This window comes from Arenibacter hampyeongensis, assembly GCF_002909255.1.
Taxonomy (GTDB): domain Bacteria; phylum Bacteroidota; class Bacteroidia; order Flavobacteriales; family Flavobacteriaceae; genus Arenibacter; species Arenibacter hampyeongensis.
On record NZ_PIOB01000001.1, the window covers coordinates 865,072 to 921,226 of the forward strand.

Here is a 56,155-nt window from a genome sequence, read left to right on the forward strand (position 1 = left end):
TCAAACGGATACTTTTATACTTTTGATGATGACTATTCCGTGCCAGATACGGTTACTACCATTGAAGGTGCCGGTTACTATCCACAATCCGGAATTAATTTCCTCCTTGGGGCAACTATTAGTTTTTAGCGTTTGATTGTAATTTTATAAAGTGTATAAAGACTAAAACCCCGATGTTGGCCAATTCAGCTAACATCGGGGTTTGTTAATTTTACAATGTATTTCCGTTATTGGAATTTTACAATTCCAAGTCACTTATTATACTGGCAGTAGATTATACGTTTTCAGGAACTATATATGGATATCTATATTTTCTGGTAAGCATAAGATCTGCTTCTTCATTACCAATAAACTTTTCGAACTCCCCATTAAATTTTAGGGTGTCTCCAAGTTTGTAGGCAATATTTGCTATTAGTGGCAGAACTGTGGACATGTGTCCTTTCTCAACATCGCAATTTAAATCATGACGATTGCCAGAGCGTACCCCGTCAATAAAATTGCCATAATGTCCTTTGCTATCCGGTGCGGTCAGAAATGAGGTGTCTCCCCCAACTGCAGCACTTCCGGCCATTTCAGAACCTGCAAAGGGTTCTGTGTCTTTGCCTTTGTAAGCCTTCCAGGTAGAGCCATTTACTTCCATCCATCCTTCTGTTCCGTAAAACATATTTCCAATCTTGATGCCTAAATTGGCCTCATGGTTGGTATACCTGCCTCGGGTTTCAAATTCCAATATTTTTCCATCCTCATATTCAAATACGGAAGTTTGTGTATTGGGTGTTTCCTGAGAACATTCTTGTGGCGAAAATCCAAAAATCCCGCCCATGGATTGTACTTTTACTGGATGCACTTTTTTGTTAAGTCCCCAGCGTGCAACATCAAATTGATGCGGACCTTGATTGCCGGTGTCGCCGTTGCCGGTATCCCAATGCCAATGCCAATTGTAGTGTCCCCTTTTTTCATTATAAGGCCTATACGAGGCTGGACCTAGCCAAAGATCGTAGTTCAAATTTGGCGGTGAAACGCTATCTGGGGAAATTCCGAAGGAATCTCTAGGCTTGAAACAAGTGCCTCTAGAAAGGAACACCTCGCCAATACCGCCACGGTGTAAGAAATCCATAGCCTGCATTACATTGCTTATAGATCGGTTTTGAAATCCGACCTGGACCACTCTATTATATTTTCTTGCCGCCTCTACCATTTTTCTGCCTTCCCATACATTATGTGAACTAGGTTTTTCTACATATACATGTTTTCCAGCTTGGCAGGCCCATATAGTGGATAGTGCATGCCAATGATTGGGAACTGCTATAACTACAGCATCTATTTCCTTGTCCTCGAATACACGGCGCATATCTTCTTCTGTGCCTGGCTTGTTGCCTTTTTGGTTTTTGGTGGCAGTTTGTACATTTTCGCTCAAAACGGAAGAGTCCACGTCACAAACGGTTTTAATTCTCACTCCATCATTGTACATACTGGAAAAATTGTCCAATAGATTACTTCCGCGACCTCTTACGCCAATTGATCCCAATATTACACGATCATTAGCTCCAAGAATATTCCCGTAAGATTTAGCGGAAAATGCGGATGCCCCAACAACAACCCCTGTACTGGCAAGGGTGGTTTTTTTGATAAAATTTCTTCGGTTGCCCATATTTATATTTAATAATTTCTGTAATTAATTCTATAGGAAAAAGTTAATTGGTAAAATGTTTACTGTTTCGAAAAATCGGAAAACTCCGAATCCAGCTCTACTTTTCCTAAATTCTTGCTGGCTACTACAATTCTATGTTTAAAAGTCACGTCCTCTCCTTGGTTAAGGGTAAGGTTCAAAGTTTCCTTACCGTCACTAAAGACTTCCTGGCCTAAAGGATTGGCAGCAAAAAGACCGTAGCCACGAGTATGCCAGTAGGTAGGGTAACCAGCATTTGAAGTGTGGTCCAAAATAGCCAATGAAATTTTTTCCTCTCCAATGTTAGATCTTAAATTTACCCAGTTTGATCTTTTTCCCCAGCAGTCATCTCCTTCAATATTTTCACTGTTTATATAGTTTCCATTTACACCTTCATTGTTAAGCACGGGAACACCGGTAGGGATTCCATTCGAATCGGTAAAAATATCAGGTTTATTGGAGGGGTGTTCCAATTCCCTTGTAACCCTGATTCCCAATACCCCTTCTTTATTGTCCTTAAAAACTACTTTTTCGTTAGGGGCCGAAAGATTGGTGATACGATCAATGGAATATTCATCCTGATCGCCTCTAAATACAAAAGTGGTATTTTCTTTTAATAAAACCTTTCCTTCTGCAGAAATCCAATCCATAGCTACCTTAAGACGGGCTTCTTCATTACCATCTTCCATGTCCACAATTTCTTTGTGCACAATGGTCCCATAACTTCCCCTCTTTTCTACTTTTATGGAATCTGAATTGTTCCAAAAATCCAATCCGTTAACATCCCCATAATTAAACCAAACGCCCACATGATGTGGATGATCAACTCTTTCTCCCACAGATGGTTCCAACGGATATTTTCTGGTAATCTTTGTTCCTTTTGGGGTGATTAATGGATATAGTACAGGCTTTTTAATATTGGTGGGATAGATATAGGAAGTAAATAGATTGCCATCTATAAAGACGTCCACTTTTTTTTCCAGGTAGTTACTTACCAGTTTTATTCTTTTCTCTGCCTTGGTTTCATTGTTGCTATCAGCTGTTTTATCGGTCTTTGCCTGTTTGCAGGATGCCATAAAGACTAGGGCCAATGCACCGCATAATCCAGATTTAAGTCGAATTGATTGTGTGTTCATATTTGTTAATCGATATTGAATTAGATTTACTTTTTCCTGAAATTGGATTTGAAATTCTATAATAGACTACATTTTCCCAATCTTGATATTACGGAAACTAGTGGTCATCTCAGTGTTAGGATGTAGTTGTAGCCCTATAGGTCCTGTTTTAATATAATTGTCAGAGGTGTAGCTCATAACGTGCTTGCTGTTGAGCCAAACTTCGTAATATCCGGCAATAGCTATAACTTTAATGGTATTCCAGTCATTGGGCTTTAGAATTTCCTTTACATTAAGTGCTTCTACGGGATACCCTTTCCCTGCAATATAGGGAGAGCCGGTCATATCGCGCTTTAAAGAACCCGAAATACCCATTTGAATCTGTTGAGAGTCGTTTCTAATGAAGATACCGGTATCTACGGTTCCTTCATCATATCTAAAATCCGTTTCAAATACAAAATCGGTATATTCCTTGTCCGTCCATAATATGGAACCTTTTTTCTCCGGACCACTTTTCGCCCTTAGTATCCCGTTGTCTACGGTCCACCAACTATTGTTTTCAGGAACAATCCAGCCCTTTAGATTTTTACCGTTAAAAGCGCTTTTAAGTACTGGTTCCTGAGCAAACATGGTTAGTGAAAATAAACTCATTATAAAAAACGTAAATACAATTTTTGCTTTCATATTAGCTGGGTTATAAAGTGATGTTATTAAAAAGAGTACGTGCGATCACTACTGAGAAAAAAGATTTTGAAGTGATTATGCTGCACATAAAATAATGGTTAAAATACAACCGTTTTTTATAAAACTATCCAAAATTTATATCATTTTCCAAATTTATTGGCAAAAATTGGAGGTAAATGCACCGATTGGTAAAATACTATTAAGTTGAGTTAAGAAACATGCATTTAGGAGCTGTTGATTCTTCGTATTGCCTGTGCTCTTTATGGATTGTGCCGTTAAACCTTCTTTCATCCCAAGGGGTTTGGACTCCCTTGGAATTCCGCCTTCAGATTTTTTATAAAGGCTTGTTAAAATGAATATGTGCCATATGGGCAGGTTCACTTCAATCGATCCCAGATTTAGGGTGAACGCCTTAGTTTGCGGAATTTCCTAAATGCCAAAAAAGCGGAGTGTTTATTCACCTTTTCAATCAATTGCAACTATAATACGCTCTTTTTAACTTTATTTGTTAAAAGGTTGATATATTCTTGAAATATTTTGGGAATTGCTGCGGAACTGGAATATATATTTCTGTATTCAACCAGATTATTAAATTATAATATTTTCAAAGAATGAATAATATGAATTACCCTAAACCCATTCGTTGGGGAATAATTGGTTGCGGGGCTGTTACCGAAGTAAAAAGCGGACCACCTTATCAACAGACGCCAGATTTTCAGCTAATAGCCGTTATGCGGAGGGATTTAAAAAAAGCGGAAGACTATGCCAAAAGACATGGGGTACCTAAATTTTACGGCAATGCAGCGGATTTAATTATGGATCCAGAGGTAGATGCGGTTTATGTTGCTACCCCTCCGGACACACATAAACATTACGCCCTGATGGTGGCGGAGGCCGGCAAGCCTTGTTGTGTGGAAAAGCCCATGGCGCCAACCTATGGGGATAGCTTGGAAATATATAATGCTTTTAAGAAAAAAAAATTACCACTATTTGTTGCTTATTATAGACGCTCCTTACCTAGATTTCTAAAAATTAAGGCATGGCTGGACAATAATGAAATTGGGGAAATAAGACATATTAAATGGCATCTTTCAAAACCGCCAAGTGTCGAAGATCTACAAAAAACATATAATTGGAGGACAGATGGAGAAGTTGCACCGGGCGGTTATTTCGATGATTTGGCCAGCCACGGGCTGGACTTATTTTCGTTTTATCTAGGCGATATTGAAAATGTTTATGGGGTGTGCACCAATCAACAAAAATTATATACAGCAAAAGATGCCATTGCTGCTTGCTGGATCTACAAAAATGGGGTGACTGGTGAGGGTAGTTGGAATTTTGGTACCGCTGAAAGGGAAGATAGGGTGGAAATTGTAGGGAGTAAAGGCAAAATAATATTTTCTGTGTTTAATGAGGAGGATATCACCCTATCCAACGAAAATGGCATCGAAAATCTTTTTATTGCCCACCCCAAGCACGTTCAACAGTTCCACGTAGAAAATTTAAGGGACCATTTACTTGAAAATAAGGAGCATCCTTCTATCGGGAAAACCGGATTACATACCAGTTGGATAATGGATAAAATCTTAGGACAGATCTAATATTTCTTAATTGGAGATGATCACAGTATTGCCGCTAAAGGTAGAGCGATAAAATAGTAGATCGTGATAGCGTTTGCCATCTTTGGGCTTGTTCATTAGTTGTCCCGTAAACAAATTGTATTCATAATCCTCGCAGGAGCAGGTTACCAATTGGCCCTTTAATATCATCGTGGAACAATCATTGGGTGCGTGATTGGGGCAACTTGCTTCCCAGGCCATAAAGGAATTAAATCCAGTATTGATGACAAATGCACCTCGGGTTCCTACGGCTGCGTTGCCCACATATATGGCACTTCCCGTATTGGTCAAGGGGCTGTAACTAGGGAGGTTCAAATTTAGGTCGAACCTAAAGCTAACTTCCTGTAAGTAAGGGTTTCTGTTGGATGTGTTTTTGTCACAAGCCAATAAAAGAAAGAAAAGTAATATCCCCAATATGCGTTTCATGCGGCTTTGTCTATTTAAAATACTTGAACAAAATTGAACAAAATTTATGTATATTTGTCTTAAATCCTCTTTAAAAAAAGAGGATTTTCCTATTTATTAAATGTAGAACTCATGAGCAAGGTATCTTATTATACAGCAGAAGGGCTAAAAAAATTGAGAGAGGAACTAAATTATCTTAAGGACGTTGAGCGTCCAAAAGCTTCACAGGCTATAGGTGAAGCAAGGGATAAAGGGGATTTGTCAGAAAATGCCGAGTATGATGCAGCCAAGGAGGCACAAGGTCTTTTGGAGATGAAAATTTCCAGGATGGAAGAGATTGTGGCCAATGCCAGATTGATAGATGAATCGCAATTGGACACTTCCAAAGTGTTGGTATTGTCTACGGTTAAATTGAAAAATATGAACAACGGAATGGAAATGAAATATACCCTAGTGGCAGAAAGTGAAGCCGACCTAAAAACGGCAAAAATTTCTGTGAGCTCACCCATTGGTAAGGGGCTTTTAGGTAAGAAAGTAGGGGAAACTGCGGAAATCACCGTACCAAACGGAACTTTAAAATTTGAAATATTGGAAATTTCCAGATAATCCAATTTACAAGATGGGATAAGACCTCAATTGATATATTCGATTGGGGTTTTTACTTTTAATGGGATTCCGAATTGTAGAAAAATACGGCTGCTCTTTGGCTCACAAAGATATTATTTCAGAAGGGGTTTAATATATTTACAGTATCTTTTATTTTGATTTAAAGTTCAAAATTATGTCATCAATATTTACAAAAATCATTAACGGTGAAATCCCCTCCTATAAAATTGCCGAGGACGATGATTATTATGCCTTCCTGGATATTAATCCCAACGCTGTGGGTCACACTTTGTGCGTCCCTAAAAAAGAGGTGGACAAACTCCTGGACCTGGACGAGGAAACCTATTTGGGGCTTATGGCCTTTTCAAGGAAAATAGGCTTGGCCATTGAAGCTAGTGTACCTTGCAATAGGGTGGGGCTAACTGTTATAGGTCTCGAAGTTCCCCATGTTCACGTACATTTAATTCCATTGAACGGAATGCGGGATGCCACCTTTCAGCATAAAGCATCACTTAGTCCCAAGGATTTTACGGATATTGCTGAAAAAATTAGGGCGAATATTAAATAATACCTTCTAAATAAATATAGACTCCAGCGGCGACCACGATTATCATTAATAGCATTAAAATATAAAAAAGGCTAGTAAAACTGATGGACGCACGATCTGGGGCAATCATTTTTTGGTAGTATTCATAAACGCGCTCTATATCTTCGGTCCAGGTTACCGGATAAATTGTAGAATTACATTTCTTGCATTTAATTTCATGGGAAACATCCTTAGTAGTCCTGTCAAATAGTCGCCCATAGGTATGTCTTTGAAAAAAAGTCAATTTTAAACCCTGATTAAAACATTCGGGACAATTGTTCGTTAAATCGGCCTCTTTTATTACAACTAATTTCTCCTTTGCCATCGCCTTAATTTTTGACTTTAAACATAATTTGCATTATAGTACCCTCTTTTGTGGATGTCAGTACTTTTATTTTGCCTTTGTGGTATTCTTCCACAATTCTTTTTACCAAGGACAGCCCTAGGCCCCATCCTCTTTTTTTTGTGGTAACCCCGGGGTTGAATATTGTCTGAAAATTCTTTTTGGGTATTCCGGAACCAGTATCGGAAATTAAAACTTTAACCCAATTCCCGTTGGGAACTATTTCAATGGCAATACTCCCTTTGCCCCTCATAGCATCTATACCGTTCTTCACCAAGTTTTCAATGGTCCAATTGTAAAGGGCCTTGTTTAAAAGTACCGGAACATGGGTTACTTGGGATTTAAATGAAAAATGAATGAGTTTGGAACTCCTTAGTTTTAAATAATCAAATGCACTTCTCGTCTCCTCAACAATATCGTGCTCATTAAGGATAGGTAGGGATCCGATTTTTGAAAAGCGTTCGGTTATGGTTTCCAACCTAGTTATATCCTTTTCAATTTCCTTGGTAATTTCGGGATTAATTTTTTCTGACCTTAATAACTCGTTCCATCCCAAAAGTGAAGAAAGTGGGGTACCAATTTGGTGGGCGGTCTCCTTGGCCATACCCGCCCATAGTTTATTTTGTTCAGATGTTTTATTGGTTTTAAACAAGAAATAGAGAACCGTTCCGAATAGGAAAATTATTAATAAAAGGGCTATAGGGTAATATTTTAGCTTATTTAGAACCTCAGAATTCCCATAATACAAGGTGGCCAGGTTTTCTCCCTTATATTCAATGGATATTGGCTTGTTCTCCCCTTTAAACTTATTTATTTTTCCATGGATAAAAGAGGTGTCCGTTTTTTGGATGCCGGGCATATTGTTCATTTTTATGGTACTGTCCTTGTTTACCAGTATCATGGGTGTGGAGGTGTTGTTCTGAAAGATTTTGATGTGCAGATTACCGGGGTCGGCATCAACTGGTAACGATAAAAATTCGGATTGTGCCGTGGCCCAAATTTCCATTTTATGGCGTTCTTCCTCCTTGAACTTCTTAAAAAAACTGTTAGTGTTCCACAGTATTAAACTCACAATAGCAAAAGAAGCTATTAATAACAGAAGGTTCGAAGTTTTCTTTTTAGGACTAAAATCCATCAAACTATAAAATTATACTTAAAGATAACGCAATTTGGACAAAGATATTCTATTTTCATATCTACCTCATTATTTCATTTTGCCTACAAATTGTGTACCTTTGCCCACTATGAAAAAAATGGTTTCCATCACCGCATCAGAAGTACCTACCGCCAAATTACATGGGTATTTGTTAGGCGCGGTTGGACCCAGACCCATTGCTTTTGCGAGTACTATTGATGGCAAGGGGAGACCTAATTTATCGCCCTTTAGTTTTTTCAATGTCTTCAGTTCCAACCCTCCCATTTTAATATTTTCACCCTCCCGAAGGGTCCGTGACAATAGCACAAAGCATACCTTGGCGAATGTGCTAATAAATATGGAAGTGGTGATCAACGTGGTCAACTATAGTATGGTTCAGCAAATGTCCTTGGCAAGCTCGGAGTACAAAGAAGGTGAAAACGAATTTATAAAGTCTGGATTAACTATGTTGCCTTCAGAATTGGTAAAACCTTTTAGGGTAGCCGAATCACCTGTGCAATTTGAGTGCAAGGTGATTAAAGTGGAACCTCTCGGAGAAGACGGGGGTGCCGGCAACCTTATCTTTTCCGAGGTGCTTAAAATACATGTGGATACAGATATTTTGGATGAAAATGGAAGTATTGATCAATATAAAATTGATCAAGTGGCCAGGATGGGGGGTAATTGGTACAGCAGGGCCAATTTGGGTTTGTTTGAAGTGCCAAAGCCAGTTTCCAGTTTAGGTATTGGAGTGGACCAAATACCAGAACATATTAAGTTAAGCAATGTCCTTACAGGAAACGATCTGGGAATGTTGGGGAATATAGAAAAACTGCCTTCCATAGAAGAGGTTAAGCTGTATGTTGAAAATAATCTGGAGTTAAGGGCTATTTTAAGTTCAGGTGATTCGGCTTTACAGCATGCAAAGGCCCAAGAGCTGCTAAAGATAAAGGATGTGCTGTCTGCTTGGAAAATTTTATTGGCTGATATTCCAACCAAATAAAATGATTATAGGATGAAACGTATTCAGCTTTTCGAATTCGAAGACTTGCCTTGGTTCCCAAGCTGGTTAAGGGCGTGTATGACCAAATTAATAGTGGTGCTCCAAAAAATGATGGGAGTTACCAGTGTATTGTCCAATTTGATAGCAGATATATTAAGATCAAACAAGATTGGTCATATAGTAGATTTGGGTTCAGGAGCAGGGGGGGTTATGCCAGATGTATTAAGAACCTTACATCAGGATTACGGCTTGGAAGAAGTGGATTTAACAATGACCGATCAATATCCAGATAGAAAAGTTATAGCATCTTTTAATACGCTGGGTGAAAATGGTATTCGTTATGCTGAAAAGCCATTGGATGCCAAGAATTTGCAAAATGCACCAGAGGGACTCAAAACTATGGTTAATTGCTTTCATCATATGTCTCCTAAGCAGGCAAGGTCTATTTTGAAATCGGCCGAAAGAAATAATCAATCACTATTGATCTATGAAATAGCGGAAAACAATATTCCTTTACTCATATGGTGGTTATTGCTGCCACTTTCATTGGTGATATTAATGGTTATGGTCTTTTTTATGACCCCATTTGTAAAACCGCTTACCTGGAAGCAATTGGTTTTTACCTATGTTATCCCTATAATTCCAATATGCTATGCATGGGATGGGCAAGCTTCATTGCCCAGAATGTATACGTTGAAAGACATGGATATTTTACTGGAAGGACTAGGTTCTGAAAGGTATGGATGGGAAAAGGGATTTGTAAAAAAGGCGAATAATAAAAAGTTGGGAACTTTTGTTTTAGGTGTTCCTATTCAAATTGCTTAATATTGACAAAAAAAGAATACAAAGTAGAATTATATAAATAGTAAAATGGAAATACAAGGGAAAATTAAAATGGTAGGTGAGACCCAAACATTTGGGAGTAACGGATTTAGAAAGAGGGAAGTAGTGATAACTACTGAGGAACAATATCCACAGCATATTATGGTCGAGTTTGTACAGGATAAATGTGACCTGTTAAATAATTTTGGGGATGGCCAAGCGGTAAAAATAAGTATAAACCTTAGAGGTAGGGAATGGGTTAACCCACAAGGTGAGACCAAGTATTTTAACTCTATCCAGGGTTGGAGGATTGAAAGTTTACAGGAGGAAGCAAGTGCTGCTGGGATGCCCCCGGTACCACCGATGGACGCTTTTGAACCTGCAGATGATGTAAATGACGAGGACCACGACGATTTACCATTCTAACAAGAGCAGCCAAAAAATCTTGGGAACAGAATAATTAGTGTTCCCAAAGATTGTGTAAAGGAAATATGAGAAAACCTATTCTGGTCATTACCGAATAGGTTTTCTTAATTTTAGGGACCATAAATTAGCTTCAAAATGTTTCTCTTGGACCATCGTTTACAGTTTCCAAATGTAGAAAATGCCGATGATGACGGATTATTGGCTGTGGGTGGTGATTTGTCCCCTGATCGATTGCTGTTGGCATATAGGAATGGGATATTTCCATGGTTTAATGAAGATTCCATGATTCTTTGGTGGAGTCCAGATCCACGGATGGTCTTGTTCCCCGAGAAAATAAAGATCTCCAATAGCATGCGACAAGTCATAAAATCCAATAGGTTTAGGATTTCATGGAATTCCCAATTTGAAAAAGTTATTGATGCCTGTTCAGCTATAAAACGAAAAGACCAAAAAGGAACTTGGATTACTCCTGAAATGAAAAGTGCCTACTTGCGCTTACATCAAATGGGAATTGCAAAGTCTATTGAGGTATGGGAAAATAATCTTTTGGTGGGAGGACTTTACGGGATAGATCTTGGGAGTGTATTCTGTGGGGAGAGTATGTTCAGTAAAACTACCAATGCCTCCAAATTTGCTTTTATAAGCCTGGCCAAAGAGTTGCAACAAAAAGAGTATAAACTAATAGACTGTCAGGTGTACACCGCCCATTTGAAAAGTCTTGGGGCGGAAGAAATCCCAAGAAAACAGTTTATCAAAATTCTTAAAGAGTAGCGATTTTAATTCCTATCCACACTTTCAATATAGCACATGGTCATAGTTGGCAGGCAAGGCCATTGTAATTTTTATCAAATTTCCCTCGGCATCGAATATTGCAATGAAGTCCTCCCTTTTATCCGCTTTTTTTCCGCGAAGCATAAGTTTATAGGTGTTGTTGGGCAATATCAGATTTTGAAAAGTATTTTTTAGTACATTTTCCAAGGAACCGGGGTAGCGCTGCTGGATATATTTAATTTTTATTTTTTTAAAATTCTCTTTTAGAAATGAATATATATTGGAATAGGTATCTGTTGGGATGTCCACTTCCTTTACGCCGAATCCTGTATTTTGTATCGCCCCCTTTTCGTTAAAATCAATATGATAATGCATTTTCCCTTTCCTAAATCTTAAGGTATAGGTAATCTGAGAGGAATCAACTTCTTTGTAGTACCTTAAGTTTTTAGCATCTTCCAAGGGAAGAGCTTCGAATTCTAAGGAAGGAAATTGTGATTTTTTAATACGATGTTCCCGTTCCAGTTTAGTTTGGGAATAACTTTTTAGGCTAAACATTATTAATAGCACTAAGATAATGTAGCTATACTTCATTATATCTAAAACAGTTTACCTCATGATCGTTTACCATACCCGTCGCTTGCATATGTGCATATATTACCGTGCTCCCCACAAATTTAAAACCACGTTTTTTTAAATCTTTACTTATGGCATCGGACAGAGGGGTATTGGCTGGCGCGCTTTTATAATCCTTATGTTTGTTTTTTATGGGCCGGCCATTGACAAATCCCCATACATACTTACTAAAACTCCCAAATTCCTTTTGTAATTTAATAAACTCTTGGGCATTGGTTACAGTGGCCCTTATCTTGAGCTTATTCCTGATAATTCCCTCATCCTGCAGCAGGCCTTCAATTTTATCTTCTCCATATTTGGCTATTTTTTTGTAATCAAAGCGGTCGAATGCCTTCCTAAAATTCTCCCTTTTTCTAAGTATGGTAATCCAGCTCAATCCGGCCTGAAAGGTTTCCAAAATCAAAAATTCAAAAAGAAGGGCATCATCCTTAACGGGGACACCCCATTCTTCGTCGTGGTACTTCTCGTAGAGGACATCTCCTTTGCACCAACCGCATCTATGTTTTTCCATTGTTGAAAATTAAACTTTCTTTAAAGATAAAGAAACCATGATTCTAACAAAGTACAGTAACTATTTTTTGTTTTTAGGTTTCTTTTTTGGGTTTCTGGGCAAAACCTCTTCTGGGAAGGGAAATAGGATGGTGGAGTTCTTTTCAGCAGCTATATTGGACAGGGTTTGGTAGAGTCTTAATTTTATTGCTGAGGGCGATTGATCGATTAACTTACCGGCTTCCAATAACTTTCCTGCGGCCTGTTCCTCGGCAAGTGCCAATATAATTCTCGCCCTTCGGGACCGTTCGGCTTCAGCCTGATTGGCCATCATACGCTTCATGTTTTCAGGTAGTTGAATGTCCTTAATTTTCACGTCAATAATTTCAATGCCCCATTCCTTGGTTTCCAGTTCAACAATGGCCTTTATATTCTTTCCCATTTCCTCGCGTTTGGACAGTATGGTGTCCAGTTCCACCTTTCCACAGACATCCCTCAATGCCGCCTGGGATAATTGTGTAATGGCAAACCTGTATTCTTCCACTTCCAGTACAGCTTTTTCGGGATTGTTTATTTTGAAGAAAACTACTCCATCTATACTACAGGGGACATTGTCCTCGGTCATTACTTCCTGGGAAATGATATTTATGGTGATAACCCGAATATCCACGGTTTGTATCGTCTCCACTAAGGGAATAATCCATCTAAAACCTGGCTGCAACGTTTTCACGTACTTTCCGAACCTAAATTTAAGGGCTCTTTTATATTCAAAAATAATACGTATTCCAGCTAACAAAAACAATACTAAAATGATGATGAACATAAAAGGTGCTGCCATGATATTTGCGATTTAAAATTGAAAAAAATTACTAATAATTTATTTGGACCAGAGAGAAATAAGTTACGTTTTATTTGGTCCAACAGTGGGCATCAGATTGGAATTTTACTGCTCCAATACTGTAAATGGCGATTCTCTTAAAATTACGAAAATTACGCAGGGGGTGAAAATATAATCGACCTTAAATTGAACAGTGTAATTTGGTATTGGATATTTTTTTATCTTCAAGCGTATAAAAGGGCCAATTGGTTATGGGGTTAATGGATTGTGGTAAGGTGCAATGGACAATTAGGTGGCCCTCGTGGATACCCTTTTTATTTAACTAACATTGTGCATAATCGTGATCAGATGTAAATTTTGTTTTAATAATGTATTTCTATAAAAATTGTACATGGGAAAGTGGTCGTTAAGGCTCATTTGTGCCTTCATTATTTTATGCGTTAAAAGTTATTCCCAGGACACTGAGGGGGGTCATGAAAAGTGGGAGTTCGTATTGGAAGACACTGGGGACGTTTTGCAACTGGCCCTTCCCATTACCGCAGGTATCATGACCTTGATTCACAAAGATTACAAGGGTGCCAAAAAATTGGCTTTTTCGTATGGCACTACCATGGCATTGACATACTCCTTAAAACATTTTACCAAAAAAGAAAGGCCTGAGGGTAGAAAGCTTTATGATTCCTTCCCTTCCGGTCATACTTCATCCGCCTTTTCGGGGGCATCATTTATTCAGCGCAGGTATGGTTGGAACTATGGTATTCCGGCCTATCTTCTGGCAAGTGTCGTTGCCGTAAGTAGAACGGAAGGCCCAGACGGATACCATGATTTCTGGGATGTATTTGCCGGTGCCGCTATAGGAATTGGCAGCACTTATATTTTTACCAAACCCTATAAAAAAGAGCAGATGAAACTGGGCTTTGCTAGTTATCGAGACACCTATTCCTTGACCTTTAGTTACCAATTCTAAATTTTTTCCAAAGGGATGACAATTTTATAGAGTGATATAGTATATTTAAGAATTGTATATAATTAACTACCAAACCATAATATGCCTTTACTAATTGTTGTACTAGGATTAATTCTTCTCTTTTTACTTATTGCAAAATTCAAACTGAACGCCTTTATTTCATTTATTATCGTGTCGCTTGCGGTGGGTATTGCCGAGGGAATGGAATTGCAGGGAGTAATACAATCCATTCAAAATGGAATTGGGAATACTCTAGGTTTCCTGGTAATTATTCTGGGTTTGGGGGCAATGTTGGGCAAATTGGTTGCAGACAGTGGTGCGGCACAACAAATAACGACCAAATTGGTGGCCAAATTTGGGGTCAAGAATATTCAATGGGCTTTGGTGTTGACCGGTTTTATTGTGGGCATTCCCATGTTCTATTCCGTAGGTTTTGTAATATTGATTCCCTTGATTTTTACAATTGCGGCTTCAACTGGGTTGCCATTATTATATGTGGGCCTACCAATGATCGCATCACTTTCCGTAACACATGGTTTTCTTCCGCCCCATCCTGCACCTACGGCGATAGCTTTAATGTTTAATGCCGATATAGGCAAGACCCTTTTATATGGTACCATCATTGCAATTCCGGCCATTGTATTGGCAGGTCCGGTTTTTTCGCGTACCATTAAAAATATTACGGCCACTCCAATAAAGGAATTTGTAAACCCGACAATTCTAAAAGAGGAAGAAATGCCAGGAATAAATATCAGTATTTTTACCGCACTTCTACCGGTTATATTGATTATGTTGGCCACTGCTGCCGATCTTTTATTGCCCAAGGATGCCGCAGTTTTACCTGTTGTCAATTTTATAGGTAACCCGGTAATTGCGATGTTGATTGCCGTATTGGTGGCCATTTATACACTGGGTCTTGCCAGGGGGAAAGAAATGACCGAAATAATGGGGTCTGTTGCAAGTTCCATTTCAGGGATAACCATGGTACTCTTAATTATTGCAGGTGCAGGAGCACTAAAGGAGGTATTGGTGGACAGTGGAGTTAGTGATTATATTGCCAATATCTTAAAGGATTCCAGTTTTTCCCCTTTGCTCTTGGCATGGCTCGTAGCAACTGTGATAAGGGTATGTGTAGGTTCGGCTACTGTTGCGGGACTGACTACGGCAGGTATCGTAATGCCGCTTATAGGCGCTACCGGGGTAAGTGCGGAATTAATGGTGTTGGCCATAGGGTCGGGGAGTTTAATGCTTTCCCATGTAAACGATGGCGGATTCTGGTTGTTTAAGGAATATTTCAACCTATCCATAAAGGACACCTTAAAAACCTGGACGGTTATGGAAACCACCGTGGGCGTAATGGGGTTGATAGGAGTAATGATTTTAAGTTTGTTTGTTTAACTAAAGTAAATATTATGAGCAATTCAACTACCGATAGAATTATGGAATTGGGCTTGGTTTTTCCTCCAGCCCCTAAGCCGGCCGGAGTATACAGGCCTATTTTGGTAGTGGATAAATTTTTATATGTTTCTGGCCAGGGTCCAATTCAGAACGATGGTTCTTTAATAATCGGGATAGCAGGATTTGATATGAATGCGGACGAAGCCAAACTAGCTGCCAGACAGGTTGGCCTAACCATGCTTTCCACGATTCAGACACATTTTGGTAGTCTGGACAAAATAAAGCGGGTAGTGAAAGTTTTGGGAATGGTAAATTCAACCCCGGATTTTGGAAAGCAACCCTATGTTATTAATGGCTTTAGTGAATTGATGGCCGATGTTTTCGGAAAAGAAAATGGAATAGGGGTGCGCAGTGCTGTGGGGATGATGCTACCCGATAACATCCCAGTAGAAGTAGAGGCCATGTTTGAGCTTCATTGATACTAAACACAAAGTTATGATGAACAATGATTGGTATAAAATTACCGACCCAGAAAATATTATTACTCCCGCACTTTTGGTTTATCCAGATCGGATAGAAAAAAACATTGCAACCATGATTGCTATGGCCGGTGGCACCCAATACCTTAGACCTCATATAAAAACACATAAAACTTCCGAAATTGTTCACCTACAAATGAAGCATGGCATTAAAAAATTTAAGTGTGCCACCATTGCTGAAGCCGAACTTTTGGGTAAATGCGGGGTAAAAGACATCCTTCTGGCAATGCAACCGGTAGGGCCCAATATAGACCGATTTTTCGGTTTGATTGCGGAATATCCAAACAGTACATTTTCCACTATTGTCGATGATCTGGAAATTATTGAACAAATTGCAGGAATTGCTGATGGCAAGGGTATTCAAGTGCCACTGTGGTTGGATATAAACAATGGGATGAACAGAACAGGAATTCAGCCCAATGCACAAGCTGTGGAATTGTGCAAACACATATATAAGAAACCCAACCTACTTGCTGCAGGATTACATGTTTATGACGGGCATATCCACAATAAAGATCTATCTGAAAGAGAGGAAAAATGCAATGAAGATTTTGAAGCGGTTCTGGATTTGAGAAGAACTTTGGAGGAACTAGATATTCATGTTCCTTGTATTGTGGCAGGCGGCTCCCCAACATTTCCCATTCATCTAAAGCGTGAGGGGGTGGAGACCAGTCCAGGAACAACACTATTATGGGATGCTGGCTATGCCGCTTCATACAAAGACATGGATTTCATTCCAGCTGCGGTTTTGTTGACCAGGGCAATAAGCAAGCCTAAACCCAATTTGGTCTGCTTTGACCTAGGTCATAAACACATGGCTCCTGAAATGACTTTTCCGAGGGTATTGCTGTTGGAAGGGGAAGGGTGTACGCAAATAGGGCAGAGCGAGGAACATTTGGTGGTACAATGCCTTGATGAAGACAAGTTTAAAGTGGGAGATGTGGCCTATGCCATCCCGGTACATATTTGCCCAACTGTGGCCAAATATAATGAAGTCCTAACGGTAGTTGATGGGAGCTTAACCAGCTCTTGGAAGGTAGCCGCAAGAAATTTAAAAATAAATATATAAACCTTCCGGTAAAAGCTGCCTTGATCAAAGGATAGCCTGCAAACAGGATAAAATTAAAAAACATGTTCGTATTTGATGCCCATTTAGACCTTGCTATGAATGCCATGGAATGGAATAGGGATTTAACCTGGACCGTAGCCGATATTAGGGAAAGTGAAGTGGGCATGCGAGATAAACCGGATAGGGCAAGGAATACGGTCTCTTTTGAGGCTTTGCGGAAGGGAAATATTGGCCTATGTGTGGCTACCCAAATAGCGAGATTTGTAAAGAGGGAAAATCACTTGCCTGGATGGAAATCTCCCCACCAGGCCTGGGCACAGACCCAGGGACAGTTGGCTTGGTACAGGGCTATGGAGGAAATTGGGGAACTGGTCCAAATTAGGAATTTGTCCGAGTTGGAAGCACATTTGGACTTATGGAAAAATGGCAAGGACAAAAATCCCATTGGCTATATACTTAGTTTGGAAGGTGCCGATTCCATAATTTCTTTGGAACATCTGGAACGATCATATGAACAAGGTCTCAGGGCTATTGGTCCTGCGCATTATGGCCCGGGCACCTATGCACATGGTACGGATTCAGTTGGAGGGATTGGCCAAAAGGGTAAGGAGTTATTAAAGGAGATAGAACGATTAAACCTAATTCTGGATGCCACTCATTTATGCGATGTTAGTTTTTGGGAAACCATGAAGGCCTACAATGGTCCGGTCTGGGCAAGCCACAACAATTGTCGGAAATTTGTTGACCATAATAGACAATTCTCGGATGAGCAAATTGGGGAACTTATTGGTAGGAATTCTGTAATTGGCATAGCACTGGATGCTTGGATGATGGTTCCCAATTGGGTACGAGGGGTTTCAACACCTGAGGGAATGGGTGTAACCCTTGCACAAATGATAAACAACATTGATCATATTTGCCAGTTATCTGGAAATTCCCTGCATGTTGGGATAGGAACCGATCTTGATGGCGGCTTTGGGAAAGAGCAATGTCCGTCCGATCTAGATACGATAGCGGACCTTCAAAAGGTTCCTAAGCTACTTTCCGAAAGAGGCTATTCGGAAACGGATATTGAAAATATAATGAGCAAAAATTTTATAGGGTTTTTAAAAAAAGTGTGGAATTGATCGGTGTTTTTTTAAATTGCCCATATTTAACAGCATTTTAGATACACATGGCAAGGTATTTGATATTTTTGTAGCTGATTCGTACCTTAATCGGCCATATGAGAATTGTATTTTTATTTTGCATTCTGTTTTTATTTTCCCAGCTGGGTATGGGGCAGACTGATCTTCCTACGACCAATCCTTTAAAAATTGAAGGAGACAAAGGAGTTAGGGAAAACCCCAACCAAGGAACTGCATTGAATTTTCCTTCCGTTATTACCTTAAAACCTACTGCCAATCTTAAGGACTCCCTTACGGCCAGAAATATTAAAATGCTTCCGGACAGGGAGTTGGTACAGGCAGGCTATGGTTTAAAGATAGACCCTAAAGTTGGTGTAAAGGAAAAGGAAGGCTCTTCCACCTTTTTTGGAAATATGTATTTGGGCGATATTAAAAGCAATGGAAAATTTGTGGGTATTGTTTGCCGAGATCACGAATATGTAGATGGTGACAGGGTTAGGATATTGCTCAATGATAAAGTGGTAGAACCTAATATTTTTCTAACAGGTTCCTTTAAGGGCATCAACCTGGATTTACAAAAAGGTTTTAATAAAATTGATTTTGAGGCATTGAACCAGGGTACTTCCGGACCTAATACGGCTCAAGTTAATGTATATGACGATGAAGGTAAAATGATACATTCCAATATGTGGAATTTATCCACCGGCTCCAAAGCCACCATTATAATTATAAAGGAATAGCCTAAGAAAAAACGTAAACACTTACCAATATGAAAGGATATTACTATTTGTTGATTATTAACCTATTGCTTATTCTTATCCCATATTCCTTAAGAATCTTTAGAAATTTTAAACGTAACAAGAACTGATGGTTTGGATACAAATCGATTTTTTATTGATTTAGCAATCTTAATAGTCAGGTGAATAAACCGTATCCATCCTTTTAAATCAATTCCATTCTTATTGGAATAAAGATCATGGGATTATAATTGATTTCGGTGGTTTGGATTGCTTAAAACCTCGGGACCCTATTTTACGTAAATAATGTAAAACATTTATGATGCGGTTGACTTTCTTGTTTGTATTGGCCATTATCTTCTCCAGTTGTTCCCAAGAAAAGGACATGCTTCCTTATGAACCCTCCATAGACATGATATTGGATCCTGGGTCCTCTACTACCATCCCCAACGAAATACCCGGACCACATTTAAACGAATCAGGGGTCTATAACTATTTGGCCTTGGGCGATAGTTATACTATTGGCGCAAGTGTTGAAAGAGCTGAAAGCTTCCCTATTCAGTTAAAAGATAGATTGGAACAGGGACTTAAGCTGAAAGTCAATACCGAGATTATTGCCGTCACCGGATGGCGTACCGATAATTTATTGGATGTAGTAAATAGAGGAACCAAGCTGCCGTCCTACGATTTGGTAACGCTTTTAATTGGGGTGAACAACCAATACCAGGGTAAACCATTTAGGACATATACCAAGGAGTTTCCCCAACTTCTGGAAAGGGCAATTGCATTGGCTTATGGCAATCCAAAAAATGTAGTTGTTATTTCCATTCCAGATTATTCCTTTACTCCTTTTGGGGAGGGTAGAAATACAGATAAAATCACCAAGGAAATTGATGAATACAATTCCTTTGCGGAAGCTACTGCCCTTCAAAACGGAGTGCCATTTATAAATATTACGGATATAACACGTAACGGCCTGTCCAATCCCGAATTGGTGGCTGGCGATGGGCTGCATCCATCAAAAGAAGCATATAAGAGATTCGTGGATGAATTATATCCGGTAGTACTTCCTATTTTTGAATAATACCCATTTCATTTTTAAAGTAACCTGGCTAGCTTGGAGCCGGAAACAGGAGATGAAGTTTTCCTAATTCAATTAGGGATAACTTTAAGTACATTTACACCTTGGAAATATCTTCAATAAAAATATAATTCAAAATGTCCGATAAAAAAGTTAGTATTCTTACCGCCTTTAAAACTATAATTTGGCCACGACGCAATATGGTTTTTATTGGGCTGTTCTTGATCGTAATAAGTAATGCCGCCAATTTCGTAGGCCCTATCTCCTTGAAATATTTTATGGACGATGTTATACCCAATAAAAATATGGATATGCTCAAAATTTTGGTAGGCGTGGTAATCCTGTCTATTTTGGTACGGGCCGTAACCTCCTTTATGTTGACAAGAATTTTAAGTGTTCAGGCCCAATACCTTATCTCGGAGTTAAGGGCTCAAGTACAGAAAAAAGTGCTTTCACTCCCGATCCGCTTTTTTGACAATGCTAAATCCGGAGCCTTGGTTTCCCGTATAATGTCTGATGTAGAGGGGGTTCGGAATCTTATTGGTACAGGACTGGTCCAATTGGTAGGTGGAAGTATTACAGCAATTGGAGCCCTGGTGTACATGTTGTATATAAGTCCGTCCATGACCTTATTTACGTTTATACCATTGGCTATTTTTGCCTTTATCGCGTTGAAGGCATTCAAGATTATTAGACCTATATTTAGAAATCGAGGCAAAATAAATGCTGAGGTTACAGGTAGGCTCACCGAAACGCTCGGTGGTATAAGGGTGATTAAAGGCTTTAATGCAGAGGAGCAGGAGACCAAGGTTTTTGAGAATGGCGTGGAGCTGTTGTTTCAAAATGTAAAAAAGAGCCTTACGGCAACCGCTTTTATGACCAGTTCGGCCACTTTTTTAATCGGTATCGCCACTACAGGAATTATGGGGATTGGGGGGTATAAAATCATGTATGAAGGACTGAGTATTGGGGATTTTTTGTCTTTCACCTTTGTTTTGGCAATTATGATTGCACCCATCGTGCAAATGAGCAATATTGGTAGTCAACTTACAGAGGCACTTGCCGGTCTTGACCGGACGGAAGAGCTAATGAATATGACCCCAGAAGCCAATGATGAGGAGAGAACAATTGTGCTGGATAAAATAAAAGGGGATATAGCCTTTAAGGATGTGTCCTTTGCCTACGAAGAGGATAAGGATGTATTGCACAATGTTAGTTTTGAAGTGAAGTCCGGCAATGTGGTTGCTCTTGTGGGTAGTTCCGGTTCAGGGAAATCAACGATTGCCGGTTTGGCAGCAACATTTCTAAATCCCTTATCAGGGACCATTACTGTGGATGATCAAGATCTTTCTAAAGTGGATCTGAGTAGCTATCGCAGAAATTTAGGGGTTGTGCTGCAGGACGAATTTTTGTTTGAAGGTACAATTAGGGACAATATTATGTTCCCTAGACCCAATGCCACTGAGGAAGAAGTTCTAATGGCCGTTAAGGCAGCGTACGTGGATGAATTTACAGATAGGTTCGAAAAAGGTTTGGATACTTTGATCGGGGAGCGGGGAGTGAAGCTGTCAGGTGGACAAAGGCAGCGAATCGCCATAGCCAGGGCGGTCTTGGCCAATCCTAAAATTTTAATATTAGACGAGGCTACTTCCAATTTGGATACGGAAAGTGAGGCTTTGATACAGAAAAGTTTGGCCGCTCTAACCGAAGGACGAACTACCTTTGTCATCGCCCACAGATTGAGTACCATTAGGAAAGCCAATCAGATTCTTGTAATAGAAGATGGTCGTATTGCGGAAAAAGGCACGCATGACGAACTTATTGCAAAAGAAGGACGATATTATAACCTATTTACCTATCAGGCGAGGATATAATAACATTGTTGTAAATCATGAATCCATGTTTGTTTTTGGGATACACGGCAATTGTTCCCAATTATATGTATTGGCAACAAAGTAAATCGATAATAAGGCTATAAGTTTTCCCTTTTACAAAGGGTTGAGGAAAAATTTAGCTTTCCGGAGCCAACTCTACTTCCAGTCCTTCCAAATCCTCGGTGATATGTATTTGGCAACCCAAGCGGCTGTTGTCCTTTACATTGAAGGCCTCTGCAAGCATGGCATCCTCATCATCGGACATTTCTGGTAGTTGGTGGTCAGACGCTACATAGCACTGGCAGGAAGCACACATGGCCATACCGCCACATATACCAATGGTTCCTTCTGGAGCAAGTTCGTAGGAACGAACTATTTCCATAAGGTTCATATTCATATCAGTGGGCGCATCTACCTCGTGTACAACCCCATCCCTATCCTTAATCTTTATTTTAACATCGCTCATGCCAGAAATATTCTTTTTTGGTAATAGGCAGCAAATTTAAGGGATTTACTTTAGGAAATAGTTGTTTTTTTTAATCAATGGACTTTACCACAGCTTTAGGCGCTTCCTTTTTACTTCCATCGAAACCGGATACACCGCCTACGGTGGTATATTTCATAACATATTTTTTGTCCGGGAAAATACGTTGATAGGCGCTTTGGCACATTAGGGTTGCCTCATGAAAACCACAAAGAATCAATTTTAATTTACCGGGATAAGTGTTTACATCTCCTATGGCATAAATGCCAGGGATATTGGTTTGATAGTCGAAAGTATTTACTTTAATGGCGTTTTTCTCAATTTCCAATCCCCAATTCCCAATGGGGCCAAGCTTTGGGGAAAGCCCGAACAAGGGAATAAATTCGTCTATTTCCTTAATAATTTCCTCTTCCCGTTCACCGGACTTATTGATTACCACTGCCTCTAGTTTTCCGGCACCTCTTAAATCCACTACTTCTGCGGGAGTAATGAGATTTATTTTTCCTAGATTTTTTAGGGTCTGTACTTTTTCTACAGAATCCAATGCACCTCTAAATTCATTTCTCCTGTGCACCAAAGTTACCTCGGAGGCCACATCGGCCAAAAAGATACTCCAGTCCAAGGCAGAATCCCCTCCACCTGCGATCAGTACTTTTTTATTGCGATAAACTTCAGGATCCTTAATAAAATAAGCAACACCTTTATCCTCAAAAGCACTAAGATTATTTATTAAGGGTTTCCTTGGCTCAAAACTGCCAAGGCCACCGGCAATGGCAATAATAGGAGCATTGTGTTTGGTGCCTTTGTTGGTGGTTACCAAAAAAGTACCGTCATCCAATTTTTCTATGGTATTGGCGCGTTCGCCCAAAGTAAATCCCGGTTGAAATGCCTTGATCTGTTCCATAAGGTTATTTACCAGATCACCTGCCAAAACCTCTGGAAAGCCTGGAATATCGTAAATGGGTTTTTTGGGATATATTTCGGAACACTGCCCTCCTGCCTGTGGCAATGCGTCTATTAGATGGCACTTAAGTTGTAAAAGACCTGCTTCAAATACTGCAAAAAGACCTGTTGGGCCGGCACCAATAATTAGAATGTCTGTTTTAATCATGGAGAAATGAACTTAAAATAGCTACAAAGCTAAAAAAGGAGTTGATAATTGTTTATGATAAAAGTCAGGTGCTTAGTCAACATTAATAACCTCCATTATTTGTGGAGCATATTTTTTTATGGTCATTTCAACACCACTTTTAAGGGTCATCTGGTTTACGGTACAGCCTACACACGCCCCTTCCAACCGTACCTTAACGGAAATGTCGTTATCTATGGAAATAAGGGAAATGTCCCCTCCATCACTTTGTAAAAAAGGGCGGATTTCCTCCAAAGCTTTTTCCACGTTATTTTTAAGTTCAATCGATGTCATAATTACTTCTTTTTAACAGCTGCACAACCCGCCATTGTAGTTATTTTAATAGCCTCTGTTGGAGGTAAATTTTTGTTTCTTCCCACCACTTCCTGAACTACATTTTTCGTAATTTCCTCAAAAGCGATTTCAATTGCAGTTGCTGTTTGTAGTGCCGCCGGCCTTCCTACATCACCTGCTTCCCTAATACTTTGTATAAGTGGAATCTCCCCTAAAAACGGTACATTTAAATCTTCGGCCAAATGTTTGGCACCTTCTTTTCCAAAAATGTAATATTTATTATTGGGCAATTCTTCAGGTGTAAAGTACGCCATATTTTCCACGATTCCCAGTACTGGAACATTTATGGAATCTTGTTGAAACATCGCTACTCCCTTGCGGGCATCTGCCAAGGCCACTTCCTGTGGGGTACTTACTACCACTGCACCTGTAATTGGTAAGGATTGCATTATGCTTAAATGTATATCCCCTGTTCCCGGAGGAAGATCTAACAACATAAAATCCAATTCTCCCCAATGCGCATCGAATATCATTTGATTTAACGCTTTGGCAGCCATTGGCCCACGCCAAATTACGGCCTGATTGGGTTGGGTGAAAAAGCCAATGGATAAAATCTTGACCCCATAATTCTCTACGGGCTTCATTTTCGATTTTCCTTCGATTTTGACGGCCAAGGGCTTTTCTAGAGTTACATCGAACATGATAGGCATTGAAGGGCCATAAATATCAGCATCCAACAGACCTACTTTAAATCCCATTTTTGCTAAGGTTACCGCCAAATTTGCCGTAACTGTAGATTTTCCAACTCCTCCTTTTCCGGAAGCAACTGCAATTATATTTTTGATACCGGGAATGGCTTTGCCCTTGATCTCATTTACCTTAGGCTTGGCAGCCGGGGCATCAACCTTTACATTTACGGTAATTTTAGCCTTGTTATACACTTTGTCGTGAATAACCTTTAAAATTTCAACCTCGGTTTTCTTTCTTGCCTGCAAACTGGGGTTGGAAATGGTGAGATCCACAACAACCTCGTCCCCAAAAACCATAATATTTTTTACGGCGCCACTTTCAACCATATTTTGTCCTTCTCCTGGGACAGTAATATTTTCGAGCGCTTTCAGTATGTCTTTCTTGTCTAATTTCATCCTAAACCATTCTTATTCAGTTATTATTAAAACTGATTCTAAATTACAAAGATAGGGCTTAGGAGCGAGATTATGAAGGAAGGGAATTGAAAAGTAAAATAAGGTAATAAGTATCCTCTATATGGCAGTATCTATTCAAAATTATTGGCAAATCACCTTAATTCCAGCCAAGGGTCCCAAAAGTGATCTTCGAAATCCACGATTTGATTATCCACCACTTTTATTCCCTCATTTTCCAATAACTGCTGCATTAAATTTGTGCCGTCAAAATGATGTTTCCCTGTTAATAGTCCCTTTCTATTTACTACCCTGTGGGCGGGGATATCCCCTATTTTATGTGCTCCGTTCATGGCCCAACCAACCATTCTGGCACTTCTTGCAGTTCCTAAATATTTGGCTATGGCCCCATACGAAGTAACCCGTCCATATGGTATTTGTCTGGACACTGCATAGACCTTTTCAAAAAAGTTCTGATTTTCGGGTTTCATCAGGTATAAAATATTCGAATTAAAGTAATTACTAATAGTACCAGCATTAATGCACTCAAAATGTAATTGGAGTTTTTTGAAAATCCATTGTTTTTGGTTTCCAATTTGGTGAAATAGACCGTATACAGATAGAGTACCGTAAAAGTGCCGCATCCTGCTGCAAGTATGAAGGTTGCTATATCGCGAAATTGAAATTTTATCCAGCCGGAGGCATTCCACATGGCATTTAAACCACTGTAATATGGAATGGTAAGTAAATTTACTGCTGCCAACAATATCCCTTTAAAGAAACTATTTCTCTTGCTTACCTTTACTATTTTGGGTCTTTCCAGTTTGTTTTTCTTACCCTTTAGAAAGAAATAGATGGTAAAAAAAGCAAAGACAATAAGGGCTATTTTTAAAAGTAGGTCTATAATCTCCGGATGTTTGAAAAGAAATTTGGAAATCAACACGGAAATATAGGCTTGGATAATAATCATGGTAGAAACCCCAAGACTAAAAATAATACCATTGGTCTTACCCTTTTCCACACTAATTTTTGCAGCATTCATGTTCAATAAACCTGGTGGAACAGTGGCCATGAAGGCTGCCGAAAAGGTGACAAAAAAAAGGATTAGTAAGTGTTCCATGGTTTAACTTATTCTAAACTTGATATAAGTGATCGGTTTTCCTTTTTCAAGATACTGTTTTTCGTAGAAAGTCTGTATTTCCAAAACCTCTTTTGGGCTACCTTCATTTTTGTATACATCGTGATTGGCATAAAGGACTTCCAATCCTTTTCCGTGTAAAAGGCCCAAGGTATAGCCGTGCATAAATTCACTATCGGTTTTCAGATTAACTACACCATCTTCCTTTAGAATCAATTTGTATTTCTCCAAAAAAACCTCGTTGGTAAGTCGGTGCTTGGTACGCTTATATTTAATTTGGGGATCTGGAAAGGTAATCCAGATTTCGGAAACTTCGTTGGCGGCAAAAAGTCCGTCTATCAGTTCTATCTGGGTACGCAAAAAGGCAACATTGCTTATTTTTTCATCTATGGCCGTTTTTGCCCCTCGCCAAAATCGAGCGCCCTTTATATCAATTCCGATAAAGTTTTTATTTTTGTTTTGCTGGGCCATCCCAATGGTATACTCCCCTTTACCGCAGCCCAGTTCCAAAACTAAAGGATTGTCATTGCCAAAAAATTCGTTCCATTTGCCTCTTAAGGAGAAAGTACCATTTGTAATTTCCTCCCTGTTGGGTTGAACTACATTCTTAAAAGTTTCATTCTCCTTGAATCGCTTCAGCTTATTTTTACTTCCCACGGGTACTATTCATTTAAATATTTGGCAAAGCTAATGAAATCTACGTTTGTTCCTAATATAGAGTGCTTGGCATTGGGAATTGTTGATACTACTTTTTCGGATTTTTTTAATCAAAGCCGAATATGTGTCATGATGCCCTAGATAAAAACTAACTTAAAAAAATATTTTGTAATAAATATGTGATACTTTTTAAAGACTTTTATACCAATTAGGAAAATCTACCAGTGGGCCATCTTTTTAAAGCTAGATTTGAAAGTTTTTTGGCCTTTAATGGATTTTATTGGCAATTTTCCGATTATCTATTGAAGATAAAAGATATATTTTATCCCAATGTGCGTATTTTGGAAATTCGATGGCCTTTTATAATTAACGAACCAAAACACAGTATAGAAATGAAAAACGTTCAAAACAAATGGCCTTTAATGGTGACTTTCTTTGTTTTTACCATGGGCATATCCCAAGATTTCGATCAGGATGCGGATAGTAATATTCAACAGTACACCCCCTCAAAATTAATGGGAAAGGGGCAATGGGACTTAAAGTGGTTTAATAATCTTTATACAGAAACGAAAAGTACTTTTTCCAGTGGTACGGAGGCGAGAAAAACATTTTTCACCTCTACAATTGAAGTGTACACGGGCATGGCTGAAAATAATAGATGGAATCTTGGTGCTATTGTAGAGCTAAGATCCAATGTTGTCGGTGGGAGGAACGCATTGGATGTTTTTAAGTTTGATGGTGAAAATACTACGGCCAGGTCTGGGATAACATCGATAGCCCCTTCGGTAAAATTTGTTCCTATTGAATCACTGAATAATTTTTCGGTACAGAGCTCCTTTTTTATTCCCCTTGTGGATAATGAAACCGAAAATGGGGTGTTTTTGGATCAGAAGGGATATATATGGCAGAACCGATTTTTTTATGACCTTACATTTTCCAATAGAAAATGGCAATTATTTACAGAACTTAACTCCGAATTAAGTTTCGGAAAGGGCGGCGAAAGCTTTGCCAATAATAGCTTAAACTTGTCGCCAGGAGTATTTCTAAGTTATTTTCCAAGTTCCAGTTTCACCATTTTAGCTTTGGCGCAACATTCCCAAAGGTTGGATTTGGGTAATAATTTTGCCCAAAATTATACGGCCTTAGGAGGTGGGGTGAAATATCAGTTAACAAATGCGATAAATATTGAAGCCTTATACACCAATTTTGTTAGAGGTGGAAACACAGGTTTAGGGCAGACATTTAACTTAGGACTTCGGGCTATTTTTTAGAATGATCAATATAAATAGTCTATTTTAGAGTTTAAAATCTTTAGGGATGCGAAACCTGGGCCTACTTATCTTATTTTTTTTACAGCTCGGCTGTAGTGGTCAGGCCGTTGAAAAATTTAATGGGGTAAGTTTTGTGGCCTCAAGGGACAAGGTTTCCCAAGAACACGTAGATGCAGTAAGAAATGTCAATGCCAAGTGTGCAGCGGTAATGCCTTTTGGATTTATTAGGGATAAAGACTCACCTGAAATAATTTTTGATACTTCGAGACAATGGTTCGGGGAAACAAGAACAGGCGCTAGGCAGTATATAGATATCCTGCACCAGAACGGCTTAAAGGTAATGCTAAAGCCACAAATATGGATTTCCAGGGGTGAGTTTACGGGTAATTTAAAAATGAATTCCGAGGAAAACTGGCAGGCCTTGGAGATAGCGTATGCCAACTTTATTATGGCTTATGCCACGCTGGCCCAGGAAACCCAGGCCGATGCATTTTGCATAGGAACTGAGCTGGAGCAATTTGTTAATCACCGGCCGGCGTATTGGACCGGACTGATCAAAAAAATCAGAAGTGTTTACAAGGGAAAACTTACCTATGCGGCCAATTGGGACGAATATGGAAGGACCCCTTTTTGGGATGATCTGGATTTTATAGGTATAGATGCTTATTTTCCTTTAAGTGATGAGAAAACCCCTACGGTAGAACAATTACGAAGGGGATGGCAACCTCATAAAGAAAAAATAAAATCGTTGGCCTTGATGAAAAACAAACCTATAATTTTCACGGAATATGGCTATAGAAGTAATAATTATGCTGCAAAGAAACCTTGGTTGGTGGATCACAGTCAGGATGATGTAAACCTAGAAGCACAGGCCAATGCTACCAAAGCTATTTTCGAGGAATTTTGGAAAGAAGAGTGGTTTGCAGGGGGATTTGTCTGGAAATGGTTTATTGATCATGAAAATGCGGGAGGGATAAATGACAACAGGTTTACCCCGCAAAATAAGCCGGCCCAAGAGGTGATCAAGAGTTTCTATAAGATATATTAGGTTTTTTTTACCAGGTTTCCGACTCATTAACCTTGGGTTATTTGGTTTTTGGAGTCTTTTCATCTTTAATTCATGAATACTTTTCCCATATAATTGCGTATTGATAATGAAAATCAGCTTAAGGGTATTATTGTTTTTTTCATTTTTAGCAGGATACACCCAGCAATCTACCGTAACCGTAGTGAATATTGAAGGCGCCAAAAGGACCAAAGTTTCTTTCTTAGAAAATCTTATTAAGGTTAAGGCAGCCAGTATATTGGATTCCGTGGCATTGAATGAAGACGTTCAACGCTTAAAGCAATTGCCGTCCATTGCCAATGCCAATTTTCGCGTGGAGGCAAATAAGGAAAATCAATATTCCGTTATTTATACTGTTGAAGAACATTTTACCCTGATCCCCTATGCCAATATTTATACCTCGACCAATGATGAATTTGCATTTAAAATAGGGTTGCAGGAATACAATCTATTTGGCAGGAACATGATATTGGGAGGATTTTATCAAAGGGATATTTTCAATTCTTATGGAATAAATTTTAGGATGCCTTATATCATCGGAGGCAACTTGGGATTTGCTCTTAGTTATAATAATATTACTACCCAAGAACCAGTTTTTATCAACGAGAATACTGCAGATTACAGATATAACAACAAGGCCTTTGAAGTTTTGGGCTTGTATAACATAAACAATAAAAACAGGATAGACTTTGGAATTAATCTGTTTACGGAAGATTATAATTATATCGCCGGTGCTACCAATCCAAATGTTCCCCAAGAATTGAAGGTGGATAAGTATTTGTATAAGTTTATCTACTATTATGAAAATATAAAATATGATTATCATTATCGTTCAGGTTTTGGCAGCACTTTAAATTTTCAATATGTCAAGAGTCCGGATGAAAATTTACCGGAATTTTTAATTGTGATCAATGACTTTGTCCATTTTAATAGGATTGGTTATCGGGGTAATTGGGCCAATCGATTACGACTGGGTATTGCCAGCAACATAGATACCCCTTTTGCTCCCTTTTCTGTAGATAATAATGTTAACATACGGGGTGTGGGAAATAAAATAGATAGGGGGACTGCCACCATCGTATTCAATACAGAATATAGGTATAGTTTTGTTGATAAGGACTGGTTTGCACTACAAGGCAATTTTTTTATAGATTCAGGGACTTGGCGAAACCCCGGGGGAGATTTTAGTGATTTTACGGATAGGGAAAGTATAAGGGTTTATCCGGGGATTGGTTTAAGGTTTATTCATAAGCGAATATTTAACGCAATTTTCCGAATAGATTATGGCTATGGCATTACAAAAAACGCATCTCATGGGATTGTTTTTGGAATTGGGCAGTATTTTTGATAATATTTGTGTAAAATTAGTATTGTGTTGGTCATGAAACCTTTTGTAATATTTTGTATAATCGCCTTATGGTCGCTTCCCGCTTTTTCCCAAACCTCGGTTAAAACCGTAATTGCTGAAAAAGGGGACGGAATTTATTCCATCCTTAGGAAACAGGGGATTAATCCTGTTAGGCACTACGGGCACTTTGTTGATCTTAATCATGATAATTTAAGGGATAGTATACACCTTTATGAGGGGAGGGAGTACATTATTCCTCCCGTACCCTTGGATACTATAGCTATTACGGAATTCGTTGAGAATAAAACAACGGAAATCAAGTCCGTGTCGAATATCATAACAGATGACATATTTGGAAAAAAATATGCTACTACGGAGATAAAGAGCAATAAGTTGCAGGGAAACGTTTATTATTTAATATCAGGTCATGGTGGGCCCGATCCCGGTGCCATTGAAAAATATGAGGGCAAAATAATTGCGGAAGACGAGTATGCCTATGATATTACGCTGCGCTTGGCCAAAGAACTTATATCCCATGGAGCCAAGACCTATATTATAATTAGGGATTTGAACGATGGGATAAGGGATCAGCGAGTGCTGGAAATAGATAGGGATGAGGTGGCCTATCCCAATGAAGAAATTCCATTAAACCAATTATTGCGATTAAAACAGCGTGTTGATGCAGTGAACAAACTGTATTTGGAAAATTCTGGCAAATACCAGCGGTTGATCGTTACACACGTGGATAGCCGAAGTAGGGGGCAAAATATTGATGTGTTCTTCTATCATCATGAGAGCAGTAAGAATGGCAAGCGTTTAGCTGAAAGTATCCATGAAACTTTTTTAAAAAAATACAGACAATATCAGCCAAACAGGAATTATGAGGGGACCTTCGCAGATCGTAGTGGTTTGTATTTGGTAAAAAATACCTTACCGGCCATGGCTTATATTGAAGTTGGGAATATAAAAAACAAAAAGGACCAAAAGCGAATCTTGGATCCAGATAATAGGCAGGCCCTTGCCAAGTGGATCTCAGAAGGAGTATTGTTGGATTATGAAGCTAGTAAATAAGGTGGTTTAAGAGATAATGTTTTTCTTGTAATACTTATACAATTGATCAGGGCCAAAACCCAATAAATTTTTCAAGTGAATTATTCCGAAGTGATATTGAAGTCTAATAGAGCCATACTGTTCGTATTTTCTTGCAGAGGTTATAACGTGTTGTGGCAAGACTTTAAAATTTGATATTTTGTAAAGGCGTCCAATAAATTCTGTATCCTCGTATATGATATAATTCTCATTAAAGCCGCCCGTTTTTTGGAATAGGTCATTGAGAATAAAAAGCGATTGATCACCGCCCCTACATAACTTGTGGTTAATTCTGCTGAACCATGCAAAGAATTGCAAAAACTTTTTGGAGGTGTTAAATTTCATCCTGAAGCATCCGGAAGATATGTTGTTATTATGCGCATTTAGGATAAACAGATCAAAGTTATTGGGCGGGAACGTATCGGCATGTAAAAAGTAAAGAAGTGCGCCAGATGCAGCCTTGGCGCCTGTATTCATTTGTTTGGCACGTCCTTTTTCAGAAGATATAACTATTGCCCCCTTAGCTTTTGCCATGGCAACTGTATTGTCCGTACTGCCCCCATCAACCACAATTATTTCCTTAATATTCCCTAAACTGTTATTCGCTTGCAAGTGATCCAATAAAGTGCTAATGTGTACAGATTCATTTAGGACCGGTATTATAATACTTATGTCTATGGAATTACTCAATTTCATTTAAAGCCCAATTATAGTTTAGATAACTTATTTTGGTGTTTGATGTCAGTTTTTGGAAGGAGTATTTATTAATATAATCTATCAAAGATTCTTTTTCAGTGAAGTCTTTTTTGTACCAGTTAAAAATTTCGGACAAAGAGGCTTTTTCCTTGGTCAGAACATTTCTTTTTGGGTCATTGATAAAATCTACGGCCGTCTGTTCCAATAGTTTTTCAATATTAACGGAATTAAAGGCGGTGTTCAATAATTTGGGACAGGAATAGGACGCACAGTTGATGGCAAAATGGATTCTAGGTTCATCCATTTTTCGCAATATTTTGTGCTCCAAATCGCCCAAGGAAATTTTTTCATTTCCCATATGAACAATATTTTTCCCCCACGGGTTTTTTATGTTCTTTATGCTTTTTGTGGGATAGTTGTCCAAAATGAGTTTTACCGTAGCAGCATTATAAAGGTTTATATAATAAGCCAGCCTTTCGGGTTTAGGTGCTTTGTCTGTTGGACGGTTCTTCGCCAAATAATCCAAGTAATTTTGCAATGCTGTGACATCCTTGGTGAAACCTTTGTAGTCAACATTTCCCTTATTGTCTACATGCTTTTTCAGTAATTTATCCCAACTGGAATGATCTAATTTCAAATCAATTTCCTGAGCACAATTATTATTTTGCCATAGTGTATGCGTAACACTATGACCGCTGATGGTCAAAAGCAGGATTATTACAAATGATAATTTAAGTTGCATGGAATTTTATTTACCTCCAATTAGTGTTGCCAAACACATAAACCTTACATCAAATTAATGATTAACAGCAACCCCCGCCATTATAATGCCAAGTACTGTTGCTTATATGGATTTCGGAATTACTTTTTTGCAGTGCCGATGCTGTTTTGTCACACACCGCCAAAGGCTGATTTTGCATTAGAACATGGCCGTTTTTATCATCAAAATATTCTTCATTACCGTAATAGATGGCAGTTTTTCCGGTAAAAATGCAAGGGCCATCCTGGGGCATTGGGTCTTTAATGGCAGCTATTTCAATAGATTCGATAAAGATCAATTCATCTGTGGGATAGTGATTGGGAGAGAGTACCCGGTATGATTTTCGTGCTCTAATTTCTATGGTACCAAAACCTGCATCAGTTAAAACCTTTACATAATCTCTTATCGGGATACTGCCACTTAAACAAAGGGCTCTAAGTCGATCATCATTACGTAAGGTTTCATTCATAGGCTGTTCGCATGTAGGATCGCTCATAACCAATCGGCCATTGGGTTTTAATACACGATACATCTCGGCCACCGCCTTTTTTAAATCATCGGTCTTAAAAATGTTGAACAGGCAGTTCTGTGCAGCCACATCTATACTGTTGTCTGCTATTGGTAGATTTAGTGCATCCCCTTTTACAAGGTTTATATACTCGCTTTTAAACCAAGAGTTTTCCTTTTCCGCTATTTTGAAATTTTCTCTTGAAGCTTCCAACATTTCATCCACAACATCAACTCCGGTAACCCCTCCCTTTTGTCTAGAGAAATAAGAAAATTGTAAGAGTTCCATGCCGCCACCAACTCCCACATATAGGACTTTAGGGTTGTTTACCAAATCTTGGGCCGATACTGTGCTCCCACAACCATAATTCATCTCCTGCATGATTTTAGGAATGGATAATCCGGGAAACTGCCAGATAGGATTTGTGGTGCAACACAATCCAACATCGGGGGTCAATGCTGCATTCTTATATAATTCATTTGTGGCTTCTAAATAACTCATGTCTTTATGCTTAAAAGTTTGTCATCAGGTTTATAATTGTCTTTCTTCAATACTCAATACTCAATACTCAATACTCAATACTTATAATTAAACTTCCCTAATTAATTCCCTAAATAACTTTATCATTTTTGGTTCGGTTTTTCCGGCAATTTCAATTATTTCGTCAATATTGACGGGTTTTAGGTTATCCGGATCGCATTCGTCTGTTAGGACAGATACGGCCACTATTGGCAATCGTAAATGATTGGCAACAATTACTTCAGGTACGGTGCTCATTCCCACGGCATCGGCACCAATGATTTTTAGCATTCGGTATTCTGCCTTTGTTTCCAGTTGAGGCCCTACTACTGAGGCGTAAACTCCCTTCCGTAGGGTTATATTTTCTTTTTTTGCTATTTTCTCCAAGCTTTTGCGCATAGGAGCATCATATGGCTCACTCATATCCGTAAAACGATCTCCAAATTGGCTTACGTTTTTAAATGCCAAAGGAGATCCTCCTTGGAGGTTGATGTGATCCTCGATGAGCATGATGTCACCTTTCTTAAATTCGGGATTTATGGCTCCCGCTGCATTGGATATAAATAGTTTTTTAATACCTAGCATATGCATTACCCGAATTGGGTAGGTTACGTCCACTAGGTCGTAGCCTTCATAAAAATGAAACCTTCCCTGCATAACAACAACTTTTTTGCCTTCCAAAATACCGTAAATCAATTTACCGGAATGAAATTCCACGGTAGCCAGAGGAAAATAGGGGATATGGTTGTAATGGGCTTCTATTGGATTTTCAATATCGTCTGCCAATTTGCCTAAACCAGTTCCTAGTACTATTCCAATTTCAGGGGCCTCAAATCCCTTTTCTATTAAATATTCAGTAGATTCCTGAAGTAATTTACTCGTCATATATTTTCAATTTTTTAAAAAGCTGCGAAAGATTTCAATATCCTTAATGTCTTCAAAATAGTCAATGTCATTTTTGGGTGCCAACAAGGCGTAGTTTTCATCTTTTAGGTCTTGTACAGTAGCCTCCAATACTGTGTCCATACCCCAATTTTTTTTATCAAAAAGTAAGGGGTTAAAGACTTTCATCCCCAACAAATAATAACCGCCATCAATGGCAGGCCCTATCACATAATCATGATGATCTAGGGAGCAAAAAGCCTCCTTTAAATCATTTTCGGTCAAGTCGTACATGTCACTTCCAATGATAATAATTTTTTCATGACCTGCCTCAAATCCGTTCATAAAAGCATTGGCCATACGCTGCCCCAAATCGTTTCCAAATTGTATTTTTTTTTGGTATACAGGGTTGTCCCATATATCGTTTTCCCAAATATGATCGGAATAACACACCCATTTGTTGATATTTAAGCCCTTCGTAAAATTTTTGGTATGGTTAAGTAAAAATTTATATATGTCCAAGGCAACCTCATCACCTACTGTTGCGGCCAATCTAGTTTTACACTTTCCAAGTTCAGGGTTACGGGTAAAAATTATTAATAAGTCCTTGGGGTGGGTCATAGTATCTCTGAAATGTTTAGCCAATTAATAGGGCATGGTCTTAATGGTCGTTTTAGGGTTGTATTCATTACTTTGTGTAGTATGTAAATTTAGAATTTACTGGCCAGCCTTATTTCTTGCATTTTATTGGATGTAGTGTGCTGGCTTAAGGTAATGTTGACATTTAGTTATTTTGTTTTTTAGGGTCGTATACTTTTGTGGCATTGGTCAACATTTTACCCCAATGCTTGTTAAAGGCATGAACCCTATCGGTTTCTTGTCCGTTGGAATCATATACTTTGAAACCCTTATTTTTCCATTCAAAAATACCGCCGTATAAATTGTAAACCTGTTTATAGCCTTTTTTTATAAGTTTTTCTCCCACCTCTTCAGAGCGCACCCCTATGGAACAATAGACTACAATTGGTGTGTTTTTATAACTAAGGATTGTGGAAACGGTGTCCATATCAAATACGATATCTCCAAGCCATACCGCGTTGTTAAGATGGCTTACCTCAAATTCCACTTTTTCCCTGGTATCCAGGAGTACGAACTGGTTATTAGGTGTTAACTCCTCCACCTTTATATAGGGTACAGTGTTATCGTTGAACTTTCTTATTGCCTCGTCAATGGTACGTTGGCCATAGAGGCCATAAAGGCAAAAGAGACTTATAAAAAATTGGAGTAGAAATTTCATTATAAAATGTAAATCGTAAAGCAAAGATAGTATATTGGCACTATAACCTTAAATGTCAATTAAAAGGGTGTAAATTAATTGTAATAATCAAGGAGTGGATTTCAGTTTTTAAAAATTGATTTTTTAATTTCACAGACTAGTAACTTCGTAATTCAATTGTTCATAACGCATTGAAAATGTTTTGTTGGAATAAGATGGTAATAGGTCCTAGATGTTAATAAAACCTATTTTAAGAAAGAATCAAATATGCCGGAAAGAAAGAAAAAAAGTCATGATTTTAAAACTAACCTGTATTCCTATTGGAAAAAATCCAGAAGGTTTAGGGTTGGAATATTTGCAGATATTCATGATGCTTTATTTATTATAGCCGGAATTTTTTCCGCTGCTTTTGGTTTGGAGAGTTTTCTGTTGCCCAATAGCTTTATTGATGGTGGGGCCACTGGAATTTCTCTCTTAATTTCTGAAATCACATCAACGCCCTTATATGTACTGATCATACTGGTTAATATTCCCTTCATTTATCTTGGTTTTAAGGTGATAGGCAAACAATTTGCCATTAAGGCCTCTTTGGCAATTGTTGGCTTGGCAATAGTGTTGGCTACGGTACACTTTCCGGAAGTGACCGAGGACAAACTTTTGGTTGCAGTTTTTGGTGGATTTTTTCTAGGTGCCGGTATTGGTCTTTCCATTAGGGGGGGCGGTGTATTGGATGGTACCGAGGTGCTGGCCATTTATCTGAGCAGGAAATTAAGGACTAAAATTGGGGATAATATAATCGTCATTAATGTTATTATATTCTTGGCAGCTGCATATTTTCTTTCTTTGGAAACGGCACTTTATTCAATGTTAACCTATTTGTCGGCTTCAAAAACTTTAGATTTTGTCGTTGATGGGATCGAGGAGTATACCGGGGTTACCATTATATCGTCACGAAGTGAAGAGATTAGACTTATGATCACGGAAAAACTGGGTAGGGGGCTAACCATCTATAAAGGTCATGGTGGTTACGGAAAGAGCGGTGTGCACAATGAGTATGACATTATATACGCCGTAATTACCAGATTGGAGATTAGTAAATTAAATACAGAACTGGAAAAGATAGACCCCAACGCCTTTGTTGTTATGAACAGCATAAACGATACTAAAGGCGGAATGATCAAAAAAAGAGCGATGAACCACTAGAATTTTCACTTATTTAAGAGTTGCGTAAGTATTGCGGAAGTAATGCTACCAATGTAACTATTGTTACCCATTATTGATTATGGATGGGTTAATTTTGGCTTAAATATTTTGAATATTATGGAACAAACAGTTCAGAAAACTAGAATTCAGGTTGTCCAAGAGGGTTTAATGGGGTCTATGGGTTATGAGGATTACAGGCTTATGGTGGGCAATTTGGCACTGGAAGGTAAATCTACGGGATCAATACAGAGCCAGGAACTTGGTAATTATACCCTTCTTAATGATCAAAGGATGAAACGTTTGGACAAGACTATCAAGATAGACGCTGATTCCGACTCAAAAATTAAAGAGGTCGATCAAAAAATTACATGGTTGGTACTTACGGAAAGCTGGTGTGGCGATGCCGCCCAAACCATACCGGTAATGAACAAAATAGCAGGTTTAAATAAGAATATTTCCTTACGACTTGTGTTGCGTGATGAAAATTTGGAATTGATGGAGCAATTTTTATCCAATGGCGCTATGGCTATTCCAAAATTGATTTCCATTGATGATGCTACCGGTAGAATTATTGGGGAATGGGGTTCACGGCCAAGTACAGCCACCAATATGGTTCTTGACTACAAAAAGAAACATGGAAATTTGACTCCGGAATTCAAGCAAGATTTACAACTCTGGTATAACAAGGACAAAGGTCAAAATACGGTGTGCGACTTATTATCTTTGCTTCTCCTGGAATAGATAGGTAATGGTGCCCATTTGTTCTACCTTTTCTCCAGCATTAAATTTAGATTTTAATGCATATTCAATGGCGTTGTCTACCAAACAGCCATTGAGGGTGCTGGAACTCTTTTTGTTAACATCGGCCTCTATGACCTTTCCTAATACGTCAACTTTAATATTAATGACCACTTTACCACCTTCAATACAGGTGTAAATGGGTATGGGAAGGCTGGTATGCCTTCTGTCAACCAAAGAGTAGGAAATAGATGTCCTTCTTTTGGCCAAATTGTTGGTCATTACTTCTTTGCTAGCTTCTTTTTCCCCCAAAAGCTCTTGCTTTTCCCTTCTTCTTTTAGCCAGTTCTTTTACTCTTGTAGCGTATTCGGAGTCGGAACTAAGAAAGTCCGTTGGGTCATCACTATCAGAGGTCAATTCCTGCTCCTCCATTATTTCCTCGAGAGTTCTAAGTGGCTCTGGGTTGCCAAAACTAGGTTTGTTGGCTTCGTTAAAGGCCATATGACTTTTAACGGGTTCGGACTTGGCCATTTCTTCCTCCATCTCCTTAATTTCCTCCTCTAATTCCTTTACTAGGTCTTCCTCATCCAACAAACTTAATTCAATAACATACTCCTCTTTTTCCTTTTGTCCCAAGTGGATATTGTACAAGCTTAGTACAACCAAGGACATGGAAAAGAAAGTTATTAAAAAAGAAAGTTGTTTCCGGCTCAAATTCATAGTGTTATAACCACGTTTAATCAAAAATATTTTAAATTATCGACGAACGGTTAGGTTACCACTATAAATTTCGAAGTTTTTTTAACTATCGATCTGCAGTAAATTACCAAATTCCTCGGGGGTTATGGCTTTATTTACGTTGTAATCACCTATTTTGGTTCTTTTCAGGGAGGATAAATGGGCGCCGGATTGCAGAGCTTTCCCAAAATCATTCGCCAATGACCTAATATAGGTACCTTTGCTACACACTACTCTAAAATGAACCTTTGGCAATTGTATCTGCGTTATTTCAAATTGGGTAATAGTGACCGCTCTTTTTTTAATTTCCACCTCTTTGCCTTCCCTTGCGTATTCATATAGTCTTTTCCCGTCTTTTTTTAGTGCCGAGAATACCGGTGGAACCTGTTCAATATTACCTATAAATTGTGTGGTAGTAATATGTATCAATTCCTCTGTAATATGATTTATAGGGAAGCTTTGGTTTATTTCCGTTTCCAGATCAAAAGAAGGGGTTGTCCCGCCTAAAGTAAAAGTGCCGGTATATTCTTTTTCCTGACCTTGGAGTTCGTTTATTGTTTTGGTAAATTTTCCAGTACAGATAAGCAATAATCCGGTGGCCAATGGATCAAGAGTCCCAGCATGGCCTATCTTAAATTTTTTTAATTCAAATTTTTTTCTAATATTCCATTTTAAGGAATTCACTGCCTGAAAAGATGTCCAACCCAAAGGTTTGTTTATCAGCAGTACCTGTCCCTCCAAGAAGTCCTCTTTAGTCATTATATTACGGTTAGTGGCCAAATAAAATAATGAATTACAATGATGGCAATTCCTACTACGATTCTATAGTAACCGAAGATTTTAAAGCCATGTTTACTTAAATATCCAATAAAGGTTTTTATAGCAAATAAGGCCACTACAAATCCAACAACGTTTCCTATGATCAATAAATTTATCTGTTCGGAGGTTAGGGTGAAGCCTGAACTGTAATAGTCATAGCTCTTTTTAAGGGTAGCACCCAACATGGTTGGCACGGCCAGGAAAAATGAAAATTCGGCCGCTGCGGTCCGAGATAGCTTTTGGGTCATACCCCCAACAATACTTGCACCACTTCTGGATACCCCTGGAATCATGGCCAGGCATTGAAAGAGTCCAATTTTAAAGGCGGTAGCATATGAAATATCAGTGTTGTCCGAATTTCCGAATAACTCGTCAACTCTAAGTAGAATAATTCCCCCAATTACCAAAGAAAAAGCAACTACCAGAGGGCTTTCCAACAACGAATCTATAACATCACTTAAAAGAAGGCCAAAAACAACAGCCGGAATAAATGCAATAAGGAGTTTAAAATAGAAATCAATAGTTTGGAAAAATCGCTTGAAATACAGTACCACAACCGAAAAGATGGTTCCCAATTGTATAACGATGGTGAATAACTTGGTAAAATCTTCCTGGGCAATTCCAAAAAAGGAAGATACAATGATCATGTGTCCTGTTGAAGAAACCGGTAAATATTCGGTTATACCTTCAATAATGGCAAGAATAATAGCCTCTAATATGTCCAAATTTATTTTTTCTTATGCGGATTCAACAGAATGGCGTAGACTTCTATCCCAAGACCTATCAATACCAAAGTAGGCGCCAAGCGTATTCTTCTAAAATTATAAATCTCAGGGTTAAATACGTTGGGGTCGTCACTTCCACCACCGCTCATAAGGATAAATCCTAAGGTTATAAAGGCCAGGCCAACAAACATAAACAGATAGTTCCTTTTCTGAAAGATAAATTCTTGTCTAGGCTTTTGCTGTTGATTATTATTTTGTTTTTTACTCATGCCGCAAATTTAATAATATAAATCGTCTGTCCTAAGATTTAAGAAGCGTTGTGTCGCAAAAAAAGTGCTTATGTATGAAATCAGGACTCCTAATCCAAAGACACTCGCAAACAGAAATACCAAAATTGTAGGGTCTTGAAAAAGGTTTAACTCGGGAAAATTAATGTTTACATAGTATACAACAAAGCCCAAGGCAATTAAGGCCAAAATAGCCCCTAGAACGCCCAATTTAATATTGGTCCATATAAATGGCCTACGGATAAATGTTTTGGTAGCCCCCACCATCTGCATGGTCTTAATAATAAAACGTTTGGAGTAAATAGAAAGACGGATGGAACTATTGATCAATAATACTGCGATGAATGTAAATATACCACTGGCCACTAAAATCCAAAAACTTAGCTTCTTTACATTATCGTTTAACAGCGTGATCAAGGGTTTGTCGTAACTTACCTCCTCTATGTAATCCTTGGTGGCAATCTCCTCTGCGATCTCAGCAATTTTATCTGTGGAAACATAATCGGCCTTGAGTTGTACATCAATGGAATTTTTAAGGGGATTATACCCTAAGAAATCCAAAAAATTCTCTCCTATCTCCACACTGTGTTGTTCAGCAGCCTGTTCTTTAGAAACATAGGTGGCTTTTTTTGTGTATTCGGCCATGGCCAGACTTTTTTGCAATTGATCTACTTCTACCTCCTTGGCATTGTCCTTAAGAAAAACGGAGATCGTAATCTGCTCTTTAAAATGATCGGCCAACTTTTTTGTGTTCAATACCAAAAGACCCAAAATTCCCAATAAAAAAAGCACCAGCCCAATGCTTAGGACTACAGAAAAATAGGAGGAAATCAGTTTTCTTTTTTGAAAACGTTCAAAAGATGTGCTCATAGTACAAAATCAATATGTAAAAATAGGAAAGTAAATTGAATTAAAAATAATAGTGTTCTCTTTCATCCTTAATTTATGGATATCGAAAATTATAAAGTTGTATTTGTCTTAAAAATCATCTTTTTAAGGCAAAATGACCTTTTTTTAGGGTGTCTTCTATATTAATTTGAAACCAATAATCGGTGGCCGGTAAGGGCTGGCCGCGATGTGTTCCGTCCCATTCGAACGGATTATTTTGTGAGGTTTTTATAAGGGTGCCAAAGCGATCAAAAATACTTATTTGTGAAAATTGAAAATTTTCAAGGCCTTTAATAACAAAGTTGTCATTAATGCCATCACCATTGGGAGTAAAAAATTTGGGGATTGCCAGATGAACGTAATCAAAGGTTACTAGGCCACAGTTGTTCTTTTCACGGACATAAACCTTATATAGCCCCCCTTCAATATTATAGAACGTATTTTCGTCCTGATAGCTAAATCCATCCAAAGAATATTCAAATTCACCATGGATTGCTGTAATTATGGTGATAGCGTGCTCGTTGGAAGTAGCGGTTTGCACCTTTGGAGCATCGATCTGTTCCAGAGCGATCGTTTTAAGGCTGGAACAGCCGTTGCTGTTGGTTACTTTAACAGTATAAATTCCAGGGGTATTTACGTTGATACTGGAACTGGTTTCACCCGTATTCCATTCATAGGCCACATTGCTTATTTGTGCGGATAAGGTGATGGTTGTATTTTCACAGAAGCTCAAGGTTTCATCGCTTACTTCGGGCAAGTCGAATAAAATGATGGATACTGGTGTTCTTTGGTAGGAAGTACAGGGGGTATATATAGAGTCGGTATCACGAATGGTTGTACCAGGGACCGGCGGCTCCAGAGGGGCAAGTAAAGCACGTGCTTCGGCATAGTAGGTTCCAGATTTCTGAGTCAAAAAGGTGGTACTATTTGCAAGCAACAGTTGACCGCCAGATGGTGCGTCATACCAATCCACTTCAACATCTTTATCCACAGTTACAGACAGCGCCCGGTTTTCGGAAATACAAGCTTCAATATTTCCCGGATTCAGGGGGGGACTGGGTCGGGGTACTGTAAAAATCTCGAACACTTGGTAATCAAAAGTACATAAAGGGTATAGGAATTCTTCATCGATTAATACATACCTATAAAAGCGATAATTGGTCGACGACGATGGAATAATATATTGATTACTGAGTCCTGTTACATTACTAATAGCGTCTTCCCAATCTTTACCATCTGTACTTTGCTGCCATTTATTGGCGTAATTAAAATTTTCTGTTTGTTGAGGGTTTGAGCGAAGGATTGTAGAATGTACTCGAAGTTTTATACTGGTAGGAGGCGCTGTTTCACAGCGGGGAAAACTAGTATTACCCCATTGATCGTACACGACAGTCTGAACACGGCAATTTAGGGCAACAGTATTCACCGTTTTTGGGATTGTCATTGTTTGCTCTTTATTAGGGGAATATGCGAGTGCGTGTGGAGAAATGCTGCCTTGGCTGTTTTCGGTGTTGTCCCATACCGAAAATAGGGGTAGGCCGGTTTGTATTGTGCTAAACCCAAATTCTCCAAGAACAGAATTGCTGAAAAAGCAAACAACTAAAAGGCATATAGTAAATAGTCGTCCTGAGTAATGGTTCATAAATGAAAGATAAATGTTTTGTGCCAAATGTGCAATATGTACAGTTGGCAGGTCATTTAACAGCTTTTAATTCCTTGTAAAAAGTTTAATTCCCAAGGCTTGTCTACCTGTTCCGTTCAGGCGGGCCTTGTAATGGAGCATATTTTTTCAGTAACATACCTTGTACCCTTGGGCCAAGGGTATTGTATAGATATTTTTTAGGGTGTAACAATAGCTGGAAGGATGTTGATGCAGCTACTTGGAGCAATTCTCAATTTACATATTTTCACCATTATAATCAAGATCTTAGGCCCTATTGTGATAGTTCATTTCATAGATTAAACTTATTTTTGCGCTAAATTAATAAAAGCACGGGTGTGCAGTAGGTACACTGGATTAAAATACAAGAGATTAGGATGACTTACGATTTCAGGAAGATTGAAGAAAAGTGGCAGAAATTTTGGGCGGAAAACCAAACCTTTAAAGCAGAAAATGATTCCCAAAAAGAAAAGTTTTATGTGTTGGATATGTTTCCGTACCCTTCCGGAGCTGGTTTGCACGTAGGGCATCCGCTAGGCTATATTGCCAGTGATATTTATGCACGTTATAAGAGACACAAGGGATTTAACGTTCTGCATCCAATGGGATACGATTCTTTTGGACTTCCTGCAGAACAATACGCAATTCAAACAGGACAACATCCTGCAATAACTACCGAGACCAACATCAGTAGATATCGGGAACAATTGGATAAAATTGGTTTTTCTTTTGATTGGAGCAGAGAGGTACGTACCTCCGATCCCAACTATTACAAATGGACCCAATGGATCTTTATCCAACTATTTAATTCATGGTACAATAAGGAGGCCGATAAGGCAGAAGATATTTCAAATCTGATTGCCAAATTTGAAAAAGAAGGCAATCAAAATGTTAATGCGGTGTGTGACGAGGAAGTGTTGGATTTCTCGGCAACCGAATGGAAGGCTTTTTCCCCAAAACAACAGCAAGAGATTTTATTAAAATATAGGTTAACATATTTGGCGGAAACTGAAGTCAATTGGTGTCCTGCCTTAGGGACAGTTTTGGCCAACGACGAGATAGTCAACGGGGTTTCGGAGCGTGGTGGCCACCCTGTGATCCGTAAAAAAATGACCCAATGGAGTATGCGCATTTCTGCCTATGCCCAGCGATTATTGGATGATTTGGCAACGGTAGATTGGCCGCAACCATTAAAGGATTCCCAGACCAATTGGATCGGAAGGTCTGAGGGTGCTGAGGTGACATTTAAGGTGAACGGGCATGAAGAGGTCATTGATGTTTTCACCACCCGTCCAGACACCATTTTTGGAGTAAGTTTTATGACTTTGGCCCCAGAGCATGAATTGGTTTCCAAAATTACCACCCCTGAGCAAAAGGTGGAAGTTGAGTCTTATATAGAGGCCACGGCCAAACGCAGTGAGCGCGATCGTATGGCAGACGTAAAGACCATATCCGGTGCGTTTACGGGGGCGTATGCAGAACATCCTTTCAGTAAAGAGCCAATTCCTATTTGGATAGGGGATTATGTTTTGGCAGGTTACGGTACAGGGGCGGTAATGTCCGTTCCCTGTGGAGATCAGCGCGATCATGACTTTGCAAAGCATTTTAATATTCCTATTCCCAATATTTTCGAGGGTGTGGATATTTCAGAAGAGGCCTATGCCGATAAGGAAAAGACTATAATTGCCAATTCCGATTTTTTAAATGGACTTCCATATAAAAAAGCGGTTAAGCATGTCATTTATGAATTGGAAAAATTAGGACAAGGGGAAGGAAAAATAAACTATAGGTTACGCGATGCGGTTTTTAGTCGCCAACGTTATTGGGGAGAGCCTTTTCCGGTCTATTATATAGACGGAATGCCGCAAATGATCGATCAGGAACATTTGCCCATTGTACTTCCGGAGGTAGTAAAATACCTGCCTACGGAAACTGGTGAACCACCTTTGGGCAATGCCACGGTCTGGGCTTGGGACGTTAAAAAGTCGGCGGTAGTCAGTAATCAGTTAATAGATCATAAATCCGTATTTCCATTGGAGTTGAATACCATGCCTGGTTGGGCGGGGAGTTCGTACTACTTTAACCGCTATATGGATCCGACTAATGAGAACGAAATATTCTCTAAGGGTGCAATTGACTATTGGCAGGATGTAGATTTATACATAGGTGGTAGCGAGCATGCTACCGGCCACTTGCTATACTCCCGATTTTGGCAAAAGTTTTTGTTCGATAAAGGGGTGGTGCCCAAACCCGAGTTTGCCAAAAAACTGATCAACCAAGGGATGATTACCGGGACCAGTGCTTTTGTTTATTTTGTTGTTGCCCGTTTTGCAAAAGACAAACAATTTTACATTGCAATATCGAAAAGTGCTTGGGGTAAAGTTGATGAGGTTATTAAAAAATGGAGAAACACTCCCCCAGTTAACGAAAAGCCTTTTAGATTTAGTGTTTTAAATAGAACTCATTCCAATGTAAAATATGTTAATGGTTCTGATGAATTAGATATTGAATCATTTAGGAATGACGTGATGAATCCTGAATTTAAGGATGCTATTTTTATAGGTGAAAAAGGAAAAGTAATTGAAGATAATGACGATGTTTATATCGTAGGTCGCGAGGTAGAAAAAATGTCCAAATCCAAGTACAATGTAGTGAGTCCGGATAGTATTTGCGAGGAGTATGGGGCAGATTCCCTTCGTTTGTACGAGATGTTCCTAGGTCCCTTGGAGCAGTCCAAGCCGTGGAATACGGCAGGAATCAGTGGGGTCTATAGTTTCCTAAAAAAAATGTGGCGTTTATACCACGGAGGGGTGGAAGGTGCGTTTATGGTTACCGATACCGAACCAACTGCAGATAATTTAAAGACCCTGCATAAGACCATCAAGAAAGTGGAGGAGGATATTGAAAATTTTTCCTTTAATACCTCGGTAGCTACCTTTATGATCTGTGTAAACGAATTGGCAACCCAAAAATGTAATAGCAGGGAAGTATTGGAGCCCTTAGCAGTATTGGTCTCGTCTTACGCTCCACATATTGCAGAAGAGCTTTGGAATCAATTGGGGCATACCACCTCAATTGCCACTGCTCCCTTTCCAAAGTTTGATGAAAAATATTTGGTAGAGAGCAGCAAGGAATACCCCATATCGTTCAACGGAAAAATGCGCTTTAAAATTGAGTTGCCGGTAGATCTTTCCAAAGAGGAAATTGAAGCTGCCGTTATGGCCCATGATAAAACCCAGGAGCAGTTGCAGGGCCGTACCCCTAAAAAGGTAATTATAGTTCCCGGAAAGATTGTAAACATTGTAGGTTAAAAGTAGTACTGTACAAGGCAGACTTTATAACTGATTGTCATAGCTTTTGGTGTGCTAAATCAACTGGGTGAATCTCAATGGTTATAGGGACAAAGAATTAAAAATTAGGATCCGGTGTTATGGAAAATATAGAAATCATGGGCTTGGTGGCAGCCGTACTTACTACCTCTTCATTGATGCCACAGGTACATAAAACCTGGAGCAATAAGTCTACCAAGGATATTTCATTGACCATGTATTTGGCCATGTTTCTCGGGGTGGTGCTTTGGTTGATCTACGGCATTTACCACGAAAGTGTCCCCATGATGTTGGCCAATTTTATAACTGCAGTATTAATTTTAATTATGATTGTCCTGAAGCTAAAATATAAGTAGGAAGGGACAATTTGTCAGATAATTATCTGATTAGGCTTTCTAATTTTGGTTCGGATAATTTGGCGAGCTTTTTGCTATATTTATTAGAAATTGAATAAAGGAAACTTTAGTATATTGGATTAATTTTAAAAAAGAAATCGTTATGATGATGTATTATATATTACTGGGTGCAATAGCTTTGGTAAGTTGGTTGGTAAGTAATAAGCTGAAAAGTAAATTTAAGCACTATTCCAAAGTGCATTTGCGCAATGGCATGAGTGGTGCCGAGATTGCAGAAAAAATGTTGGCCGATCACGGGATCAGGGACGTAAAGGTTATTTCCACTCCTGGGATGCTAACAGATCACTACAATCCGGTGAATAAAACAGTAAATTTAAGTGAGGGAGTCTATAACCAAAGAAATGCTTCGGCGGCTGCGGTTGCGGCCCACGAATGTGGACATGCGGTACAGCACGCTACGGCCTATGAATGGTTGACTTTACGTTCCAAATTGGTACCTGTGGTAAGTGTTACCTCAGGAATGTCCATGTGGGTAGTTTTCGGTGGTATTATGCTTGGAGCGGCAGCCGGTGTTGGAATGGGATATTGGGTGGCAGTAGCGGGGCTAATAATGATGGGCCTTGCTACCTTATTTAGTTTTATCACTTTACCAGTGGAATACGATGCCAGTAACAGGGCATTGGCGTGGTTAAAGAATAAGAATATAGTATCTCCTGAGGAATATAAGGGTTCTGAAGATGCCTTAAAATGGGCGGCCAGGACATACTTGGTAGCTGCAATTGGCTCGTTGGCTACCCTGGTCTATTGGGCTATGCAGGTTCTGGGAAGTAGGGACTAAGGACAAAAATGGATAAAGTAACAAAGGACATCAAACGATGTCCTTTTTTTATATTGTAATTTGCCGGTCTATCTGTTGGTCCAAGGAAATAAAGGTCTCTGTTCTGGAGACCCCTTCTATCTGCTGTATGTCCCTGTTAAGTACATGCATGAGATGTTCATTGTCCCTGCAAAGTACTTTTATGAGAATGGACCAGTTGCCTGTAGTGTAGTGGCATTCCAGGACCTCCGGAATTTTTTCAAGTTCCTTAACCGCTACAGGATTGCTCATTGCCTTATCCAAATAGATGCCTATGTAGGCCATGGTGGTAAAGCCTAAAACCTTGGGATTAATAATAAATTTGGACCCTGCAATTAAACCTGAAGCTTCCAATTTCCGTAACCTCTGATGAATGGCAGCACCTGAAATCCCAATTTTCCGGGCGATTTCCAAAACAGGCTTTCTGGCATCGGCCATTAAAAATCTTAGGATCTTTTTATCGATACCATCAATTTTAACGTTTTCGTTGTTGGATTTCATGGTTAATACTTCAATTACATTATAAAGATACCAAAATGGTTTTATATTTTAACTGGCAACGGAATCGGGATTATATCCCAAGTAGGGCACTTTGTATTCCTTAAAGTGAATGCCAAAGCCTTTTAATTCATTTAAAATGGGTTCATATACTTCTCTCCTTATGGGCAATTGTACCCCTGGAGTGGTTATTTTTTTGTTTAAAATTTGTAAAGTGGCAATGGCGACCGGTAATCCAACTGTCTTGGCCATGGCAGTGTAGGTGCGATCTTCTCCTGTGACCACCATATTGGAATCTATCTGTTCCTTTTTGCCATTAATTTCGTAACCAAATTTGTGGTACATGACGATCATATCCTTGTCCGTCTCCGCCAAGGTCCAGCTATCTTCCAGGATTCTTTGCAATATTTCTGCAGGGGTAGCATTTTTTAATTCAATTATTCGTTGGGAATCAAATAGGTGGAGTTCCATTAATTTTTCCCACATTATATCATCCTGATCGATTTTAAGGTAATGCCTCATTTTCAGTTCTACCGTATTGGTAGGGGAATAGGGTAGAAAGAGGTTTACAAATTGGCGGTAAGACATGCCTTCAGAATTCTCTATGGTGTAACTATCATCTGTCATGCCCAATTGTACAAACATATTCCATGCCTTGGAAAAACCGACCCTTCGCATAGTTCCACGGTATAAAGTAAGCACATTTTGAAGTCCATAGGCTTCTCTATATTTTAAGGAATCCCTATTGGCGTATACTTCAAATTTCCCGTAGCCTTCAACATCCAAAAATTCGGTACGTCTAAAAAGTTTGTGGTAGGGAATGTATTTATAGGTACCTTCTTGAATAAATTTTGCTACACCGCCCTGGCCGGCCACAACAACATTTCTAGGGTTCCAGGTAAATTTATAATTCCATAGGTTGTTGTCGCTTTCAGGAGCCACCAAACCTCCGGTGAAGGATTCGAATAGGATCATTTTGCCACCTTGATCCCTAATGTTATCTATAACCTGCATGGCACTCATATGATCAATCCCTGGGTCCAATCCAATTTCGTTCATAAAAACAAGGCCTTTTTCTTTTGCCTGTTGATCTAAAGCCATTATTTCATCACTTATATAAGAGGCCGTAACCAAATGTTTCCCAAATTGTATACAGTCAACGGCAACCTTAAAATGAAAACGGGCAGGAAGCATGGAGATCACTATGTCAGATTCTTGGATTACCTTACTTCTCTCCACATCATTAAAAATGTCTAATTTTAAGGTGGTACATGCTGGATGTAATTTTATTTTGTCAGGTATGGCATCTGCATTTAAGTCACAAATAGTAAGATGTAAATTTTCTTCTTCTGCTTTTTGCAGTAAATAATCCAACAAATAAGAGGTGGATTTTCCTGTGCCCACAACAAGTATTTTTCGTCTCATTGGTTTTTTACTTTTTTATTTAACGGATACTAAGGTATCAAATTGTTATATTTGTAAGGAATAAGCACTAATAAGTTATGAACAAAACAATTTTTGTAACTGGGATATTTTTCGGTCTTACGGCAGTTCTTTTGGGAGCTTTTGGGGCACATGGTCTGGAAAATTTGTTGGACGGCAAGGCTATCAGTACATTTGAGACCGGTGTAAAATACCAGATGTACCATGCTTTGTTCCTAATGATATTGGGCGGCTTTAACTTATTGGTTGAAGAGCGAAAAAAGGCGGTTTACTATTTAATTGTAGCAGGGGTAATATGTTTTTCCTTTTCAATTTATCTTTTGTCAACCAATGAACTATCAATTTTTGATTTTAAGAAAATAGCCTTATTGACTCCCATTGGAGGTGTTCTGTTGGTCTCGGGCTGGATACTTTTGGGAATTAGGGTCCATAAACAAAATCAATCAAATTAAAACTAACAAGCTCTTAGAGCCTTTATATATATTCTAATAAAACGCGACTATTATGACTTCATCAACCCCATCAACGCAATCGATTTCGTTGAAAGCGTATGGCATTTCAACAACAAAAATCCACTATCAATTATCACCTTCCAAACTGCATGAAATTACTGTAGAAAAGGGTATGGGTGTAACCTCTTCCACCGGGGCGTTGGCCATAAATACCGGTGAATTTACAGGTAGGTCACCATTGGATAGGTTTATAGTTAAGGATGCTATTACCGCCGATAAAATTTGGTGGGGAAATGTGAATATACCTTTTGAAAGTGAAAAGTTTGATGCCCTTTACACTAAGGTCATACAGTACCTTAATGAAAAGGAGCTTTATGTTAGGGACTGTTTTGCATGTGCAGATGATGAATATAAAACCAATATCAGGGTTATTAATGAATACCCATGGTCCAATATGTTTGCCTACAATATGTTTTTAAGGCCCACAGATGACGAATTGGTAGGTTTTGATCCTGAATGGACAGTGATTAATGCACCTGGTTTTATGGCGAAAGTTGAAGAGGATGGGACCAGAAAGCACAATTTTGCCATATTAAATTTCACCCGAAAAATAGCCCTTATTGGCGGTACTGGTTATACCGGGGAAATTAAAAAGGGAATATTTTCAGCACTCAATTTTATTCTACCGGTTTATAAAGAATGTCTTCCCATGCATTGTTCTGCCAATGTGGGTGATGATGGTGATACAGCTATCTTTTTTGGACTTTCCGGAACGGGGAAGACCACTTTGTCTGCGGACCCATATAGAAAATTGATCGGGGACGATGAACATGGCTGGACTAAGGAAAATACCGTGTTTAATTTCGAGGGGGGCTGTTATGCTAAGGTCATTAATCTTTCGGAAGAAAATGAGCCGGAAATTTACGGAGCCATAAAGAAAGGTGCACTTTTGGAAAATGTGGTCCTGGATGCCAATGGTGTGGTCGATTTTGAAAATACTTCCATTACCCAAAATACTAGGGTAAGTTATCCAATTTATAATATAGACAATATTCAGGAGCCTTCTATTGGAAAGAATCCAAAGAATATTTTCTTTCTTACAGCCGATGCCTTTGGGGTGTTGCCCCCTATATCTAAACTAACCCCAAGTCAGGCTGCCTATCACTTTATTTCGGGATACACCGCCAAGGTGGCTGGTACAGAGGCAGGAGTTGTTGAGCCCGTACCTAGTTTTTCGGCCTGTTTTGGAGCCCCATTTATGCCATTGCACCCCACAAAATACGCGGAAATGCTAAGTAAAAAAATGTTGGATGCAGGGGTCAACGTTTGGTTGGTGAATACGGGATGGACCGGAGGTCCTTATGGGGTGGGTACCAGAATGAAATTAAAATATACCCGAGCCATGATCCATGCGGCCCTTAGTGGCGAATTGGGGTTGTACAGTTATGACAAATACCATATCCATTCTGTTTTTGGGGTAGCACAACCTAGGGAATGCCCAGGTGTCCCAACAAGTGTGCTGAGCCCACGGGCAACTTGGAACAATGACGAGGCGTACTATAAGACCGCGTTTAAATTAACGAATGCCTTTCGTGAAAATTTTAAGAAATTTGAAGCTTATGCCAATGAGGAAATTAGGCGGGGCGGACCACAGCGATACGCTTTTTAACAGAATAACCCCGAGGCCTGCCTCGGGGTTATTTATATAGGTCTATTGCCCAATTAATTATCTTTGCAATAATAAAATCTCGCCTTATTTCTTGTTTACAGTAGTAATGTACCTCTGTAGTGCCATTGTCATGGAAGGCGTTTCAGGGGTTGGAGCTTGAATGTCTATTCTAAGTCCAGCATCTGTAGCTGCCTTTACCGTAGAATTCCCAAAAACCGCAATTCTGGTTTCGTTTTGTTTAAAATCAGGAAAGTTCTTTAAAAGTGATTCTATTCCAGAAGGACTAAAGAATACTAAAACATCATAATAAACATCCCTTAAATCTGAAAGATCGCTTATTACCGTCTTGTAGAATATTCCCCTGGTCCAATCTATTCCTAAGCTATCCAATGTTTCGGGAACAATAGGTTTTAGAACATCCGAGGAGGGCAATAAAAATTTTTCGTCCTTGTATTTTTTAAACAGTGCATTTAAATCTGGAAAATTCATTTTCCCCACGTAAATTTTACGCTTGCGATACACAACGTACTTTTGCAGGTAGTAGGCCACTGCCTCCGACTGACAAAAATATTTCATCGAATCAGGTACTTTAAACCTCATTTCTTCGGCAATCCTGAAATAATGATCAACTGCATTTCTGCTCGTAAGAATAATCGCGGTAAAATTTTTAAGATCAATTTTTTGCTGTCGGACCATTTTCGCATCAACACCTTCCACGTGGATAAAAGGCCTAAAATCTACCTTTATTTTCTCCTTATCAATAAGCTTGGAATAGGGGGAATTTTCCATCTTTGGTTCTGGCTGTGAAACCAAAATAGTTTTAACTTTCATAGGCTTCGGTCTATTAGATAGTTACCAACTATAATAATTGGTGCTATTTCAAGAGCGCAAAGGTACAAAATAAAATATACAAAATTACTGGCAAGGAAATTTTGATGATTTCTCAATGTTGTTATCCAACCAATGGTGTTTATAATGAAAACCAACAAAATACTTATGAAAACCACTGCTTTTGATTCCTGTAAAACATAATTCAATATAAGATTGGCAAATAACATTACAATACCACTGTAGTTGAGGTAGGAAAGTTTTTTAAAAACGATTTCCGAAATGGTCTTGTTGGCATTAAAAATAAAACCGTTGCCAAATTGTAAAAGTATTTTAATGACCAAAAATAAAAAAAGTGAAGTACAAATAATCAGATAGACCTCGAATTGGTGTTCTACTGGAGATTGGAAAAAGATTTTGTTTATAAAATAGATGAAAAGTGAAAAATTAAGTAATTGGAAAATACTGAAAAAAATACTGAACCAATTAAAGAGTTTGTCCTTCTTCTGGTAAAGAAAAATATACTTATTGTTGAACGGAAGGATTATATAATTTAAAAACCGGCTATAATATGTGGTTTTGGCGAGCACCATAAAAAAGATACTGCAAAATAGGATAACGGTAATCCAATCTACAGCGTACTGATTTCTTAAAATAGCTTCCATTTGACCTGCCTATTGTTTATTTCCTTGGAAATCCTAAATATAAATCATTTTCCGAAAAGACCCCGCTCTTATCTATTAAGTTGACAGTTTATGCTTTGGGATGGAAAGGTGTAATAACGTCTTCTCCATTCCATTTAGTGTCAACCCACAGTAATGCTACCTTACATGTTGGATGCGGGCTACTTTCCAATCCCTAAGGGTGATTCTTAAATTTTGCCCAAACCTAAGCTTTTTTAGGCCCAAATCCATGGTAAAAATATAAGAAGCCAAATAGGGAGGTGTTTATCTTTTTGTAGATACATTTTAACGTATAGTTTCATTCTCCTATCAATAGTTGTAAATCCACCCCATAAACCCACTTTGTACTAATTAAGTTTAGAAATGGGTTGATAAGAATGCTTCAATGATTATCTGAGAATGATGAATTATCAGGCATACCAAATCTTTAAAAAAATCATAAATCTGCCATGATATTTCGCTACAGTTTTTAAAATACTATTTTTGCTAAAATTGCAATACCTAGATGGCGGATAGCTTGGTCATTATTCCTACCTTCAATGAAATTGAAAACATTGAGCTTATTATACATTCCGTCTTTGCTTTGGAGCAGGACTTCCATGTCCTGGTGGTAGATGATAATTCTCCAGACGGTACGTCCAATGCGGTAGGAAATTTGCAGGGACAATATTTAGATCGCTTGTTTTTAGAGGTGAGACAGGATAAGTTTGGATTGGGAACTGCCTACATTCATGGGTTTAAGTGGGCAATCGAAAGAAAATATGAATTTATTTTTGAGATGGACGCAGACTTTTCACACGCCCCTTCAGACCTTATCAAACTGCGGCAAGCCTGTTTAGATGGAGCGGATGTGGCTGTGGGGTCCAGATACAAAAAGGGCATTAATGTCGTAAATTGGCCCTTGCACAGGATCTTGTTGTCCTATGGAGCTTCGTTCTATGTGAAATTAATAACTGGAATGAAGGTTCATGATCCCACAGCAGGGTTTGTCTGTTATAAAAGGAAGGTTCTGGAAACCATTAATTTGGATTCCATTAAATTCATTGGCTATGCGTTTCAAATAGAAATGAAATTCAGGGCCCATCTACAAAAATATATCATTGAAGAGGTGCCTATTATTTTTACCGATAGAATAAGAGGTAAGTCAAAGATGAGTGCTTCCATCATCAATGAGGCCGTTTTTGGGGTAATACAGATGAAAGTGAGCAGTTTATTTCAAAAAAAGAAATTTTAGAATGGGAAGAATACTAATAAAAAACGCCACAATTGTCAATGATAATAGTGTGTTTCCTAGTGATATCTTGCTGGAAGATGATATTATTCTTGAAATAGGGGCAAATATTTCTGCGGATACAGCCACAAAGGTCATAAATGTTGAAGGAAAATATGTAATTCCTGGGGTCATAGACGATCAGGTGCACTTTAGGGAGCCAGGTCTAACCCATAAGGGTACCATTGGCACGGAGAGTAGAGCAGCTGTCGCAGGCGGCATAACTTCCTTTATGGAGCAGCCCAATACCAGTCCCCAAACAACTACCATTGAAGCATTGGAGGCTAAGTTTGAAATGGCAAGAAACTCTGCCTTTGCCAATTATTCCTTTTTATTCGGGGGGACCAATGATAATTTGGAGGAGATCAAGAAATTGGATAAGAATGCCTGTTCGGGAGTTAAACTCTTTTTAGGTTCCTCAACGGGTAATATGTTGGTGGATAATGAGGAGGTAATAGAAAAGATATTTAGAAATACCGAGATGGTAATTTCCGCACATTGTGAGGACGAGGCTACCATTAAGGCCAATTTTGCAAAATACAAGGCCCAATTTGGAGATGATATTCCCATTAAATACCACCCATTGATCAGGAGTGCAGAGGCCTGTTATCTTTCTTCCTCAAGGGCCATAGCCCTGGCAAAAAAAACAGGGGCCCGATTTCATGTTTTTCATGTTTCCACGGGAAAGGAAACAGAGCTTTTTAGAAATGACATTCCTTTAGAGGATAAAAAGATTACAGCTGAAGTCTGTATACATCATCTTTGGTTTTCAGAAGAGGATTACGATACTAAAGGAACTCTGATAAAATGGAATCCGGCCGTAAAAACTGCGGCAGATAGAGATCAGCTTTGGGAAGCCTTATTGGACGACCGTATAGATGTTGTAGCCACAGACCACGCACCCCATACTTTGGAGGAAAAAAACAATGTCTATACTTCGGCACCTTCCGGAGGGCCTTTAGTGCAACATGCATTACCTGCAATGCTGGAATATTATCATTCCGGAAAGATAAGTTTGGAGAAAATTGTTGAGAAAATGTGCCATAATCCAGCAAAACTATTCCAAGTAAAAAAGCGCGGATTTATTAAGGAAGGTTATTATGCAGATTTGGTGGTGTTGGATCTTAATGAATCCTGGAAGGTGACCAAGGAAAATATTGCTTATAAATGTGGATGGTCCCCGTTTGAAGGGCACTCGTTTAAGTCCAAGATAACACATACTTTTGTAAATGGTCATTTGGCTTATGAAAGAGGCAATTTTTCGCAAGAGAGAAAGGCTATGAGGTTAACTTTTAATAGATAGCAATGATAAAATATGTAGTCGCCATTTTTCTAGGCTTGTTGTTGTCCTGTAATGAAAAGGTGGTGGAAAAACCGGAAAATCTTATTCCAGAGGATAAAATGGCTACCATTTTATACGACATTTCTTTATTAAACGCGGGCAAGATAATTAATGAAAGCATACTGAACGAATATGAAATTGAACCTATGGGGTATATCTATACCAAATATGGAATC

At 38.8% G+C, this 56,155-nt stretch carries 62 protein-coding genes (2 of these 62 running past the window's edge); 30 read left to right on the forward strand and 32 right to left on the reverse strand.

The annotated features are described in order from the left end of the window. Positions 1 to 129: the final stretch of a TonB-dependent receptor gene (locus tag CWD91_RS03460; RefSeq protein ID WP_103439525.1), read on the forward strand. Its footprint begins 2,043 nt before the window's first position; 129 of the gene's 2,172 nt are visible here — the last part of the coding sequence; its start codon lies off the left edge, out of view; it ends in the stop codon at positions 127 to 129. A gap of 145 nt (positions 130 to 274) precedes the next feature. Here the strand turns inward: CWD91_RS03460 and CWD91_RS03465 are convergent, their stop codons facing one another. The 3 genes from CWD91_RS03465 to CWD91_RS03475 all read right to left on the reverse strand — a co-directional run bounded on the left by CWD91_RS03465 (position 275) and on the right by CWD91_RS03475 (position 3,468). Further along, the gene (locus CWD91_RS03465) at positions 275 to 1,651 is read right to left on the reverse strand and encodes a Gfo/Idh/MocA family protein (protein ID WP_103439526.1); all 1,377 of its coding nucleotides are present in this window, start codon (positions 1,649 to 1,651) and stop codon (positions 275 to 277) included. 59 nt (positions 1,652 to 1,710) lie between these two features. Beyond that, on the reverse strand, positions 1,711 to 2,805 hold the full coding sequence (locus CWD91_RS03470) for a DUF6807 domain-containing protein (RefSeq protein WP_205164593.1): 1,095 nt from the start codon (positions 2,803 to 2,805) through the stop codon (positions 1,711 to 1,713). Between the two features lie 66 nt (positions 2,806 to 2,871). Further along, the gene (locus CWD91_RS03475) at positions 2,872 to 3,468 is read right to left on the reverse strand and encodes a 3-keto-disaccharide hydrolase (protein WP_103439528.1); all 597 of its coding nucleotides are present in this window, start codon (positions 3,466 to 3,468) and stop codon (positions 2,872 to 2,874) included. 620 nt (positions 3,469 to 4,088) lie between these two features. Here CWD91_RS03475 and CWD91_RS03480 point away from each other — a divergent pair. Further along, the gene (locus CWD91_RS03480; protein ID WP_103439887.1) at positions 4,089 to 5,069 is read left to right on the forward strand and encodes a Gfo/Idh/MocA family protein; all 981 of its coding nucleotides are present in this window, start codon (positions 4,089 to 4,091) and stop codon (positions 5,067 to 5,069) included. A 6-nt stretch (positions 5,070 to 5,075) separates the two neighbouring features. On the opposite strand, the gene CWD91_RS03485 is transcribed toward CWD91_RS03480, so the two are convergent. Further along, positions 5,076 to 5,513: a Rieske (2Fe-2S) protein gene (locus tag CWD91_RS03485; RefSeq protein WP_103439529.1), complete on the reverse strand. Its 438-nt coding sequence runs from the start codon at positions 5,511 to 5,513 to the stop codon at positions 5,076 to 5,078. Positions 5,514 to 5,624: 111 nt separating this feature from the next. Between CWD91_RS03485 and greA the strand changes: the two genes are divergently transcribed. Beyond that, positions 5,625 to 6,098 (forward strand): transcription elongation factor GreA, encoded by a 474-nt coding sequence (greA, locus tag CWD91_RS03490; protein WP_103439530.1) that lies wholly within the window; start codon positions 5,625 to 5,627, stop codon positions 6,096 to 6,098. Between the two features lie 175 nt (positions 6,099 to 6,273). Next, complete coding sequence (locus CWD91_RS03495) at positions 6,274 to 6,666, forward strand: HIT family protein (protein ID WP_103439531.1); 393 nt, start codon at positions 6,274 to 6,276, stop codon at positions 6,664 to 6,666. Here CWD91_RS03495 and CWD91_RS03500 read toward each other — a convergent pair. Both CWD91_RS03500 and CWD91_RS03505 read right to left on the reverse strand, forming a co-directional pair. Then, positions 6,659 to 7,009: a hypothetical protein gene (locus tag CWD91_RS03500; RefSeq protein ID WP_103439532.1), complete on the reverse strand. Its 351-nt coding sequence runs from the start codon at positions 7,007 to 7,009 to the stop codon at positions 6,659 to 6,661. The two genes, CWD91_RS03495 and CWD91_RS03500, sit on opposite strands and share 8 nt — an antisense overlap. Before the next feature lie 4 nt (positions 7,010 to 7,013). Next, positions 7,014 to 8,162 (reverse strand): sensor histidine kinase, encoded by a 1,149-nt coding sequence (locus CWD91_RS03505; RefSeq protein ID WP_103439533.1) that lies wholly within the window; start codon positions 8,160 to 8,162, stop codon positions 7,014 to 7,016. A gap of 118 nt (positions 8,163 to 8,280) precedes the next feature. On the opposite strand from CWD91_RS03505, the gene CWD91_RS03510 reads away from it, so the two are divergent. The 4 genes from CWD91_RS03510 to aat all read left to right on the forward strand — a co-directional run bounded on the left by CWD91_RS03510 (position 8,281) and on the right by aat (position 11,184). Beyond that, positions 8,281 to 9,165: a flavin reductase family protein gene (locus CWD91_RS03510; protein ID WP_103439888.1), complete on the forward strand. Its 885-nt coding sequence runs from the start codon at positions 8,281 to 8,283 to the stop codon at positions 9,163 to 9,165. Between the two features lie 12 nt (positions 9,166 to 9,177). Beyond that, on the forward strand, positions 9,178 to 9,990 hold the full coding sequence (locus CWD91_RS03515; RefSeq protein WP_103439534.1) for a hypothetical protein: 813 nt from the start codon (positions 9,178 to 9,180) through the stop codon (positions 9,988 to 9,990). A gap of 45 nt (positions 9,991 to 10,035) precedes the next feature. Beyond that, the gene (locus CWD91_RS03520) at positions 10,036 to 10,413 is read left to right on the forward strand and encodes a DUF3127 domain-containing protein (protein ID WP_103439535.1); all 378 of its coding nucleotides are present in this window, start codon (positions 10,036 to 10,038) and stop codon (positions 10,411 to 10,413) included. A 135-nt stretch (positions 10,414 to 10,548) separates the two neighbouring features. Further along, entirely contained in the window at positions 10,549 to 11,184 is a 636-nt protein-coding gene (gene aat / locus CWD91_RS03525) for a leucyl/phenylalanyl-tRNA--protein transferase (protein WP_103439536.1), read from the forward strand. 24 nt (positions 11,185 to 11,208) lie between these two features. Here the strand turns inward: aat and CWD91_RS03530 are convergent, their stop codons facing one another. From CWD91_RS03530 to CWD91_RS03540, 3 genes are read right to left on the reverse strand one after another with little or no spacing between them, the layout of a single operon-like run. Then, positions 11,209 to 11,775 (reverse strand): hypothetical protein, encoded by a 567-nt coding sequence (locus CWD91_RS03530; RefSeq protein WP_103439537.1) that lies wholly within the window; start codon positions 11,773 to 11,775, stop codon positions 11,209 to 11,211. Beyond that, entirely contained in the window at positions 11,765 to 12,328 is a 564-nt protein-coding gene (locus CWD91_RS03535) for a DNA-3-methyladenine glycosylase I (protein WP_103439538.1), read from the reverse strand. Before CWD91_RS03535 ends, CWD91_RS03530 begins: the two co-directional genes overlap by 11 nt. 60 nt (positions 12,329 to 12,388) lie before the next feature. After that, positions 12,389 to 13,144, reverse strand: a complete 756-nt coding sequence (locus tag CWD91_RS03540; RefSeq protein WP_103439539.1) for a slipin family protein — start codon at positions 13,142 to 13,144, stop codon at positions 12,389 to 12,391. A gap of 391 nt (positions 13,145 to 13,535) precedes the next feature. Between CWD91_RS03540 and CWD91_RS03545 the strand changes: the two genes are divergently transcribed. The 8 genes from CWD91_RS03545 to CWD91_RS03580 all read left to right on the forward strand — a co-directional run bounded on the left by CWD91_RS03545 (position 13,536) and on the right by CWD91_RS03580 (position 21,936). Further along, entirely contained in the window at positions 13,536 to 14,111 is a 576-nt protein-coding gene (locus CWD91_RS03545) for a phosphatase PAP2 family protein (RefSeq protein ID WP_103439540.1), read from the forward strand. An 81-nt stretch (positions 14,112 to 14,192) separates the two neighbouring features. Beyond that, complete coding sequence (locus tag CWD91_RS03550) at positions 14,193 to 15,509, forward strand: gluconate:H+ symporter (RefSeq protein WP_103439541.1); 1,317 nt, start codon at positions 14,193 to 14,195, stop codon at positions 15,507 to 15,509. 14 nt (positions 15,510 to 15,523) lie between these two features. Further along, complete coding sequence (locus CWD91_RS03555) at positions 15,524 to 15,988, forward strand: RidA family protein (protein WP_103439542.1); 465 nt, start codon at positions 15,524 to 15,526, stop codon at positions 15,986 to 15,988. Positions 15,989 to 16,004: 16 nt separating this feature from the next. Beyond that, complete coding sequence (locus CWD91_RS03560; RefSeq protein WP_103439543.1) at positions 16,005 to 17,117, forward strand: D-TA family PLP-dependent enzyme; 1,113 nt, start codon at positions 16,005 to 16,007, stop codon at positions 17,115 to 17,117. Between the two features lie 62 nt (positions 17,118 to 17,179). After that, on the forward strand, positions 17,180 to 18,244 hold the full coding sequence (locus tag CWD91_RS03565) for a dipeptidase (RefSeq protein WP_103439544.1): 1,065 nt from the start codon (positions 17,180 to 17,182) through the stop codon (positions 18,242 to 18,244). Between the two features lie 98 nt (positions 18,245 to 18,342). Beyond that, a complete protein-coding gene (locus CWD91_RS03570) occupies positions 18,343 to 18,984 on the forward strand; it encodes a hypothetical protein (RefSeq protein ID WP_103439545.1) in 642 nt (213 codons plus the stop codon). A 316-nt stretch (positions 18,985 to 19,300) separates the two neighbouring features. After that, entirely contained in the window at positions 19,301 to 20,065 is a 765-nt protein-coding gene (locus tag CWD91_RS03575) for an SGNH/GDSL hydrolase family protein (RefSeq protein ID WP_103439546.1), read from the forward strand. A 134-nt stretch (positions 20,066 to 20,199) separates the two neighbouring features. After that, positions 20,200 to 21,936: an ABC transporter ATP-binding protein gene (locus CWD91_RS03580; RefSeq protein ID WP_103439547.1), complete on the forward strand. Its 1,737-nt coding sequence runs from the start codon at positions 20,200 to 20,202 to the stop codon at positions 21,934 to 21,936. Between the two features lie 136 nt (positions 21,937 to 22,072). Here CWD91_RS03580 and CWD91_RS03585 read toward each other — a convergent pair whose 3' ends face one another. The 7 genes from CWD91_RS03585 to trmB form a co-directional block, all read right to left on the reverse strand. Continuing rightward, positions 22,073 to 22,402, reverse strand: a complete 330-nt coding sequence (locus tag CWD91_RS03585) for a 2Fe-2S iron-sulfur cluster-binding family protein (protein ID WP_103439548.1) — start codon at positions 22,400 to 22,402, stop codon at positions 22,073 to 22,075. Between the two features lie 70 nt (positions 22,403 to 22,472). Then, a complete protein-coding gene (locus CWD91_RS03590) occupies positions 22,473 to 23,531 on the reverse strand; it encodes an NAD(P)/FAD-dependent oxidoreductase (protein WP_103439549.1) in 1,059 nt (352 codons plus the stop codon). Positions 23,532 to 23,603: 72 nt separating this feature from the next. Beyond that, positions 23,604 to 23,843, reverse strand: coding sequence for a NifU family protein (locus CWD91_RS03595; RefSeq protein WP_103439550.1), 240 nt, complete (start codon positions 23,841 to 23,843; stop codon positions 23,604 to 23,606). A 2-nt stretch (positions 23,844 to 23,845) separates the two neighbouring features. Then, positions 23,846 to 24,988: an Mrp/NBP35 family ATP-binding protein gene (locus tag CWD91_RS03600; RefSeq protein ID WP_103439551.1), complete on the reverse strand. Its 1,143-nt coding sequence runs from the start codon at positions 24,986 to 24,988 to the stop codon at positions 23,846 to 23,848. A 152-nt stretch (positions 24,989 to 25,140) separates the two neighbouring features. Then, positions 25,141 to 25,476 carry an MGMT family protein gene (locus CWD91_RS03605; protein ID WP_103439552.1) on the reverse strand — a complete coding sequence of 112 codons (336 nt, stop codon included), beginning with the start codon at positions 25,474 to 25,476 and terminating at the stop codon, positions 25,141 to 25,143. Next, positions 25,476 to 26,105: a LysE family transporter gene (locus CWD91_RS03610; RefSeq protein WP_103439553.1), complete on the reverse strand. Its 630-nt coding sequence runs from the start codon at positions 26,103 to 26,105 to the stop codon at positions 25,476 to 25,478. Before CWD91_RS03610 ends, CWD91_RS03605 begins: the two co-directional genes overlap by 1 nt. Before the next feature lie 3 nt (positions 26,106 to 26,108). Further along, a complete protein-coding gene (gene trmB / locus CWD91_RS03615; RefSeq protein WP_103439554.1) occupies positions 26,109 to 26,780 on the reverse strand; it encodes a tRNA (guanosine(46)-N7)-methyltransferase TrmB in 672 nt (223 codons plus the stop codon). 392 nt (positions 26,781 to 27,172) lie between these two features. Here trmB and CWD91_RS03620 point away from each other — a divergent pair, with 392 nt between their 5' ends. The 4 genes from CWD91_RS03620 to CWD91_RS03635 all read left to right on the forward strand — a co-directional run bounded on the left by CWD91_RS03620 (position 27,173) and on the right by CWD91_RS03635 (position 31,536). After that, positions 27,173 to 28,051: a hypothetical protein gene (locus tag CWD91_RS03620; RefSeq protein ID WP_103439889.1), complete on the forward strand. Its 879-nt coding sequence runs from the start codon at positions 27,173 to 27,175 to the stop codon at positions 28,049 to 28,051. Positions 28,052 to 28,097: 46 nt separating this feature from the next. Further along, positions 28,098 to 29,099, forward strand: coding sequence for a glycoside hydrolase family 113 (locus CWD91_RS03625; RefSeq protein ID WP_103439555.1), 1,002 nt, complete (start codon positions 28,098 to 28,100; stop codon positions 29,097 to 29,099). 106 nt (positions 29,100 to 29,205) lie between these two features. Further along, positions 29,206 to 30,465, forward strand: a complete 1,260-nt coding sequence (locus tag CWD91_RS03630) for a POTRA domain-containing protein (protein ID WP_103439556.1) — start codon at positions 29,206 to 29,208, stop codon at positions 30,463 to 30,465. 33 nt (positions 30,466 to 30,498) lie between these two features. Then, positions 30,499 to 31,536 (forward strand): N-acetylmuramoyl-L-alanine amidase family protein, encoded by a 1,038-nt coding sequence (locus tag CWD91_RS03635; protein ID WP_103439557.1) that lies wholly within the window; start codon positions 30,499 to 30,501, stop codon positions 31,534 to 31,536. Between the two features lie 6 nt (positions 31,537 to 31,542). Here the strand turns inward: CWD91_RS03635 and CWD91_RS03640 are convergent, their stop codons facing one another. From CWD91_RS03640 to CWD91_RS03665, 6 genes are all read right to left on the reverse strand, one after another. Beyond that, positions 31,543 to 32,250: a TIGR04283 family arsenosugar biosynthesis glycosyltransferase gene (locus CWD91_RS03640; protein ID WP_103439558.1), complete on the reverse strand. Its 708-nt coding sequence runs from the start codon at positions 32,248 to 32,250 to the stop codon at positions 31,543 to 31,545. Next, a complete protein-coding gene (locus CWD91_RS03645) occupies positions 32,237 to 32,992 on the reverse strand; it encodes a DUF547 domain-containing protein (protein WP_103439559.1) in 756 nt (251 codons plus the stop codon). Before CWD91_RS03645 ends, CWD91_RS03640 begins: the two co-directional genes overlap by 14 nt. 61 nt (positions 32,993 to 33,053) lie before the next feature. Then, complete coding sequence (gene arsM / locus CWD91_RS03650) at positions 33,054 to 34,019, reverse strand: arsenosugar biosynthesis arsenite methyltransferase ArsM (RefSeq protein WP_103439560.1); 966 nt, start codon at positions 34,017 to 34,019, stop codon at positions 33,054 to 33,056. A gap of 87 nt (positions 34,020 to 34,106) precedes the next feature. Next, on the reverse strand, positions 34,107 to 34,922 hold the full coding sequence (locus CWD91_RS03655; RefSeq protein ID WP_103439561.1) for a purine-nucleoside phosphorylase: 816 nt from the start codon (positions 34,920 to 34,922) through the stop codon (positions 34,107 to 34,109). Between the two features lie 6 nt (positions 34,923 to 34,928). Then, on the reverse strand, positions 34,929 to 35,540 hold the full coding sequence (locus tag CWD91_RS03660; protein ID WP_103439562.1) for a TIGR04282 family arsenosugar biosynthesis glycosyltransferase: 612 nt from the start codon (positions 35,538 to 35,540) through the stop codon (positions 34,929 to 34,931). Between the two features lie 163 nt (positions 35,541 to 35,703). Beyond that, complete coding sequence (locus CWD91_RS03665) at positions 35,704 to 36,216, reverse strand: rhodanese-like domain-containing protein (protein ID WP_103439563.1); 513 nt, start codon at positions 36,214 to 36,216, stop codon at positions 35,704 to 35,706. A 246-nt stretch (positions 36,217 to 36,462) separates the two neighbouring features. Here CWD91_RS03665 and CWD91_RS03670 point away from each other — a divergent pair, with 246 nt between their 5' ends. Beyond that, positions 36,463 to 37,398, forward strand: coding sequence for a YitT family protein (locus tag CWD91_RS03670; protein WP_103439564.1), 936 nt, complete (start codon positions 36,463 to 36,465; stop codon positions 37,396 to 37,398). A gap of 117 nt (positions 37,399 to 37,515) precedes the next feature. Further along, positions 37,516 to 38,139, forward strand: coding sequence for a thioredoxin family protein (locus CWD91_RS03675; RefSeq protein WP_103439890.1), 624 nt, complete (start codon positions 37,516 to 37,518; stop codon positions 38,137 to 38,139). Here CWD91_RS03675 and CWD91_RS03680 read toward each other — a convergent pair. The 6 genes from CWD91_RS03680 to CWD91_RS03705 all read right to left on the reverse strand — a co-directional run bounded on the left by CWD91_RS03680 (position 38,116) and on the right by CWD91_RS03705 (position 43,037). After that, complete coding sequence (locus CWD91_RS03680; protein WP_239985640.1) at positions 38,116 to 38,808, reverse strand: hypothetical protein; 693 nt, start codon at positions 38,806 to 38,808, stop codon at positions 38,116 to 38,118. The two genes, CWD91_RS03675 and CWD91_RS03680, sit on opposite strands and share 24 nt — an antisense overlap. A 129-nt stretch (positions 38,809 to 38,937) precedes the next feature. Next, complete coding sequence (truB, locus tag CWD91_RS03685; protein ID WP_103439566.1) at positions 38,938 to 39,633, reverse strand: tRNA pseudouridine(55) synthase TruB; 696 nt, start codon at positions 39,631 to 39,633, stop codon at positions 38,938 to 38,940. Continuing rightward, a complete protein-coding gene (locus CWD91_RS03690; protein ID WP_103439567.1) occupies positions 39,633 to 40,418 on the reverse strand; it encodes an undecaprenyl-diphosphate phosphatase in 786 nt (261 codons plus the stop codon). Before CWD91_RS03690 ends, truB begins: the two co-directional genes overlap by 1 nt. 2 nt (positions 40,419 to 40,420) lie before the next feature. Beyond that, complete coding sequence (locus CWD91_RS03695) at positions 40,421 to 40,687, reverse strand: DUF3098 domain-containing protein (RefSeq protein WP_103439568.1); 267 nt, start codon at positions 40,685 to 40,687, stop codon at positions 40,421 to 40,423. A 9-nt stretch (positions 40,688 to 40,696) separates the two neighbouring features. After that, a complete protein-coding gene (locus CWD91_RS03700; RefSeq protein ID WP_103439569.1) occupies positions 40,697 to 41,575 on the reverse strand; it encodes a cell division protein FtsX in 879 nt (292 codons plus the stop codon). A gap of 115 nt (positions 41,576 to 41,690) precedes the next feature. Continuing rightward, positions 41,691 to 43,037, reverse strand: coding sequence for a T9SS type B sorting domain-containing protein (locus CWD91_RS03705; protein ID WP_157943707.1), 1,347 nt, complete (start codon positions 43,035 to 43,037; stop codon positions 41,691 to 41,693). Positions 43,038 to 43,630: 593 nt separating this feature from the next. Between CWD91_RS03705 and CWD91_RS03710 the strand changes: the two genes are divergently transcribed. The 3 genes from CWD91_RS03710 (at position 43,631) to CWD91_RS03720 (ending at position 47,776) form a co-directional block, all read left to right on the forward strand. Then, positions 43,631 to 46,564, forward strand: a complete 2,934-nt coding sequence (locus CWD91_RS03710; protein WP_103439571.1) for a leucine--tRNA ligase — start codon at positions 43,631 to 43,633, stop codon at positions 46,562 to 46,564. Between the two features lie 119 nt (positions 46,565 to 46,683). Beyond that, positions 46,684 to 46,938, forward strand: a complete 255-nt coding sequence (locus CWD91_RS03715; RefSeq protein WP_103439572.1) for a SemiSWEET family sugar transporter — start codon at positions 46,684 to 46,686, stop codon at positions 46,936 to 46,938. A gap of 142 nt (positions 46,939 to 47,080) precedes the next feature. Next, complete coding sequence (locus tag CWD91_RS03720; RefSeq protein WP_103439573.1) at positions 47,081 to 47,776, forward strand: zinc metallopeptidase; 696 nt, start codon at positions 47,081 to 47,083, stop codon at positions 47,774 to 47,776. 48 nt (positions 47,777 to 47,824) lie between these two features. On the opposite strand, the gene CWD91_RS03725 is transcribed toward CWD91_RS03720, so the two are convergent. Together CWD91_RS03725 and CWD91_RS03730 are read right to left on the reverse strand one after the other, a co-directional pair. After that, positions 47,825 to 48,295 carry an Lrp/AsnC ligand binding domain-containing protein gene (locus tag CWD91_RS03725; RefSeq protein ID WP_103439574.1) on the reverse strand — a complete coding sequence of 157 codons (471 nt, stop codon included), beginning with the start codon at positions 48,293 to 48,295 and terminating at the stop codon, positions 47,825 to 47,827. 48 nt (positions 48,296 to 48,343) lie between these two features. Then, positions 48,344 to 49,717 carry a saccharopine dehydrogenase family protein gene (locus CWD91_RS03730; protein WP_103439575.1) on the reverse strand — a complete coding sequence of 458 codons (1,374 nt, stop codon included), beginning with the start codon at positions 49,715 to 49,717 and terminating at the stop codon, positions 48,344 to 48,346. A 77-nt stretch (positions 49,718 to 49,794) separates the two neighbouring features. Here CWD91_RS03730 and CWD91_RS03735 point away from each other — a divergent pair, with 77 nt between their 5' ends. Beyond that, positions 49,795 to 50,187, forward strand: a complete 393-nt coding sequence (locus CWD91_RS03735; RefSeq protein WP_103439576.1) for a DUF423 domain-containing protein — start codon at positions 49,795 to 49,797, stop codon at positions 50,185 to 50,187. Between the two features lie 52 nt (positions 50,188 to 50,239). After that, a complete protein-coding gene (gene pckA, locus CWD91_RS03740) occupies positions 50,240 to 51,856 on the forward strand; it encodes a phosphoenolpyruvate carboxykinase (ATP) (RefSeq protein WP_103439577.1) in 1,617 nt (538 codons plus the stop codon). Between the two features lie 84 nt (positions 51,857 to 51,940). Here pckA and CWD91_RS03745 read toward each other — a convergent pair whose 3' ends face one another. Together CWD91_RS03745 and CWD91_RS03750 are read right to left on the reverse strand one after the other, a co-directional pair. Further along, entirely contained in the window at positions 51,941 to 52,687 is a 747-nt protein-coding gene (locus tag CWD91_RS03745; protein ID WP_103439578.1) for a uroporphyrinogen-III synthase, read from the reverse strand. Then, positions 52,684 to 53,349 carry a DUF4271 domain-containing protein gene (locus CWD91_RS03750; RefSeq protein WP_103439579.1) on the reverse strand — a complete coding sequence of 222 codons (666 nt, stop codon included), beginning with the start codon at positions 53,347 to 53,349 and terminating at the stop codon, positions 52,684 to 52,686. Before CWD91_RS03750 ends, CWD91_RS03745 begins: the two co-directional genes overlap by 4 nt. Positions 53,350 to 53,872: 523 nt before the next feature. Here CWD91_RS03750 and CWD91_RS03755 point away from each other — a divergent pair. The 3 genes in view from CWD91_RS03755 to CWD91_RS03765 are tightly spaced (at most 2 nt apart) and all read left to right on the forward strand, a layout consistent with a single transcriptional unit that may run on beyond the window. After that, a complete protein-coding gene (locus CWD91_RS03755) occupies positions 53,873 to 54,601 on the forward strand; it encodes a polyprenol monophosphomannose synthase (RefSeq protein WP_103439580.1) in 729 nt (242 codons plus the stop codon). Position 54,602: 1 nt separating this feature from the next. Next, entirely contained in the window at positions 54,603 to 55,940 is a 1,338-nt protein-coding gene (locus tag CWD91_RS03760) for a dihydroorotase (protein WP_103439581.1), read from the forward strand. A 2-nt stretch (positions 55,941 to 55,942) separates the two neighbouring features. After that, positions 55,943 to 56,155, forward strand: the 5' end (the start) of a protein-coding gene (locus CWD91_RS03765; protein ID WP_103439582.1) for a DUF4296 domain-containing protein. 216 nt of this gene lie beyond the right edge of the window; only the first 213 of its 429 coding nucleotides appear in the window; its start codon is at positions 55,943 to 55,945; the stop codon falls past the right edge of the window.

What these genes read in the sequence shown, in the direction of transcription:
- CWD91_RS03465 (WP_103439526.1), bottom strand. Translation starts at nt 1,651, where the DNA reads ATGGGCAACCGAAGAAATTTTATCAAAAAAACCACCCTTGCCAGTACA.
- CWD91_RS03470 (WP_205164593.1), bottom strand. Translation starts at nt 2,805, where the DNA reads ATGAACACACAATCAATTCGACTTAAATCTGGATTATGCGGTGCATTG.
- CWD91_RS03475 (WP_103439528.1), bottom strand. Translation starts at nt 3,468, where the DNA reads ATGAAAGCAAAAATTGTATTTACGTTTTTTATAATGAGTTTATTTTCA.
- CWD91_RS03480 (WP_103439887.1), top strand. Translation starts at nt 4,089, where the DNA reads ATGAATTACCCTAAACCCATTCGTTGGGGAATAATTGGTTGCGGGGCT.
- CWD91_RS03485 (WP_103439529.1), bottom strand. Translation starts at nt 5,513, where the DNA reads ATGAAACGCATATTGGGGATATTACTTTTCTTTCTTTTATTGGCTTGT.
- greA (WP_103439530.1), top strand. Translation starts at nt 5,625, where the DNA reads ATGAGCAAGGTATCTTATTATACAGCAGAAGGGCTAAAAAAATTGAGA.
- CWD91_RS03495 (WP_103439531.1), top strand. Translation starts at nt 6,274, where the DNA reads ATGTCATCAATATTTACAAAAATCATTAACGGTGAAATCCCCTCCTAT.
- CWD91_RS03500 (WP_103439532.1), bottom strand. Translation starts at nt 7,009, where the DNA reads ATGGCAAAGGAGAAATTAGTTGTAATAAAAGAGGCCGATTTAACGAAC.
- CWD91_RS03505 (WP_103439533.1), bottom strand. Translation starts at nt 8,162, where the DNA reads ATGGATTTTAGTCCTAAAAAGAAAACTTCGAACCTTCTGTTATTAATA.
- CWD91_RS03510 (WP_103439888.1), top strand. Translation starts at nt 8,281, where the DNA reads ATGGTTTCCATCACCGCATCAGAAGTACCTACCGCCAAATTACATGGG.
- CWD91_RS03515 (WP_103439534.1), top strand. Translation starts at nt 9,178, where the DNA reads ATGAAACGTATTCAGCTTTTCGAATTCGAAGACTTGCCTTGGTTCCCA.
- CWD91_RS03520 (WP_103439535.1), top strand. Translation starts at nt 10,036, where the DNA reads ATGGAAATACAAGGGAAAATTAAAATGGTAGGTGAGACCCAAACATTT.
- aat (WP_103439536.1), top strand. Translation starts at nt 10,549, where the DNA reads ATGTTTCTCTTGGACCATCGTTTACAGTTTCCAAATGTAGAAAATGCC.
- CWD91_RS03530 (WP_103439537.1), bottom strand. Translation starts at nt 11,775, where the DNA reads ATGAAGTATAGCTACATTATCTTAGTGCTATTAATAATGTTTAGCCTA.
- CWD91_RS03535 (WP_103439538.1), bottom strand. Translation starts at nt 12,328, where the DNA reads ATGGAAAAACATAGATGCGGTTGGTGCAAAGGAGATGTCCTCTACGAG.
- CWD91_RS03540 (WP_103439539.1), bottom strand. Translation starts at nt 13,144, where the DNA reads ATGGCAGCACCTTTTATGTTCATCATCATTTTAGTATTGTTTTTGTTA.
- CWD91_RS03545 (WP_103439540.1), top strand. Translation starts at nt 13,536, where the DNA reads ATGGGAAAGTGGTCGTTAAGGCTCATTTGTGCCTTCATTATTTTATGC.
- CWD91_RS03550 (WP_103439541.1), top strand. Translation starts at nt 14,193, where the DNA reads ATGCCTTTACTAATTGTTGTACTAGGATTAATTCTTCTCTTTTTACTT.
- CWD91_RS03555 (WP_103439542.1), top strand. Translation starts at nt 15,524, where the DNA reads ATGAGCAATTCAACTACCGATAGAATTATGGAATTGGGCTTGGTTTTT.
- CWD91_RS03560 (WP_103439543.1), top strand. Translation starts at nt 16,005, where the DNA reads ATGATGAACAATGATTGGTATAAAATTACCGACCCAGAAAATATTATT.
- CWD91_RS03565 (WP_103439544.1), top strand. Translation starts at nt 17,180, where the DNA reads ATGTTCGTATTTGATGCCCATTTAGACCTTGCTATGAATGCCATGGAA.
- CWD91_RS03570 (WP_103439545.1), top strand. Translation starts at nt 18,343, where the DNA reads ATGAGAATTGTATTTTTATTTTGCATTCTGTTTTTATTTTCCCAGCTG.
- CWD91_RS03575 (WP_103439546.1), top strand. Translation starts at nt 19,301, where the DNA reads ATGATGCGGTTGACTTTCTTGTTTGTATTGGCCATTATCTTCTCCAGT.
- CWD91_RS03580 (WP_103439547.1), top strand. Translation starts at nt 20,200, where the DNA reads ATGTCCGATAAAAAAGTTAGTATTCTTACCGCCTTTAAAACTATAATT.
- CWD91_RS03585 (WP_103439548.1), bottom strand. Translation starts at nt 22,402, where the DNA reads ATGAGCGATGTTAAAATAAAGATTAAGGATAGGGATGGGGTTGTACAC.
- CWD91_RS03590 (WP_103439549.1), bottom strand. Translation starts at nt 23,531, where the DNA reads ATGATTAAAACAGACATTCTAATTATTGGTGCCGGCCCAACAGGTCTT.
- CWD91_RS03595 (WP_103439550.1), bottom strand. Translation starts at nt 23,843, where the DNA reads ATGACATCGATTGAACTTAAAAATAACGTGGAAAAAGCTTTGGAGGAA.
- CWD91_RS03600 (WP_103439551.1), bottom strand. Translation starts at nt 24,988, where the DNA reads ATGAAATTAGACAAGAAAGACATACTGAAAGCGCTCGAAAATATTACT.
- CWD91_RS03605 (WP_103439552.1), bottom strand. Translation starts at nt 25,476, where the DNA reads ATGAAACCCGAAAATCAGAACTTTTTTGAAAAGGTCTATGCAGTGTCC.
- CWD91_RS03610 (WP_103439553.1), bottom strand. Translation starts at nt 26,105, where the DNA reads ATGGAACACTTACTAATCCTTTTTTTTGTCACCTTTTCGGCAGCCTTC.
- CWD91_RS03620 (WP_103439889.1), top strand. Translation starts at nt 27,173, where the DNA reads ATGAAAAACGTTCAAAACAAATGGCCTTTAATGGTGACTTTCTTTGTT.
- CWD91_RS03625 (WP_103439555.1), top strand. Translation starts at nt 28,098, where the DNA reads ATGCGAAACCTGGGCCTACTTATCTTATTTTTTTTACAGCTCGGCTGT.
- CWD91_RS03630 (WP_103439556.1), top strand. Translation starts at nt 29,206, where the DNA reads ATGAAAATCAGCTTAAGGGTATTATTGTTTTTTTCATTTTTAGCAGGA.
- CWD91_RS03635 (WP_103439557.1), top strand. Translation starts at nt 30,499, where the DNA reads ATGAAACCTTTTGTAATATTTTGTATAATCGCCTTATGGTCGCTTCCC.
- CWD91_RS03640 (WP_103439558.1), bottom strand. Translation starts at nt 32,250, where the DNA reads ATGAAATTGAGTAATTCCATAGACATAAGTATTATAATACCGGTCCTA.
- CWD91_RS03645 (WP_103439559.1), bottom strand. Translation starts at nt 32,992, where the DNA reads ATGCAACTTAAATTATCATTTGTAATAATCCTGCTTTTGACCATCAGC.
- arsM (WP_103439560.1), bottom strand. Translation starts at nt 34,019, where the DNA reads ATGAGTTATTTAGAAGCCACAAATGAATTATATAAGAATGCAGCATTG.
- CWD91_RS03655 (WP_103439561.1), bottom strand. Translation starts at nt 34,922, where the DNA reads ATGACGAGTAAATTACTTCAGGAATCTACTGAATATTTAATAGAAAAG.
- CWD91_RS03660 (WP_103439562.1), bottom strand. Translation starts at nt 35,540, where the DNA reads ATGACCCACCCCAAGGACTTATTAATAATTTTTACCCGTAACCCTGAA.
- CWD91_RS03665 (WP_103439563.1), bottom strand. Translation starts at nt 36,216, where the DNA reads ATGAAATTTCTACTCCAATTTTTTATAAGTCTCTTTTGCCTTTATGGC.
- CWD91_RS03670 (WP_103439564.1), top strand. Translation starts at nt 36,463, where the DNA reads ATGCCGGAAAGAAAGAAAAAAAGTCATGATTTTAAAACTAACCTGTAT.
- CWD91_RS03675 (WP_103439890.1), top strand. Translation starts at nt 37,516, where the DNA reads ATGGAACAAACAGTTCAGAAAACTAGAATTCAGGTTGTCCAAGAGGGT.
- CWD91_RS03680 (WP_239985640.1), bottom strand. Translation starts at nt 38,808, where the DNA reads ATGTCCTTGGTTGTACTAAGCTTGTACAATATCCACTTGGGACAAAAG.
- truB (WP_103439566.1), bottom strand. Translation starts at nt 39,633, where the DNA reads ATGACTAAAGAGGACTTCTTGGAGGGACAGGTACTGCTGATAAACAAA.
- CWD91_RS03695 (WP_103439568.1), bottom strand. Translation starts at nt 40,687, where the DNA reads ATGAGTAAAAAACAAAATAATAATCAACAGCAAAAGCCTAGACAAGAA.
- CWD91_RS03700 (WP_103439569.1), bottom strand. Translation starts at nt 41,575, where the DNA reads ATGAGCACATCTTTTGAACGTTTTCAAAAAAGAAAACTGATTTCCTCC.
- CWD91_RS03705 (WP_157943707.1), bottom strand. Translation starts at nt 43,037, where the DNA reads ATGACAATCCCAAAAACGGTGAATACTGTTGCCCTAAATTGCCGTGTT.
- CWD91_RS03710 (WP_103439571.1), top strand. Translation starts at nt 43,631, where the DNA reads ATGACTTACGATTTCAGGAAGATTGAAGAAAAGTGGCAGAAATTTTGG.
- CWD91_RS03715 (WP_103439572.1), top strand. Translation starts at nt 46,684, where the DNA reads ATGGAAAATATAGAAATCATGGGCTTGGTGGCAGCCGTACTTACTACC.
- CWD91_RS03720 (WP_103439573.1), top strand. Translation starts at nt 47,081, where the DNA reads ATGATGATGTATTATATATTACTGGGTGCAATAGCTTTGGTAAGTTGG.
- CWD91_RS03725 (WP_103439574.1), bottom strand. Translation starts at nt 48,295, where the DNA reads ATGAAATCCAACAACGAAAACGTTAAAATTGATGGTATCGATAAAAAG.
- CWD91_RS03730 (WP_103439575.1), bottom strand. Translation starts at nt 49,717, where the DNA reads ATGAGACGAAAAATACTTGTTGTGGGCACAGGAAAATCCACCTCTTAT.
- CWD91_RS03735 (WP_103439576.1), top strand. Translation starts at nt 49,795, where the DNA reads ATGAACAAAACAATTTTTGTAACTGGGATATTTTTCGGTCTTACGGCA.
- pckA (WP_103439577.1), top strand. Translation starts at nt 50,240, where the DNA reads ATGACTTCATCAACCCCATCAACGCAATCGATTTCGTTGAAAGCGTAT.
- CWD91_RS03745 (WP_103439578.1), bottom strand. Translation starts at nt 52,687, where the DNA reads ATGAAAGTTAAAACTATTTTGGTTTCACAGCCAGAACCAAAGATGGAA.
- CWD91_RS03750 (WP_103439579.1), bottom strand. Translation starts at nt 53,349, where the DNA reads ATGGAAGCTATTTTAAGAAATCAGTACGCTGTAGATTGGATTACCGTT.
- CWD91_RS03755 (WP_103439580.1), top strand. Translation starts at nt 53,873, where the DNA reads ATGGCGGATAGCTTGGTCATTATTCCTACCTTCAATGAAATTGAAAAC.
- CWD91_RS03760 (WP_103439581.1), top strand. Translation starts at nt 54,603, where the DNA reads ATGGGAAGAATACTAATAAAAAACGCCACAATTGTCAATGATAATAGT.